The sequence below is a fragment of the Myxosarcina sp. GI1 genome (assembly GCF_000756305.1).
Taxonomy (GTDB): Bacteria; Cyanobacteriota; Cyanobacteriia; order Cyanobacteriales; family Xenococcaceae; genus Myxosarcina.
This window is the reverse complement of sequence record NZ_JRFE01000052.1, coordinates 1-57,671: the sequence shown is the minus strand read 5'-3', so window position 1 is coordinate 57,671 and position 57,671 is coordinate 1. Positions and strand designations below refer to the sequence as shown.

Annotated in this window: 46 protein-coding genes, 3 tRNA genes, 3 rRNA genes and 1 pseudogene (1 of these 53 running past the window's edge); 28 read left to right on the top strand and 25 right to left on the bottom strand. The window is 41.3% G+C overall.

Features of this window, described 5'->3' with window-relative positions; translation table 11 throughout:
* Positions 1-80 carry the beginning of a glutaminase A gene (glsA, locus tag KV40_RS36865; RefSeq protein WP_036487972.1) on the bottom strand. The gene continues 1,942 nt to the left of window position 1, outside the view, so the window shows 80 of its 2,022 coding nt (coding positions 1-80); the start codon lies at positions 78-80; its stop codon lies off the left edge, out of view.
* Between the two features lie 247 nt (positions 81-327).
* Entirely contained in the window at positions 328-1,713 is a 1,386-nt protein-coding gene (locus tag KV40_RS27625) for an ankyrin repeat domain-containing protein (RefSeq protein ID WP_036487969.1), read from the bottom strand.
* A gap of 200 nt (positions 1,714-1,913) precedes the next feature.
* Between KV40_RS27625 and hemE the strand changes: the two genes are divergently transcribed.
* From hemE to KV40_RS27605, 4 genes are all read left to right on the top strand, one after another.
* Entirely contained in the window at positions 1,914-2,975 is a 1,062-nt protein-coding gene (gene hemE / locus KV40_RS27620) for a uroporphyrinogen decarboxylase (protein ID WP_036487966.1), read from the top strand.
* A 341-nt stretch (positions 2,976-3,316) separates the two neighbouring features.
* Positions 3,317-4,282: an NAD(P)-dependent oxidoreductase gene (locus KV40_RS27615; RefSeq protein WP_036487964.1), complete on the top strand. Its 966-nt coding sequence runs from the start codon at positions 3,317-3,319 to the stop codon at positions 4,280-4,282.
* Between the two features lie 454 nt (positions 4,283-4,736).
* On the top strand, positions 4,737-5,546 hold the full coding sequence (locus KV40_RS27610; RefSeq protein ID WP_156114210.1) for a hypothetical protein: 810 nt from the start codon (positions 4,737-4,739) through the stop codon (positions 5,544-5,546).
* A 177-nt stretch (positions 5,547-5,723) separates the two neighbouring features.
* Complete coding sequence (locus KV40_RS27605) at positions 5,724-7,049, top strand: MATE family efflux transporter (protein WP_036487959.1); 1,326 nt, start codon at positions 5,724-5,726, stop codon at positions 7,047-7,049.
* A 41-nt stretch (positions 7,050-7,090) separates the two neighbouring features.
* On the opposite strand, the gene KV40_RS27600 is transcribed toward KV40_RS27605, so the two are convergent.
* Positions 7,091-7,813 (bottom strand): GntR family transcriptional regulator, encoded by a 723-nt coding sequence (locus KV40_RS27600; protein ID WP_036487957.1) that lies wholly within the window; start codon positions 7,811-7,813, stop codon positions 7,091-7,093.
* A 99-nt stretch (positions 7,814-7,912) separates the two neighbouring features.
* Between KV40_RS27600 and KV40_RS27595 the strand changes: the two genes are divergently transcribed.
* On the top strand, positions 7,913-8,836 hold the full coding sequence (locus KV40_RS27595) for a fatty acid desaturase family protein (RefSeq protein ID WP_036487955.1): 924 nt from the start codon (positions 7,913-7,915) through the stop codon (positions 8,834-8,836).
* 337 nt (positions 8,837-9,173) lie between these two features.
* Here KV40_RS27595 and KV40_RS27590 read toward each other — a convergent pair whose 3' ends face one another.
* The 3 genes from KV40_RS27590 to KV40_RS27580 form a co-directional block, all read right to left on the bottom strand.
* On the bottom strand, positions 9,174-9,401 hold the full coding sequence (locus KV40_RS27590; RefSeq protein WP_216595751.1) for a hypothetical protein: 228 nt from the start codon (positions 9,399-9,401) through the stop codon (positions 9,174-9,176).
* A 143-nt stretch (positions 9,402-9,544) separates the two neighbouring features.
* Entirely contained in the window at positions 9,545-11,359 is a 1,815-nt protein-coding gene (locus KV40_RS27585; protein WP_036487953.1) for a carbohydrate-binding protein, read from the bottom strand.
* Between the two features lie 279 nt (positions 11,360-11,638).
* Positions 11,639-12,676 carry an expansin EXLX1 family cellulose-binding protein gene (locus KV40_RS27580; RefSeq protein ID WP_036487951.1) on the bottom strand — a complete coding sequence of 346 codons (1,038 nt, stop codon included), beginning with the start codon at positions 12,674-12,676 and terminating at the stop codon, positions 11,639-11,641.
* A gap of 297 nt (positions 12,677-12,973) precedes the next feature.
* On the opposite strand from KV40_RS27580, the gene KV40_RS27575 reads away from it, so the two are divergent.
* Positions 12,974-14,515 carry a hydantoinase B/oxoprolinase family protein gene (locus tag KV40_RS27575; protein WP_036487949.1) on the top strand — a complete coding sequence of 514 codons (1,542 nt, stop codon included), beginning with the start codon at positions 12,974-12,976 and terminating at the stop codon, positions 14,513-14,515.
* 116 nt (positions 14,516-14,631) lie between these two features.
* On the opposite strand, the gene KV40_RS27570 is transcribed toward KV40_RS27575, so the two are convergent.
* The 3 genes from KV40_RS27570 to KV40_RS27560 all read right to left on the bottom strand — a co-directional run bounded on the left by KV40_RS27570 (position 14,632) and on the right by KV40_RS27560 (position 17,546).
* Entirely contained in the window at positions 14,632-15,843 is a 1,212-nt protein-coding gene (locus tag KV40_RS27570) for a DUF3747 domain-containing protein (RefSeq protein WP_036487947.1), read from the bottom strand.
* 141 nt (positions 15,844-15,984) lie between these two features.
* Positions 15,985-16,722 (bottom strand): 16S rRNA (uracil(1498)-N(3))-methyltransferase, encoded by a 738-nt coding sequence (locus tag KV40_RS27565; protein ID WP_036487945.1) that lies wholly within the window; start codon positions 16,720-16,722, stop codon positions 15,985-15,987.
* Positions 16,723-16,796: 74 nt separating this feature from the next.
* Positions 16,797-17,546 carry an A/G-specific adenine glycosylase gene (locus tag KV40_RS27560; protein ID WP_081942956.1) on the bottom strand — a complete coding sequence of 250 codons (750 nt, stop codon included), beginning with the start codon at positions 17,544-17,546 and terminating at the stop codon, positions 16,797-16,799.
* Between the two features lie 149 nt (positions 17,547-17,695).
* Here KV40_RS27560 and KV40_RS27555 point away from each other — a divergent pair, with 149 nt between their 5' ends.
* Together KV40_RS27555 and KV40_RS27550 are read left to right on the top strand one after the other, a co-directional pair.
* Positions 17,696-17,992: a hypothetical protein gene (locus KV40_RS27555; RefSeq protein ID WP_036487943.1), complete on the top strand. Its 297-nt coding sequence runs from the start codon at positions 17,696-17,698 to the stop codon at positions 17,990-17,992.
* 170 nt (positions 17,993-18,162) lie between these two features.
* Positions 18,163-18,525: a hypothetical protein gene (locus tag KV40_RS27550; RefSeq protein WP_036487940.1), complete on the top strand. Its 363-nt coding sequence runs from the start codon at positions 18,163-18,165 to the stop codon at positions 18,523-18,525.
* Between the two features lie 50 nt (positions 18,526-18,575).
* Here KV40_RS27550 and KV40_RS27545 read toward each other — a convergent pair whose 3' ends face one another.
* Positions 18,576-19,058 (bottom strand): 2TM domain-containing protein, encoded by a 483-nt coding sequence (locus KV40_RS27545; RefSeq protein WP_036487937.1) that lies wholly within the window; start codon positions 19,056-19,058, stop codon positions 18,576-18,578.
* A gap of 311 nt (positions 19,059-19,369) precedes the next feature.
* Between KV40_RS27545 and KV40_RS27540 the strand changes: the two genes are divergently transcribed.
* Positions 19,370-20,539, top strand: a complete 1,170-nt coding sequence (locus KV40_RS27540) for a site-2 protease family protein (RefSeq protein WP_052056014.1) — start codon at positions 19,370-19,372, stop codon at positions 20,537-20,539.
* Between the two features lie 83 nt (positions 20,540-20,622).
* Here the strand turns inward: KV40_RS27540 and gnd are convergent, their stop codons facing one another.
* Positions 20,623-22,080, bottom strand: coding sequence for a decarboxylating NADP(+)-dependent phosphogluconate dehydrogenase (gene gnd / locus KV40_RS27535; RefSeq protein WP_036487934.1), 1,458 nt, complete (start codon positions 22,078-22,080; stop codon positions 20,623-20,625).
* A gap of 325 nt (positions 22,081-22,405) precedes the next feature.
* Between gnd and rseP the strand changes: the two genes are divergently transcribed.
* The 3 genes from rseP (at position 22,406) to rpsN (ending at position 24,630) form a co-directional block, all read left to right on the top strand.
* Positions 22,406-23,497, top strand: coding sequence for an RIP metalloprotease RseP (gene rseP, locus KV40_RS27530; protein ID WP_036487931.1), 1,092 nt, complete (start codon positions 22,406-22,408; stop codon positions 23,495-23,497).
* Positions 23,498-24,166 (top strand): endonuclease III, encoded by a 669-nt coding sequence (nth, locus tag KV40_RS27525; protein ID WP_036487929.1) that lies wholly within the window; start codon positions 23,498-23,500, stop codon positions 24,164-24,166.
* A 161-nt stretch (positions 24,167-24,327) separates the two neighbouring features.
* A complete protein-coding gene (gene rpsN / locus KV40_RS27520) occupies positions 24,328-24,630 on the top strand; it encodes a 30S ribosomal protein S14 (RefSeq protein WP_036487926.1) in 303 nt (100 codons plus the stop codon).
* 52 nt (positions 24,631-24,682) lie between these two features.
* On the opposite strand, the gene bioD is transcribed toward rpsN, so the two are convergent.
* Complete coding sequence (bioD, locus tag KV40_RS27515; RefSeq protein ID WP_036487923.1) at positions 24,683-25,375, bottom strand: dethiobiotin synthase; 693 nt, start codon at positions 25,373-25,375, stop codon at positions 24,683-24,685.
* A gap of 455 nt (positions 25,376-25,830) precedes the next feature.
* Between bioD and KV40_RS27510 the strand changes: the two genes are divergently transcribed.
* Positions 25,831-26,796, top strand: coding sequence for a ribose-phosphate pyrophosphokinase (locus KV40_RS27510; RefSeq protein ID WP_156114216.1), 966 nt, complete (start codon positions 25,831-25,833; stop codon positions 26,794-26,796).
* 180 nt (positions 26,797-26,976) lie between these two features.
* Here KV40_RS27510 and lepB read toward each other — a convergent pair whose 3' ends face one another.
* Positions 26,977-27,543 carry a signal peptidase I gene (gene lepB / locus KV40_RS27505; RefSeq protein ID WP_052056013.1) on the bottom strand — a complete coding sequence of 189 codons (567 nt, stop codon included), beginning with the start codon at positions 27,541-27,543 and terminating at the stop codon, positions 26,977-26,979.
* 30 nt (positions 27,544-27,573) lie between these two features.
* Between lepB and KV40_RS37490 the strand changes: the two are divergent.
* From KV40_RS37490 to mraY, 4 genes and pseudogenes are all read left to right on the top strand, one after another.
* Positions 27,574-28,300 (top strand): annotated as a pseudogene (locus tag KV40_RS37490) (amidohydrolase family protein).
* A gap of 146 nt (positions 28,301-28,446) precedes the next feature.
* A complete protein-coding gene (locus KV40_RS27495) occupies positions 28,447-29,346 on the top strand; it encodes a DUF4388 domain-containing protein (protein WP_072013923.1) in 900 nt (299 codons plus the stop codon).
* Between the two features lie 252 nt (positions 29,347-29,598).
* Positions 29,599-29,808, top strand: coding sequence for a DUF3134 domain-containing protein (locus KV40_RS27490; RefSeq protein WP_036487916.1), 210 nt, complete (start codon positions 29,599-29,601; stop codon positions 29,806-29,808).
* A 132-nt stretch (positions 29,809-29,940) separates the two neighbouring features.
* On the top strand, positions 29,941-31,035 hold the full coding sequence (gene mraY, locus KV40_RS27485; RefSeq protein ID WP_036487915.1) for a phospho-N-acetylmuramoyl-pentapeptide-transferase: 1,095 nt from the start codon (positions 29,941-29,943) through the stop codon (positions 31,033-31,035).
* A gap of 18 nt (positions 31,036-31,053) precedes the next feature.
* Here mraY and KV40_RS27480 read toward each other — a convergent pair whose 3' ends face one another.
* On the bottom strand, positions 31,054-31,443 hold the full coding sequence (locus KV40_RS27480) for a RidA family protein (protein ID WP_036487912.1): 390 nt from the start codon (positions 31,441-31,443) through the stop codon (positions 31,054-31,056).
* Positions 31,444-31,461: 18 nt separating this feature from the next.
* Positions 31,462-32,370, bottom strand: a complete 909-nt coding sequence (menA, locus tag KV40_RS27475; RefSeq protein WP_036487910.1) for a 2-carboxy-1,4-naphthoquinone phytyltransferase — start codon at positions 32,368-32,370, stop codon at positions 31,462-31,464.
* A 575-nt stretch (positions 32,371-32,945) separates the two neighbouring features.
* On the opposite strand from menA, the gene KV40_RS27470 reads away from it, so the two are divergent.
* A complete protein-coding gene (locus KV40_RS27470; protein WP_253274404.1) occupies positions 32,946-34,364 on the top strand; it encodes an isochorismate synthase MenF in 1,419 nt (472 codons plus the stop codon).
* Position 34,365: 1 nt separating this feature from the next.
* A complete protein-coding gene (menD, locus tag KV40_RS27465) occupies positions 34,366-36,120 on the top strand; it encodes a 2-succinyl-5-enolpyruvyl-6-hydroxy-3-cyclohexene-1-carboxylic-acid synthase (protein WP_036487905.1) in 1,755 nt (584 codons plus the stop codon).
* 75 nt (positions 36,121-36,195) lie between these two features.
* Here the strand turns inward: menD and rrf are convergent.
* From rrf to KV40_RS27440, 5 genes are all read right to left on the bottom strand, one after another.
* Positions 36,196-36,313 (bottom strand): 5S ribosomal RNA (gene rrf / locus KV40_RS27460).
* 102 nt (positions 36,314-36,415) lie between these two features.
* Positions 36,416-39,227: ribosomal RNA gene (locus tag KV40_RS27455) — 23S ribosomal RNA — on the bottom strand.
* 206 nt (positions 39,228-39,433) lie between these two features.
* A tRNA-Ala gene (locus KV40_RS27450) sits at positions 39,434-39,509 on the bottom strand.
* Between the two features lie 79 nt (positions 39,510-39,588).
* Positions 39,589-39,665 (bottom strand) — tRNA-Ile (locus tag KV40_RS27445).
* A 134-nt stretch (positions 39,666-39,799) separates the two neighbouring features.
* A 16S ribosomal RNA gene (locus tag KV40_RS27440) occupies positions 39,800-41,291 on the bottom strand.
* Together the 16S, 23S and 5S rRNA genes with 2 tRNA genes alongside form the textbook arrangement of a ribosomal RNA operon.
* 299 nt (positions 41,292-41,590) lie before the next feature.
* Between KV40_RS27440 and glyQ the strand changes: the two genes are divergently transcribed.
* The 4 genes from glyQ to KV40_RS27420 all read left to right on the top strand — a co-directional run bounded on the left by glyQ (position 41,591) and on the right by KV40_RS27420 (position 45,552).
* The gene (glyQ, locus tag KV40_RS27435) at positions 41,591-42,487 is read left to right on the top strand and encodes a glycine--tRNA ligase subunit alpha (RefSeq protein WP_036487903.1); all 897 of its coding nucleotides are present in this window, start codon (positions 41,591-41,593) and stop codon (positions 42,485-42,487) included.
* Between the two features lie 57 nt (positions 42,488-42,544).
* Positions 42,545-43,030 carry a DUF4079 domain-containing protein gene (locus KV40_RS27430; protein WP_036487900.1) on the top strand — a complete coding sequence of 162 codons (486 nt, stop codon included), beginning with the start codon at positions 42,545-42,547 and terminating at the stop codon, positions 43,028-43,030.
* A 97-nt stretch (positions 43,031-43,127) separates the two neighbouring features.
* Positions 43,128-45,404: a ComEC/Rec2 family competence protein gene (locus tag KV40_RS27425; RefSeq protein ID WP_036487898.1), complete on the top strand. Its 2,277-nt coding sequence runs from the start codon at positions 43,128-43,130 to the stop codon at positions 45,402-45,404.
* Positions 45,405-45,465: 61 nt separating this feature from the next.
* Positions 45,466-45,552, top strand: a tRNA-Ser gene (locus tag KV40_RS27420).
* 6 nt (positions 45,553-45,558) lie between these two features.
* Here the strand turns inward: KV40_RS27420 and KV40_RS27415 are convergent.
* Both KV40_RS27415 and KV40_RS27410 read right to left on the bottom strand, forming a co-directional pair.
* Positions 45,559-45,900 carry a hypothetical protein gene (locus KV40_RS27415; protein WP_036487896.1) on the bottom strand — a complete coding sequence of 114 codons (342 nt, stop codon included), beginning with the start codon at positions 45,898-45,900 and terminating at the stop codon, positions 45,559-45,561.
* 94 nt (positions 45,901-45,994) lie between these two features.
* Positions 45,995-46,555, bottom strand: a complete 561-nt coding sequence (locus tag KV40_RS27410; protein ID WP_052056011.1) for an alpha/beta hydrolase — start codon at positions 46,553-46,555, stop codon at positions 45,995-45,997.
* A 211-nt stretch (positions 46,556-46,766) separates the two neighbouring features.
* Between KV40_RS27410 and KV40_RS27405 the strand changes: the two genes are divergently transcribed.
* A complete protein-coding gene (locus KV40_RS27405) occupies positions 46,767-47,042 on the top strand; it encodes a hypothetical protein (protein ID WP_036479089.1) in 276 nt (91 codons plus the stop codon).
* Between the two features lie 520 nt (positions 47,043-47,562).
* Here KV40_RS27405 and KV40_RS27395 read toward each other — a convergent pair.
* The 3 genes from KV40_RS27395 to KV40_RS27385 all read right to left on the bottom strand — a co-directional run bounded on the left by KV40_RS27395 (position 47,563) and on the right by KV40_RS27385 (position 50,962).
* Positions 47,563-48,663, bottom strand: coding sequence for a TRAP transporter substrate-binding protein (locus tag KV40_RS27395; protein WP_036487891.1), 1,101 nt, complete (start codon positions 48,661-48,663; stop codon positions 47,563-47,565).
* A gap of 271 nt (positions 48,664-48,934) precedes the next feature.
* The gene (locus tag KV40_RS27390; protein WP_036487889.1) at positions 48,935-50,095 is read right to left on the bottom strand and encodes a sugar phosphate nucleotidyltransferase; all 1,161 of its coding nucleotides are present in this window, start codon (positions 50,093-50,095) and stop codon (positions 48,935-48,937) included.
* Between the two features lie 90 nt (positions 50,096-50,185).
* The gene (locus KV40_RS27385) at positions 50,186-50,962 is read right to left on the bottom strand and encodes a segregation/condensation protein A (protein ID WP_036487887.1); all 777 of its coding nucleotides are present in this window, start codon (positions 50,960-50,962) and stop codon (positions 50,186-50,188) included.
* Between the two features lie 56 nt (positions 50,963-51,018).
* Here KV40_RS27385 and pdxH point away from each other — a divergent pair, with 56 nt between their 5' ends.
* From pdxH to KV40_RS27365, 4 genes are all read left to right on the top strand, one after another.
* Positions 51,019-51,666, top strand: coding sequence for a pyridoxamine 5'-phosphate oxidase (pdxH, locus tag KV40_RS27380; RefSeq protein ID WP_036487885.1), 648 nt, complete (start codon positions 51,019-51,021; stop codon positions 51,664-51,666).
* A 121-nt stretch (positions 51,667-51,787) separates the two neighbouring features.
* The gene (fetB, locus tag KV40_RS27375; RefSeq protein ID WP_036488047.1) at positions 51,788-52,564 is read left to right on the top strand and encodes an iron export ABC transporter permease subunit FetB; all 777 of its coding nucleotides are present in this window, start codon (positions 51,788-51,790) and stop codon (positions 52,562-52,564) included.
* Positions 52,565-52,958: 394 nt separating this feature from the next.
* A complete protein-coding gene (locus KV40_RS27370; RefSeq protein ID WP_052056010.1) occupies positions 52,959-54,449 on the top strand; it encodes a hypothetical protein in 1,491 nt (496 codons plus the stop codon).
* A 257-nt stretch (positions 54,450-54,706) separates the two neighbouring features.
* Positions 54,707-57,415, top strand: coding sequence for an Ig-like domain-containing protein (locus tag KV40_RS27365; protein ID WP_052056009.1), 2,709 nt, complete (start codon positions 54,707-54,709; stop codon positions 57,413-57,415).
* Positions 57,416-57,671: the final 256 nt, after the last annotated feature.

Genomic DNA, 57,671 nt, shown 5'->3' with positions numbered 1-57,671 from the left:
ATTTGAAGCAAGTCGTTTAGAGACTTATCAAAGCCAGAAAAATCTTTAATTGCAGGGTTAAAACTAAATCCATCGTTCATTTAGAGAAACTGCGATCGCACCTTACTAATGTCATAACTATATCGCAACTAACCAGAAATAAAAAATCCGCCTTCTTTGCCAAGTTATTTACGTAAGCGTTAAACGAACTAAAATTCAGTTTGAGTTACTTTGTTATCGTAATTATTTATCATACGTGCTTACAACACAAACATAAAAATATTATTTGTTCTCAAAATTATACTTAATCATGAGTTATATAAAACAGCTAAAGAATTATTTTTGATGTTAATATCTAGCACCATTTTCAATTAGCAATTCGTCGATTTCTTTCTTGTTAGAATAATTCAATGGGGTTTTACCTCGATTATCTTTAGCATTAACATCTGCACCATAATGAATTAGAACCTCTGCTATTTTTAGTTTTTCGCTAGTTTCAATCTGTTCGACTCTAAATATTGTATGCAAAGGAGTATTTTTTTCTTTATTTTGAACGTTAGGGTTAGCACCGTTTTCTAACAATATTTTTGCTTGCTTGCAATTGCGAACAGAATATAAAGGAGTTTTTCCACCAAAACCAGCAATATTTGGGTCTGCACCATATTTTAGTAATACCTCCACAACTTCTAAATCCAATGTCCGAATATAATGTAGAGGAGTATTGCCGTTTTTACTTTGGGCATTTACTTTTGCTCCATTTGCTAACAACAATTCCGCAGTCTCTCTACTCTTAGCTTTATGCAAAGAGGTTTCTCTATCCTTATCTCGAATATTAATATCAGCACCTCTTGCAATTAATAATTCTATTAAAGGTAGATTTTCTTTCCTAGTAGCACTATGTAATAAAGAGTTTTGATATTTATCTAAGCCATTAGGATTTCCGCCACCATCAAGATATTTTTGAGCATTAATTTTTCCATCTATTACTGCCCCATGTAATACTTCAGTAAACCCGATTGCTTCTAGAATTCTATATCTAATAGGATAAGCGAAACTAAAAGCAATAATTAATACTATTAAAATATAGGCTATCATCTTCCTAGATAAAATATCTTCTGATATTAATCCATTAGAAGATAGTATTTGTCTTATCACTGAGCCTTGAACCAAGTTGGCAAATATGGCAAAAATAGTCACCAACAAAATATAGGAGAAAGGATGATATCTTGCTAGCGAAAAATATACTATTCCCAACAATGGTGCAGCTAATAGCCAAGTAAAACCAGTTATCCAAGCAATATAATTAATATTAACTGACGAGATCGAGCTTTGAAGAGCTAACTTTTGCAACCATCCTAGTAAAAATCCAGAGCCAAATAAAAAAAGAATTGCCAGGATAGAAGATATCAAAAAATTCCCACTACTAGAATTAGAACTTCCGAAAGGAAAAGAGACATTTCTGAGAAAAAATCCTAAAGCTACAGCCCAACCCGCTACAAGTAAAAATGAGCTAATTATTCCGCCAACAATGGTAACTAAGCCCCAAATATAAGCATTGGAAATATATGGATTTAATACCTTCCATTGCACTAGTCCCAATGAAATCCAATAAACTACAAATGCAATTTGAATTAGCTGGCTTGAACCAGTTCCAAAAGCATTTCTGGCAATAACTGCGGTAATTATTGAACAAAGAGATGAACTTAGAACCCACAACCAAATAAAAGCTGACATTTTATATTTTTTCTATTTAATTTTTATTTATTACATAGTTGTTGCCATGATTTTAAAACTTGGAGAGCATTCAGATTTTCAATAGCGATCGCCCTTATCTCAATCCCCTTCACATAACTAAACAATCTGAGGGGGATATCTAACCCTAGCCAAATGGTAAGCTAGCAATTGCGCTAAAAAATTATATAAATAAATTTAATATGAACGCAGTATCATCAACTCCCTTATTATTAAGAGCGGCTCSCGGCGAAATTTTAGAACGTCCTCCTGTATGGATGATGCGCCAAGCGGGTAGGTATATGAAAGTCTATCGCGATCTCAAAGACAAATATCCTGGGTTTCGCGAACGCTCGGAAAATCCCGACATTGCGATTGAAATTTCTCTGCAACCCTGGCACGCCTTTCAGCCCGATGGGGTAATTATGTTTTCCGATATCTTGACTCCCTTACCAGGGATCGGGATCGATTTTGATATCGTTGAAAGCAGAGGTCCGATGTTCGATACGCCCATTCGTACTCAAGAGCAAATCGACAAATTGCATTCTCTAAATCCAGAGGAGTCTTTACCGTTTATTAAAACCATTTTGCAAAGCCTGCGATCCGAGGTTGGTAATAAGTCTACAGTTTTGGGTTTTGTCGGTTCTCCCTGGACTTTGGCTGCTTATGCCATTGAAGGTAAAAGTTCTAAGAACTATTCGATTATTAAAGGCATGGCGTTCTCGCAACCGCAGCTTCTTCATAGTTTCTTGACTAAGATTGCTGATGCGATCGCCGTTTATGTGCGCTATCAAATCGATTGTGGAGCGCAAGTAGTACAATTATTTGACTCCTGGGCGGGTCAGTTAAGTCCCCAAGACTACGAAGTATTTGCCCTACCCTATCAGCAACAGGTAGTTCGTCAAGTTAAAGAAACTCATCCTGATACCCCGTTAATTCTCTACATCAGCGGTAGCGCGGGAGTATTAGAAAGAATGGGTCAATCTGGTGTGGATATTGTCAGCGTTGACTGGAGTGTAGACATGGCAGAAGCCAGACAGAGACTAGGAAAAGAAATGAAAGTACAAGGCAACATCGATCCTGGAATTTTGTTTGGTACTCAAGATGTAATTCGCGATCGCATTTTCGATACGATCCGCAAAGCAGGAGGTAGAGGTCACATTCTCAATTTGGGACATGGGGTTTTAGTTGGCACTCCCGAAGACAATGTTCGCTTTTTCTTTGAGACAGCTAAACAAGCAGATAAACTAATGGTTTCTGCATAGCAAAAAACCTAAAAGATATTGTGGTGGGGCAAAAGGACAAAATTTTTGGTATTGCATGATTATGAAATGGTAAAGAGGAAGTAGCAAGTAGCGAGTAGCGAGTAGCAAATTTTACTCTCTCTAATTATTTGGTAAATATTACTCGGTAAGTAAAAAAACAATTATATTTCCTCGAAATCATCCTGTAGCTATGCAACGCCCAATTTTCTTTATTCTTTGTCCCCATTTTTTTGAGTAAAGCTGGTGAAGTAACACCAAATCGAATAATGTTTTTGTAGGGGCGATCGATCGCCCTCACTGAATGTATCGTATTCGTTTTTCTTTACTAATCTAATATTTTCATGAAGCGGATTTTTATTACTGGTGCCAGTGGGTGTATAGGTCACTACATTACCGAAGCCTTGATTCAACAGACCGACCACGAACTATATTTGCTGGTAAGAAATCCGCAAAAGCTAAAGTTAGAGTGTCTCGATCGCGCCAGAGTTCATCTTCTACAGGGCGATATGAGCCACATAGAAGAATACAGCGATTTATTACTTAAAAATATCGATGTAGCTATTGTGGCTGCAACTGCCTGGGGAGGCACGAGAGAAACCTATGATATTAATGTGGACAAAACTCTAGCTCTAATTAATCTGCTCAACCCTAATGTTTGCGAACGAGTTATTTATTTTTCTACAGCCAGCATTTTAGACCGCCACAATCGCTTATTGCCAGCAGCAGAGAAATTTGGTCACGATTACATTCGCACTAAGTATCAGTGTTTTGTCCAACTATCGCAGTGTGAAATTGCCGATAAAATTATTGCTTTATTTCCCACTTTAGTCTTTGGTGGCGATCGCGACAAACCTTATTCTCATTTAAGCGCGGGTTTAGCAGACGTAATTAAATGGATCGATCTAATTCGCTGGTTTAGAGTTGATGGTAGCTTTCACTATATCCATGCTAGAGATATTGCCCTAGTAGTTGCTTATTTGGTAAACAATCACGAAATTATACCCAGAAGATTAGAAAAAGATGGTTTAGTACAGCGTTTGGTCTTGGGTAATCCTGCCTTAACTGTCGATCGTGCGATCGCAGAAATTTGCGCTTATTTAAATAAAAGGATTTATTTGCGAATACCGCTTTATATTTGGCTGGCTAATATAATAATCAAAATTTTCCACATTCAGATGGATTCTTGGAGTAAGTTCTCTTTAGAATACCGCCATTTTACTTATCAAAATCCTGTTACCCCTGTAAGTTTTGGCTTAAATAATTACTGTTCTACTATCGAAGAATTGATGAAGATTTCTAAAGTTTAAATAATTTCATCGAACAAGTCAAAAACATTTGCTTTACCTTTTAAACTTCTAGTGTTTAAAGCCTTGAAGCTATGATAATCCTGATGCTATCGAGGATTGCTGTACAAAAAATATAAACTTGATAAGTTATAAAAATTGGATATTTGAGTTCAAGAAAAGAAAAAAAGCATTTTTTCTCGTTTACAAATATTTTTAAAATCTTTAGCATCCAAACTTTATTCAAAAAAACATTTGCCGAACTCATATGTTTGTTAAAAAATTTTGTCTAAGTGTTTATTGCCATACCCAAAAAATACAGTGTTTTCAACTATTTTTACAATCGATCGAGTTGAAATATCGACATAAACACTGATTCGATGCCACCAATAAATAATTAGTATGTCTGCGTATATATTAGTAAAAATATATTTATATTGACATGCTAAAAATATTTGTTCCGAACATTAAGCGAGTTGTGAATAGATATTCTTTATTAAGCTTGATGATTTTTGCTTCTGGTGCATCTCCCGTGTATGGAGTTCAACTAGACTTTAGTAGTGTAACTGGCAACTTGACTAATGGAGATGCTAATGGTGTTGGTGCAACAATGAGATATAACAACGTTGCTATCGACAATGGAACTACCTTGGATATGGTTATTACCACTTTAAATAGTTATAACGTAGTAAATACTAGTTACAATGGAATTGCTAATGGTAATGACGGCAGCATTAATCTTCGTAATGGTACGTCTACTAAATTTAAATTTAGTTTTGTAAAAACAGGCACAGATACTCCGTTTACTGTAAGTCAGATCGATTTTGGTGTTTACGATATTGACGGTCCTGCTGATGGTCAAGAAAAAATCACTTTATATTCAACTAGTAACTATACTGTTACAGAAAATCCAGCAACAGCATTAACTATAGATACTTTTATCGACCGAGTTGAATTTACCGCACCAATTGGAGAAGTTACCAATCCTACAGACTCAAGAACTCTTACTCAACAGCAAGAGCAGCATTCAGTTAATTTTAGAATGAATAATGTATCGGAATTTAAGCTTGGTTATGAAGCTGTTAATGGCAATAGCAACTTTGGACGCAATATCTTTTTTGCAGGAGATGTAGTTTTTGATAACTCTACTACGGTCATCACAAATTTTCAGGAAGTTCCTTTTGAATTTTCTCCTGGCTTTGGACTATTACTTTCTGGAGGAAGTTTGTTAGGAATTAATTATCTTAAAAAAAGAAAACGTTTCAATCGCGAGATCGATCTGGCATAAGCTAAAAACTATATCATTGAATATATAGAAATCGGATTTAGTATAAAGACAGAGATAATTAGCGATCGCCTGTCAATCGCCAAATAATATTAACTAGTTGCGGCACTTGGGAATTTTTTCAATAAACTTACTAGACTTAGTTTATTGAATCTCGATATTTTTTAAATTCATTCGCTAATGCAACAAAAGTTAACCACAGGGCGCGTTGGTATTCAATTAACTAAGCTAACTTTACCAATGGTCTGGGGCGTATTTGCCATTGTAGCTTTTAATTTGGCAGATACTTATTTTGTCAGCCAGTTAGGAACTAACCAACTTGCCGCGATGAGCTTTACTTTTCCCGTGGTAATGGTGTTGGGCAGTATTGCTTTGGGTTTGGGTGTAGGGGCATCTTCGGTAATTGCTCGCGCCATCGGAGAAGGCGATCGCCACCACGTAAAAGTTTTGACTACAAATAGTTTAACTCTGGCACTCGCGGTAGTAGGAATTTTTGTCGCAATTGGACTGGTAACGATCGATCCTCTATTTACCGCATTGGGTGCTAACGAAACTATTTTGCCTCTAGTTCGACAATACATGACTGTTTGGTATTGGGGCATGATTTTTTTAGTCATACCGATGGTGGGTAACAGTGCGATACGCGCTGCTGGTAACACCCTTATTCCTAGCCTAATTATGACTGTGGCATCGGTGGTTAATATCGCTTTAGATCCTATTTTTATCTTTGGTTTTGGTGTAGTTCCTGCTTTAGGTTTACAGGGTGCGGCGCTAGCAACGGTAATTTCTCGCGCCACAACTCTAGCAGCATCTTTATGGGTATTACACTACTCAGAAAAAATGATTCTCTGGCGGATACCCATTGCCCAAACTTGGGGCTGTTGGAAAAAAGTGCTTCATGTAGGTTTACCAGCCGCAGGAACTAACGCCGTCAACCCAATTTCTATTGGTTTTATCACTAGTTTAATAGCTGCTTATGGTGCGGAAACGGTAGCTGGTTTTGGTATTGCTTCGAGAATTGAGTCTTTTGCCATTATTGCTTTGATGGCTCTATCGGCTAGTATTAGTCCTTTTGTAGGGCAAAACTGGGGAGCGCAAAAATATGCCCGCGTTAAGGAAGCATTGAGACTATCGTTTATATTTTGTCTGCTTTGGGGAATATTTATCGCCATATTTTTAGGATTAGCGGCACCGCAACTGGCAGCAATCTTCGATCGCACCCCTGAAGTAATTGCTACTGCCAGTCTCTATCTGCGCCTAGTGCCTATCAGTTATGCTGCCTATGGCGTAATTTTGGTTTCTAGCTCTACTTTTAATGCTTTAGGTAAACCTTTCCCTGCGGTAGTCATGACCGTAGCGCGGATGATAGTTATTTACGTTCCCCTGGCTTATGTAGGCAGTAGCTTGTTTGGAGTAATAGGTATTTTTGGTGCAGCTTGCCTGGCAAATTTAGCAGTAGGTATCGGGGCATATATTTGGAATCAACAAACTTGCGATCGCGCTTAAAGAATAGCGAGTTAAATTTACCTAACTCCCATTACTGAATTTTAGATTTTATTTCTTTGCTGACCGATCGCATAACAAAAGCGATCGCCCCTGGAAATTGACTCACCGTGAACTATTGGGCGATCGTTCGCTGTATAGGCAGTATGTCGATAAACCAACAGGGGATGACCCAATGGTACCTCTAAATATTCGCTTAGTTCGAGATTGGCATTGGTACATTCGATAACTGCCTCGACTCGTTCTATTGCTATATTGTTTTGTTCTAGTATGGGAAAGGTCATGTTTTGTTTTAACTGCGGTGCTAGCCTCTTGCCAATGTTAGGCAAAATATAGGTAATGTCTACACATCCAGGCACTCCATCGGCAAGCAAGATTTTTTTTTGCAGATAGGCAATAGGTTCGTCTTTGGGTAATTGCAAGATTTTTTGGACTTCTTCGGATACGGTGACGGGTTCAAAAACAACGGTTTTTAGCTTCAGTTCGATCTGCTGGCGTTTTAGATCGTCTTCGAGAAATGTCAACGGATTGGAAAGGGTATAGACGACTTTACGCCTTTCGGTAACAAAAACTCCTTTACCTTGATGGGTAACTACCAAACCCTGTTTTACCAAGTTAGCGACCGCTCTCCTGATTGTAATGCGACTAGCTTGAAATTCTTCGATTAGTTGGCTTTCACTAGGTAATTTAGCACCAGGAACGTACTCGCCATTCTCAATTTGCTGGCGCAGTCGTTCGGAGATAACCAAATGCAGTGGCGAAGTCACTAGATAATTCTAAAAACTAAATTTTTTTTATAGATTGCCGAACAATTTTATCAGGTTGGCTTATGATAATAAAAAGTAACTTGTTATAATAAGTTTTCTATGTCAACAACTATCATGTCATCTGGAATATCTAAAGCTACAAAAATTTTAGCGGTTGAAGAATTAAAAGATTTAAACGTTCGCTCTAACTGGCAAGGTTTAGTACGCTTGACGGGACACCTAACCATTATGGGAACGAGCGGTTATTTCTGGAGTCACAATCTAAATAGCTGGTTAATAGCTCTACCGATGTTGGTTGTCTACGGCTTTAGTCTGGCAGCGATGTTTGCTCTAGTTCATGAATGCGTACATCGTACCGCCTTTGCCAATAACCGCTTAAATGATGCGATCGCCTGGATTGCTGGCGTTTTATCTGGCTATAACAGCACCTACTATCGTCGCTATCATAAGTGGCACCATCGCTATACTCAGATAGAAGGTAAAGATCCCGAACTAGAAGATCCCAAACCGGCGAATTTTAGAGAATATTTAAGAGAAATAAGCGGTTTTAACTGGTGGAACGGTAAAATTAAAACCTTTTATCGTCTAGTAACGGGAAAATTAGATAATTGCCCGTACATTACCGAAAATGCCAAAGCTGAAGTGGTTCTTTCTGCTCGCTTACAGCTTGCTGTTTATGCTGGCGCGATCGCTGTTTCCTTACTTTTTCATCAACCTTGGTTTATTATCTACTGGTTGTTACCGCTAGCAGTCGGACAGCCAATTTTACGAGCAATTCTTTTAGCAGAACATACGGGATGTAGTAATGACAATAATTCCTCAACTAATACTCGGACTACTCTAACTTGGTTTCCCATAAAATTTTTAATGTGGAATATGCCCTTTCACGCCGAACATCATCTCTATCCCTCTATTCCTTTTCATGCCTTACCCCAGGCACACCAGCAGCTTAAAGAGCATTTTAAAGTTATCGATAAGGGCTATATAAGAGTAAATCAAAATATTGTTAACAGTTTTCTGTAGGCGAGAATGCCATTATGTATGCTATTTTCTCTCCTCACAAATATATTTGAGATCTCTATAATGTTTTTTTAAAACGCAAGGCGGGATATTTTTTATCCTCGCCAATTTTTTTTATTTTAGGCTAAGTAAAGAAAAGACTAAAGTTTTATAAAAAGCGATCGAGATCGAAGAAATTTCAAGGTATCGTTCGATATTGATTTCAATTCTGCTTCAATTCCCATTGCCCCAGGTAAAATTGACACATAATTATAGGCTTGCTCGAATTAAAATAAGCGCGATCGCATTTCATTCTCCATAATGCGACCAAACAAAAACTACCTTCGCAATCTTATTTTCTTCATCTATCGAATAAACCAAACGATGCTAAAGCTTCGATTGGATATGCCGAGCAAACCTCGGTATCCCTCTCGCTGAATATTAATACGTCGAGAAAATAACTTCGTAGATTACCAGAAAGTTTTTTATAAGGTGGTCGATATGGATTGTATTTAAGAATTTCAACTATTTGATTGGCGTTTGAGGTTAAATTGGCAGAACGTAGTTTTTTGGCATCTTTATCTTTCAATGCATTACAGGAAAACTTATATGAGCCAGACAAATAGAGAAAAGGTGACTGAGAAATTTCTGCGATCGCGGACTTCTCTTTGTCACCTTGTGTTTTACTAGTTTTTTACTAATAAACGTACTGCGATAACCGTATCAAAAAAATTAAGCATTCACCTCCAAAAGCGTTACCTTATCTGATACTGAAATATCCATTGAATTTACATTGCTCGCAGTTTTTTGGGACTCTTTACTGATGTTAGGTTCGTATACTTTTGCCTGTTTTATGTTGCCGCCAAAATTTACGGTCAGGTTTTTGGCTGGTACATTGATATTGGAATTGCTATTTAGATCGAAACTAGGCACTTCTTGCCATAAAGCCAGGTAAAATTTGCCATTTTGTTTGGATAAGAGAGTTTGATGAATATTCTTCGTATCTCCTTGAAGGGCGAAGTCCAAACTATTTCCGCCTCCCGAACTACCCGCACCACCAGAGTCTAAAATATCAATCATATTTTCGATCGCCACAAAGCCAGGTTTTTTAGAACCATCAGACTGTAGCAAGCCAAAGTTGAACTCTCTGCTATCGCTGGAGCGATCGTTGATTAATTCATAAATATAGGTGCGTTCGATGCCAAGATTGAAATATTCCAATAGCAGTCTTGGTAAATATTTACCAGCCGCTTCTTCCGATACCCCTTTGGGATATTGCACAGAGTTAAAATATCCAGTTTCGGTAACGATAAGGGGTTTGTCCCCACCAGCAATCTTATAGTAAATAGGCAAATGCCAGAAAAGCTCATCGTTGTATGGTTGTTTGCCAGACGGGTAGTGATGGGCATTATTAAAATCGGCTTTTACTTGTCCCAACTCTGCTACGTCGGTTTTGACTCCGAAAGCATTAGACAAGCCAGGAGCGATCACTGGAATATTAGCAGTATCGGGATCGCTTTTTATTGCCTGATAAAGATCTGCTTGATAGTTGCGAAGTCCTTCGGGAAAGTTTTGACCTTTGTAGGTTTCTTTTCTGGTATGGTTCCATTCATTAGGACCCTCTACTGACTCAATTGCAGATCCAAACTTTTCTACCAGCCCGACAGACTCATTAGGACTGAGTTCTCGTGGATCCATAACCAGATTGAATTCAATTCCTAATTTTGCCAATTCCTTAAGCCTGGTAATAGTTTTGTTGTCATCTGGGCTTACATTGGTTCTTACATGACGAACATCTAATTCATCTAGCCTGGGTTTGATAACTGAATCGAAATTACCATAGGCAGTTTCTCGGTTTCCTGCTTGAACTATAACTCCTATTGAGTCGAGAAAATCATTGGCGCTGCGAGCTTTAACATTACTCGTGTTAACGTTATTAGTATTTTGGGCTTCAACTGCGTTGAGGACAGAAGATTTACTTTCAACAGTAACGTTTTCAACTTTATTGTTTTTATCGTTTGCGCCATTGTTAGCGTCTTTTTGCTCGAACGCTAACCAATTAAGGTTAAAGTTACCGCCATCACCAACTTCCAGACGCAGAATTTTATCCTCGCCACCATCGAGTTCGACATTTGGTAGCTCTATTGTCTGCCAATTTTCCCAGCCATTAGTTCCAGTAACAGTAACTTTTCCGAGCAATTTGTCGTCTAGCTTGACATTTAAAGAACCAGAAGTGTCATTTGGCGCGGCAACTCTAAATTTAAGATCGTATGTGCCTTGGTTAACGTCTGTAGTGTATTCCAACCATTCATCGCTTGCCAACCAGCCAAGATGATGACCGCCACTAACATCATTAGTTTTATCGATGTCTACACCCTCGTTTTGCCGATAGTCACCGCCATTATTAATTGGATCTAGATCTTTATATGAGACACCTACACCACCTTTGTCAAAGTTTTGCGCCTGAAGGGGATCGTTATTATTGCCAATAGTAAATGGCTCTCCGTTAAAAGGAGTTTGTAAATTTGTTGAAGAATCAATATCCATATAGCTACAAGCGATAAATTAAATTAACTAAAAATATTGCTGTCAAAGGCACGACGAAACTTTTTCGCCATTTACGAAAAGCGCAGCTTAAAACTATAGCTTTAGCGAGTCAGTAATCTAAACTTGAAAACCAACGCCCGAAAGCTTTAGCAGATAAAGCTTTGCATTTTCAAGCGTTTGCTATTGTTATCTTTTCGCTAAAAACTTTTGCAGATCTAGTTTTTAGCAAAGCTCAACGTTGTAGGTTCGGTAGAACCAAAACTTTTAACCTGCCGAAGTTTAGACCATGTCAAACTGTTCGCCAGTAATTACGTCAGCACCACTACCATTGGTAATGTTGAGATTATCTAAAGTAATTTTTTGACCGAAAATATCTTCGGCAACCAAATCCTGTGCGCCGTAGAGGGGATTATTCTGCCGATTTAAAACAAAGCGATTGTCTGATTCTCTTTGTAAAGGTATCAAACTGCCATTATCGGTTTTGAGTTTGACACTTTCGATGGGATAGCGATGATTGTTAAACCTTACTGCTGCGTACCAGGGATTACTATCGGGTATTCCTTCAGCCACCACACCTTGACCGATCGTATAGCCATAAGGTGTTTTAAAATTATCTTTGGGACCTACTAATTGATAGTCAATATTAACTATCCCCGTAACAGGATCGGCAACTTTAGCAAAAGCCTGGGCACTCAAATCTAAACCGTCTGCCCGTTCGTAAAGTAAATCCGTAACCTGAACGATAATTGGTTTTGCTTCTCCGTTTCTCTGCTTGGGACCAGATACTTTTAAAAAAGCACCGCTGGCATCCGAACCATCCCACTGCACGTTGTTAATCGCAGCCACACCGTCTAGTTCGCTTTTAGGCGGTACGTCGTAACCAGAGTTGCCTTTGCCCCCAGCAGGATTTCCCGCATCATAAAATGTCGCTCTTCCCTGGTAATTTTTATTTAGTTTTAATTCTTTACCCAGATTGGGATTGGAGTAGGAAATAATACTCGAATCAACGCTCGGACTATCAAAAGTCGCTCCATCGACCCCAAGTTTTTGTGGCTTACCAGGTGTTCCTTCGCCTACAAAACCAAAAGTTACTTTACCATTGGGTTTAATTTCATTATTCCAGCGAGCATTGCCAATCGTATATTTATTTCCTTTTTGGCTAATGATTTCCGCATCCCAAATTTGTTTAATTTTGAACGGGGTTTTAACTTCAACAGTCCAATTATCTAAACTGCTGCTGTTTTGATTTTTGACTGTCATTTGACCGACAAAACCACTATCCCAGCGATCGGAGACAGAAAAATTTACATCATACATTAATACACTCCTGTATACCACTTATTTCGGCGCATCTTATAGCATCCGAGTTGACAATTAAAAAAGTTGAAAATCGCTCTATTTGCCCACGACCGCAACCACCTTATTTGATACATGTAAAAAAGCAGGTAAGTATTTAGATATACGTCTTAGGTATTAATTTTTACCAACAAAGACACTACGTACAGTTTTTAAGCGAAAAAAGTATAACTTTTGACATAGATAGAGTAAGTAACAAGCAGAAGGCAATAAACTAAATAAACAGCCCAATATTTAGGTTTTATTGATTTATTCTCGATGTCTGCATCATTACAACCAGATCCCGTCCGCTTAGAAATTTTTAAAAATCTCTATCAGTTTATTGCCGAGCAAATGGGTATAGTGCTGAAAAATACGGCGGTATCGGTAAACATCAAAGAAAGATTAGATTTTTCTTGCGCTATTTTTGATAGTTCTGGTTTTCTAATCGCAAACGCTCCGCATATTCCCGTTCATCTGGGTTCGATGAGTGCCAGCGTTAGAAGTTTAATCGCAGCTACAAATGAGACAATTGCACCAGAAAATGTTTATTTAGCTAATAATCCCTATAATGGCGGAACTCATTTACCAGATGTTACCGTCATTACTCCCGTCTTTTTAAATGAAGCTAAACCAGTTTTTTATCTGGCATCTCGCGGACATCAAGCCGATATTGGCGGTATTACACCAGGTTCGATGCCTCCCTACAGTACTTCTATCGAAGAAGAAGGCATTTTATTCGATAATTTTTTGTTAGTCGATCGCGGTAAGTTTCGAGAAGCCGCAGTTAGAGAAATACTAGAACATCATCCCTATCCAGCTAGAAATAGCGATCGCAACATTGCCGATTTTAAAGCTCAAATTGCTGCTAATAATCGCGGTGCAAATGAATTAACCAAGATGGTAGCTAACTACGGACTAGATGTAGTCGAAGCATATATGAAGTTTGTGCGAGATAATGCCAGAGAAGCTGTCCAACGAACAATTGAAGTGCTGCACGATGGCGAGTTTGTTTACCAAATGGATAGTGGGGCAAAAATTCAGGTAAGAGTAGAGATAGATAAAAGTAAACGCCGGGCAACAATTGATTTTACTGGTACCTCCAGTCAACTAAATAGCAATTTTAATGCCCCGCGTGCGGTTACTCAAGCAGCAGTATTATATGTATTTCGCACTTTAGTCGATGATGATATTCCTCTTAACGATGGCTGTTTAGAACCTCTAGAAATTATCGTTCCCGAAGGTTGTATGCTCAACCCTACCTATCCTGCGGCTGTGGTAGCGGGTAATGTAGAGACTTCTCAAACTATCGTCGATGCTCTCTACGGAGCCTTGGGTGTAATGGCTGCTTCTCAGGGAACGATGAATAATTTTACTTTTGGCAACGCCAAACATCAGTATTATGAAACGATTTGTGGCGGTTCTGGTGCGGGAGCAAATTTTAATGGTACCGATGCCGTTCAAACTCACATGACTAATTCTTTACTTACCGATCCTGAAGTATTGGAGTCTCGCTATCCCGTCCTTTTAGAAAGCTTTAGCTTGCGTCAAGATAGTGGCGGTAAAGGTAAATATGTAGGTGGCGATGGCGTAGTTAGAAAACTTCGGTTTTTAGAGCCGATGACGGCAGGAATACTATCGAGCCATCGCCTAGTCCCTCCTTTTGGGCTAAAAGGCGGACAGGCTGGAAAAGTCGGTAAAAACTATATTCAAACGGACAAAACCGATCGAGAATTAGACAGTACGGCTACGGCAGAAATGGAGCCTGGAGACGTGTTTGTTATTGAAACCCCTGGTGGTGGTGGGTATGGCGAAGAATAGTAATATGAAATCCAAAAAAGAATGCTACAGATTGGGAGACGAGGAGACAAGGAGACGGGGAAGAACTTCTCCAGTAGAAAGAGCGCCCCTAGCCCCGTTCCTATGCTCTTGATTTTTTACTGGTCTATCGCGGCTTTATCTGTTTCGTCTATAATACACTCATGCATTCTTAGAGTCGCCGCAGCCGCATAGTTACGTCCAGAAGCCATATCGGGATTAAAACTGTTACCAGTTTCGTTATATGCCGAAGCAACATTGCAATAAGCCGACATTTTGCTAATCAAATCTTGTCCCCAATGACCTGCAATATCGGTAAAATTAGTAGCTTCTCGATTGGTTACTAGCTCTGCATCCATTCCTTGCTGGGTTTTGGCAAATTTGGCAGCATTTTGTAAAACTGCGATTAACTCCGCTCTAGTAACGGGTTGCTCTGGTCTAAACGAACCGTCGGGATAACCAGCCACAATTTCTTGGTTTTTTGCCCACTCAATTTTTGCCGCACTCCAACGATCGGCAGCCACATCGGGATAGGGTTGAGTGTTAACTTCGTTGGGTGTTTGAACCTCTACACTACCAGTGGTTTCTAAAGCTCCAAATACCATCGATACTAGTTGCTCTCTGGTTAAAGACTCTTCGGGACGAAAAGTATTGTCTTCAAAGCCAGCAATAAAGCCTAGTGCTACGGCATCTTCAATTTCCTGGGCATAGATATCTCTACTGGTGTCGCTAAAACTAGTAGCTACTGTAGTAGGTGGAGTAGGAGGAGCATCACCAGCAGCAGCGATCGCCGCACTGTCACCACTCAGGTAATAGTGACCGAGAACATTGCCGTCGATAGTTTTTTTGGTCAGTTCCCAGCCTGGATTTAAATATATTTTGTGGTACTCACCTTTTTGTTCGCCAAAAGTTGTACCAATTACCGTGCGGGAGCGGTCGTTACGGTTTTGAGCCACTAACTGTAACGTGTCTCCTTTGGGAACTATACTCAACAAATAATCGAGACTGGTATCCTGTCCGTCGAGGCGCACCGAATAGCCGTTACTATCGGTAGCGCGATTACAGCTACCTGTAAAATCAAAGGTAGTCCACAGTGGATCGATAATAGTTGGTTGAGAACCGCTTTCACTCCAGCATTTCTGTTGACCTGGAATTTGTTCGATGACCGCCAGGTTATAGCCAATACTGCCTGCGGGAACGGCAATAGCTGCTACTTGCTGTTCTGGTACGTCTGTCTCGGTTACGTCTACTGCTTTGGCGGCGAGAAAAGGTACCGTGCTGCTAAAGATTGCTGTGGCGACTGCTGCTGTTTTTAATCTGCTAGAAATCATAGTATCTACCTTATTGTGGTAACGAATACGATTAAAACTCAAAACTTTAAATTCGTCCTCTATAATCCAAATTTTTTTGTTAACCTCAAACCGAAAAGCGATAAAGCGATCGCGTTTTAAATTACAACGAAACTTAATTGACTAAGGGTCTAATTTAAATGTTCCCCAATTATTTTGCTCTAATATAGCTCCTGCGATCGCCAAAGCGGTTATCGGTGCGGTAACGGCGCGTAAAATTCGCTTTCCCAAACTAACTTGTCGATAGCCAAAAGATATCGCTAGTTCGATTTCTGCTTCTGTCCAGCCGCCTTCACAACCAGTAGCTATAACTATTTCTCCCTCGCTTACTTCCTGCAAACATTTTGCTAAAGATGGTTTATCGCCTCTGGCTACACAAAGAAATTTTTGTGATAAATCTGCCGTATTATTTAAAGCTTCTTGCCAGGAGACAGGAGTGGCAATATAGGGAACGATTTGTCTTTCTGACTGTTCGGCAGCTTCGGCAGCAATTTTACGCCAGCGTTGTACTTTATTCGGACTGGGTTTGAGAATGGTGCGATCGCTAATTACGGGAATAAAATTATTTACTCCCAACTCCGTACAGCAGCGTACTATTTGTTCGTAACCGCTACCTTTAGGTAAGGCAGCGATCGAGGTGATTGACTGCGATAATTCGTTGTCAATGTCTAGTGGTTCGATAATGTTGGCAGAGGTTTCTCTAATTTCTGCGCTCCAGGCTTGACCGAGTCCATTCATAGCAATAAAGCGATCGCCCGTCTTCAATCTTAATACTCTAAGTAAATAATGCTGTTGCGCTGGCGTTAGAGTAATTTGGCGATCGCGTATTTGAGTGTTTTCTATAGTTAGACGGTAGGTCAAGAGTTAGCAGTAAGTAGCAAGTATCAAGTCAAAATAATTTACTTATTACCTATTATTTATTACTTTTTTAAAGCTTAAAGCCTATGAATACTAGCATACCAATTACACTTTTTAGCAAGCGGACAGTTACTACAGGCAGGTTTTCTAGCAGTACATACCTTAGCTCCAAAATCGAGTAAAGTTAGATTCCAGCGACCGACTTTTCTCTGCGGTGCAGTTAATTCTGCTGCCTGCCAGAGTAGTTTACAACGGGATTTTACTCGTTCTCCCTGCAAACCAAAAAAGCGTTCTAAAATGCGAGCTACGTTGGTATCCAGCACCGCTAAAGGTTGGTTAAAGGCACAGGCACAAATCGCACGCGCCGTATATTTTCCTATTCCTGGTAGTTTTAATAATTGTATTTCTGAGTTTGGTACTTTTCCCCCCTCGTTGGCGATTATGTTGGCAGTTTCGTGCAGTCTAGAAGCACGAAAGAAAAGTCCCAAAGGTTGCAAAAAGTTCTCTATTTCAGTTACTTTTGCTTGACTTAAAATTTCTAAAGTAGGATAGCGACGGAGAAAATCTTCGTAAAGGGGTAAAACCGTAACCGCATCGGTTCTTTGCAGCAAAAACTCCGCTACTAAAATTTGATAGGGGTTTTTAGTTTGTCGCCAGGGAAAGTCTCTAAGGTTAGTTTTTTGCCAGGCTAGCAGCTTGCGACGATACCAGCTAACTTTTTCAGGAACGAGTAGTTCGTTAATTTGCTGTTCTCTAGAGGCGATCGAATTTGTGTTTTTCTTGGCGATTGGCGATGCCAGCGCGCCTAGCGCGATCGCATTATTCATGAGGCTAAGTGGTTGGGTTCAGTTGTATTTTAAATAAAATTTTTTAGTTAGAGCGACAATCTTGTGTTTTTAAGGCTGAAGATAGATTTTTAAAAGCCAATTGAGCTTCTAGATTAATAATAACGATCGAAATATAGTTGAAAATTAATATGAGTGAAGAAAAAAAGAAAGTTGTATCTAGAACTAATCCCGATGATGCTGAAGCGGGTAAAGGTGCGCCAGGGCAACAAACAGGCGTACAGACCGCTCAGACTACAGCAGTAAATCCTCCCGATGCAAAAATTCCTTCTGGTGCAGATGTAGAACAGAACGTTAAACAGGTAGAGGCGGAAAAAGAACAAGAAGCTGGTACGGGGATGAAAACCACTGATGGTTATACTGTTGATGAATCAGGTCGTCTTGACAACTACCCTGTAGAACCAGAGCCTTATGTAGAAGAAAAATAATTGTTTAAATTCAAACTAACATTTGTCTGTCGATAAATAAACAAAAATAAAGTATTGATAATAGAGAGATCTAGTCTCTCTTTTTTTCTGTTTTTTATTTTTAGTAACCAGCAAACAAAAATCGAGCTATCCTAAACAACAGATAAGATAGAGCGACTCGGAAAAAAGCTATGTTTGGAAAGCAATCTGCAAAATCACAAAGATCGGAAAAGCCACAAAACTTACAGGATATCCAACTTTCACCGCCAGAGACTTTATCCGCACCCGCTTCCCAGTCGGACACCCTTTTTCAAGCAGAACCGCAGGTAGTTCCAGAGTCAGAACTAGTCAATACCGTCGAAAAAATTAGCCGTATCGTGTCTCCCTATTTTGTGGTAATTGTTGGTTTGGCTTTATATGAAAACAATTTTTTATTCGGTACGATTTTAATTGCTACGGGAATTCTTTCTTTGCTAAAAGTTTCAGCTAACGATGTTGCCGCTTTTTTTGAATGGTTGAAACAGTTTTTCGGCTTTGATAATACTCAAATGTAGTCGAGCTATAGCAGGCGATCGCTCGAAGATATTATTTGTGTTTTTTGTAGCTAAATTTGCCAGGCTTTTTGCAGTTTGTCCCATAAACTCACAAAAGTCTGTTTAACCTCATTTTGGAAACTCCAGCGTTGAAAAGCTCTTTCGTAATCTGCTCCTTGAGTTTGGTAAGCTTTCCAGCCATTTAACGCCAGTGCCAGTCCCCAAAATAGCATTACATATAACGACCAGGAAGCTACGCCAGCCAGCAAGAGATTAAAAGAAACTAGAAAAGTATTGATAATTAGATATTTAGTCAGCCTTTGCTGAAATGTTTGCCGACGATACAGGTTGAATTCTTGACGTTTTTGAGCGATCGCTTTTTGCTCTAACCAGTCGCGTTCGGCAGTTTCAATTGAGGAGCGATCGATATCTAATTCAGAAGCAATTTCCCAAAGCTGTTCCCTGCTCAATTCTTCCTTATTTTGTCTGCGAGCGATCGCTACTTGTAAAATTTGCTGGATATCTTCTGAGCTATATGATTCTGGATAATGCACGGCTGTATATGGATAGTAAGGTAAATAGGTAGCTCTCCACTACATACTACTATTATGCCTAAAGTCCCTCTAGTCGATACCGTAATCTAGTTGACGGTTTTTACTCTACTCTATGAAAATCAATAGAGGTTAATCTTTCGTTACAATTTTTAGTAGATACTCAAGTTACGCTGCTACTAATAAACTTATTATTTATTTTAAAAAACTTTTAGCTAGTAGTAATCAAACAAACTTAACAGCGAAAATAAACGCAATTATAGTTATTTATCCAAAATTTTCGTTACGTAAAATTAAATATAGGAGGACAACCTATGAACGGTAATATCCGCATAGGCAATTTATTTGGCATTCCCTTTTTTATCAATCCTTCCTGGTTTTTTGTCTTAGGATTGGTGACATTGAGCTATGGCTCGAATTTAACGCGCTTTCCCGAGTTATCAGGTTTTTTACCCTGGATATTAGGTTTTATTGCAGCAATACTTTTATTTGCTTCGGTATTGGCTCACGAACTAGGTCATAGCTTGGTGGCGATCGCTCAAGGTATTCCCGTTAAATCGATTACCTTATTTATCTTTGGCGGCTTGGCTACATTGGGTAAAGAATCGGATACTCCCCTACAGTCATTTTTGGTAGCGATCGCTGGACCGTTAGTTAGCATATTACTATTTGGCTTATTTGCATTTGTCGCCGTTAGCTTTTCCTTTCCCGCACCTGTAGAAGCCATTTTACAACTACTAGCTTCGATTAATTTAATTCTGGCATTATTCAATCTCATTCCAGGACTTCCTTTAGATGGCGGTAACGTACTTAAATCGATTGTCTGGAAGATTACAGGTAATCCTAATAAAGGAGTAATCTTTGCAGGTAGAGTCGGTCAGGTTATTGGTTGGATAGCCATTGTCATTGGTGGACTATCTATTTTAGGTCTTAGCCCTATTGGTGGTAGTTTTTGGACGCTGCTTATTGGTTGGTTTTTACTGAGAAACGCTGGATTTGCGGCACAATCAGCTACAGTACAGGAAAAATTAGACCGCTATACGGCTGAGGATGCAGTTATACCCAATAGTCCAGTAGTAGTTGGTAGTTTAACTGTTAGAGAATTTGTGAACGATTACGTAATCGGACAAACTCGCTGGAAAAAGTTTTTAGTTACCGATGAAGCAGGGAAATTAACGGGAGCAATTTTATCAGAAGATTTAAAACAAATTCCTACTTCTGATTGGAATCAAGTACGAATAGAAGAATTAGCCAAACCCGTAGCAGAAAATAAAGTTATTGCGGCAGATACTTCTTTACTCGAAGTAGCCAAATTAATTGAAACTAAAAACATCGGTGAATTGACCGTAGTTAGAGAAGATGCTACGGTAGTTGGCTTATTAGAAAAGGCTTCGATCGTAAGACTTATGGAAAAAGAAGGGCAACAAAAAACTCAAGAAGTTGTTATCGATCCAGAAAAGCCCGAAAAAACTTATGTAAATTAAGTTCTTAACTCCAGCGAATAGCTGAAGCATTAAAAAGGATGGGCATTGCCCACCCTTTTTATTTGGCATATCTTTACTGTAAGTTAGTCAGTACTGCCAACTTGCAAGGATTTTTCGGCAGCTTTAGTCCATTCAGTATGGAAAAATTCACCTCTAGGTTTGTCAATTCGTTCGTAGGTGTGTGCGCCAAAATAATCTCTCTGTGCCTGAGTTAAATTTTGCGGCAGGCGATCGCGACGATAGCTATCAAAATAATCGAGAGAGGCACTAAAAGCAGGAATGGCAATGCCCAAAGTATTAGCAGCCACCAAAACTTCTCGCCAAGCATCCTGACGGCTTAAGATAGATTCTTTAAATTCAGGTGCGAGTAATAAATTAGGCAAACCAGGATTATCGTTAAATGCCTGTTTTATCTTATCTAGGAAACCAGCGCGAATAATACAGCCACCTTTCCAAATGCGAGCGCACTCGCTTAAATTGAGGTTAAAGCCGAACTGTTCCGATGCTTTGCTTAAAAGTGCCATGCCTTGAGCATAAGAACACATTTTCGAGCAGTATAAAGCATCTCGTACTTTGTTAATAAAAGCCTGCTTATCTCCATCATATTTGCTGCTGCCAGGTCCTGACAGCTCTTTTGAAGCTGCTACCCGCTCCTCTTTAAAAGAAGACATAACCCGAGCATTAACAGCAGCATACATAGTAGGAATGGGTACGCCAAGTTCCAAAGAACTTACAACAGTCCAACGTCCCGTTCCTTTTTGTCCTGCCGCATCGAGAATTGATTCTACCAAAGGCGAATTGGTTTCGGGGTCGGTATATTTAAAAATATCGGCAGTAATTTCAATCAGAAAAGAATTTAACTCTTCAGTCTCATTCCATTCGCTAAAAACTTGGTGTAGTTCTTGTGCGCTTAATCCCAAACAATTTTTTAAAATGTCGTAAGCTTCGGCGATAAGCTGCATATCGCCATACTCAATACCGTTGTGCACCATCTTGACGTAGTGACCCGCACCACCAGGACCAATATAGGTAACGCAAGGTCCGTCATCTACCTGAGCGGCAATTTTGGTTAAGATTGGCTCCAAATCTTTGTATCCCGCTTCAGTGCCTCCTGGCATCAAACTAGGACCTTTTAACGCTCCTTCTTCACCACCGCTTACACCCATACCGATAAAGCCCAATCCTGCGGTTTCTAGTTCTCTAGTACGTCTTTCGGTATCTTCATATAGAGAATTACCACCGTCGATAATGGTATCTCCTTCTTCAAGTAGGGGTTTTAACTGACCGATTACCGCATCAACAGGACTTCCTGCTTTAACCATAACTAAAATGGTACGAGGTCGTTCGAGAATTTGCACGAATTCTTCCAGAGAATATGCCGCTTTAATGTCTTTATCTTTTGCTCTTTCCGCCATAAATTTCTCAGTTTTGGTTGAGGTGCGATTGTATACTGCAATTGGAAAACCCCTGCTTTCTACATTGAGAGCGAGATTTTCTCCCATTACAGCCAAACCAATTACGCCAAAAGTTCTTTTTGTCATACTATTTAAACCTGCTCCTGATGGTCTTTACTTCTGTTGTCTGAGGCAGAAATAGAAACGATTTGTACCGCTTCTTGGTTGCTCATACTCTTGCCAGCATTTGTTTAACTGTACAAATTCCGACACCAAAAGGCTAACGCAGTTTTATAGTAGAGATTTGTTCTTTAATTAACTCTTTGAGATTTTAAAATTTCGAAATGTAAAATAATTGCTGCTATAAAGAGCGCGATGGCAAGGGATTTAGAGCGAGCGAGATAGCGGATGTCTTAAAATAATAAATGAATCTTATAAAACCCACGCAAATTCAATCTTTATCAAAAAACTTATGTCTGTTTTGGCAGCGATCGCAGTTTTAGGTTTATTAATCGTAGTTCACGAATTAGGTCACTTTGCAGCAGCTCGGTTGCAAAAAATCTACGTCAATCGTTTCTCAATTGGTTTTGGTCCTACTTTACTAAAGTATCAAGGTTCGCAAACCGAATACGCCATTAGAGCTTTTCCTTTGGGAGGTTATGTCGGCTTTCCTGATGAAGACCCTGACAGTACGATTCCCCCCGAAGATCCCAACTTACTCAGCAATCGTCCCGTACTCGATCGCGCGATCGTAATTAGTGCTGGAGTAGTAGCTAACCTAATTTTTGCTTACTTTTTGCTGGTCGGTCAAGCCGCAACCATTGGCTTTCAAGAAATTAATCCTCAACCTGGGGTTTTGGTTCCTCAAGTGTTAGAAGAAACTAACTCTGCCGCAATGCAGGCAGGTATCGAAGCAGGAGACGTAATTTTAAAAGTTGGCGATCGCGATTTAGGAGAATCGGCTCCAGCTTTAGAAACGCTAAGAACTATTATCCAAAAGTCTCCAGAACAACCTTTAGAGCTAGAAATTTCTCGAAAAGGCGAAGTGATGCCCTTAACGGTTACGCCCCAGGCTGGTCGCGATGGCAAAGGAAAAATAGGCGTAATGCTCGCTCCTAACGGGGAAGTAGTTCGTCGTCGTGCGGAAAATATCATTGCTGCTTTTACCTCTAGTGCCAACGAATATCAAAGAATCGCCCAGCTTACCGCAAGGGGTTTCTGGCAGCTAATTAGTAACTTTGGCGAGAATGCCGAACAGGTAGCAGGTCCCGTGGCAATCGTTGCTGTTGGTGCCGAATTAGCCAGCAATAACGTAAGTAATTTATTTCAGTTTGGTGCTTTAATTAGTATCAACCTGGCAATTATCAATATTTTGCCCCTACCAGCTTTGGATGGCGGTCAGCTAGCTTTTCTAGCTGTTGAAGGAATTAGAGGCAAACCAATACCCAGTAAAATTCAGGAGAGTATCATGCAAACTGGGTTAGTGTTGTTACTGAGCTTAGGTGTATTTTTAATAGTTCGCGATACGGTTAATTTGGCGTTTTTCCAAGAGCTATTTCAATAAGTGAATTCTCTAACCCGCGAAAGACGAGCGAGAAAAATTTTGGCTGTACTAGAAACTTTGTATCCAGATGCTACTTGTAGTCTCAATTACGAAACGACCGTACAGCTTTTGGTAGCAACAATCCTTTCGGCTCAGTGTACCGACGAGAGAGTAAACCGAGTTACTCCAGCATTATTCGCTCGTTTGCCCGATGCTATTTCTCTAGCAATGGCAGATCGTCAAGAGTTAGAAAGTTTGATTCGTTCTACTGGCTTTTTTCGTAACAAAGCCAAAAACATTCAGGGTGCCTGTCAAAAAATTGTCAGCGATTTTCAGGGTTTAGTACCCCAAACTATGGAAGAACTACTAGAGTTGCCAGGTGTAGCCCGTAAAACAGCTAACGTCGTTCTCGCACATGGTTACGGCATTATTGAAGGCATAACTGTCGATACTCACGTTAAGCGTTTGAGCAATCGGTGGGAATTAACGCAATCGGACAATCCTTTGAAAATCGAACGGGATTTGATGCCTATGATTCCACAAGCGGATTGGGAAAACTTTTCAATCCGCACTATATATCATGGTAGGGCGATTTGCAAAGCCCGCAGTCCCAAATGTAGAATCTGTCAGCTGGCTTATTTTTGTCCTGCCGCTTCTAAGTATCTCAATGCCAATAGCAATGAACAATGAGCAATGAGCAATAACAATTGATATTCTCTTTCTCTGCTCGAACTTGACAATCTTATGACAGTGCAATGCAAAAATTTTTAGTGCGCTCGATCGCTTTAATGAAAATCTAAACTAGAGTTATAATAAGAGACTGTGTTTATTTTTAAGAACAATAATTATTTATGGCTAAAAAAAGTATGATCGAGCGAGAGAAAAAACGCGCTCGCTTAGTAGAAAAATATGCAGACAAAAGAGCGGAGTTAAAAGAGCAGTTTCGGACATCTACCTCAGCAGCCGAAAAGCTAGAACTTCAGCGTCAACTTCAGCAACTACCACGTAATAGTGCGCCGAGCCGCAAGCGCAATCGTTGTTGGGTAACTGGTAGACCTAGAGGCTATTACAGAGATTTTGGCTTATCCCGTAATGTTTTTCGTGAATGGGCGCATGAGGGACTGCTGCCTGGAGTAGTTAAGTCTAGCTGGTAAGATACAGTGTAAAGCAATTGGGCGATCGCCCATGCACAAAATAGCGATCGCCCTACAAAGGTAAAATCAATTCTAAATCCCAATTTGCCACTACAGCAGCTAGTTTTTGCGTATCTTCAAGTTGTATGTAAGGCAAAATTCCAATCACAGGTATTTGGGTTAAAGATTGGATTAAATCTATGGGAGTCAGATCGGCTATTTCAGCTTCCGACTGTAAGGGACGATTGCAGTTTAAAATAATTCCTTTTAATTCGATGTTCGAGCTGCGCGCTAGAGCTACATTCGCGACTGCTTGAGCGATCGCACCTAATTTTACTGGTACGATTAAAACCGTAGGCAACCTCCAACTTGCCGCTAAATCGGCTATGGTTAATTCTTCAGTAACGGGAGAGCCTAAGCCGCCTAAAGCTTCAACCAATACTAGATCTTGTTGCTGTCTCAAGGAGACTAAATTCTGCCATATCGAGTTGAGATCGACATTTTTTCCTTCTGCTGCAGCCGCAATAGGCGGTGCCAGAGGTTTGGCAAAACGCAGAGCAACTTGTGAAACAATTTTACTTGAGTCGCCAAATAGTTTCTGATATAGCTCGATGTCACCTACTCCTGTTTGAGCCAGCTTTAAGATTCCTATAGAATTAGCTCGGTTAGTGCGATCGAGCCAGTTCTGGTAATAAGCAGCTAAAGATACAGTAACGAAAGTTTTGCCGACATCAGTATCGGTACCTGCAATTAATAAGGCATTCACGCTAAGTTTATCTAGATAATTGGTCAAATGGAAAATATGTATAAGTGTATACTATTACTAACTATTTTTTACCTTTATTGAATGTTGTAATTTCTAGTTAAATAACCACCATAATTGGTAGATAAAAGAAGCTGGAGCCAATTAGAATATAAATTGAATTGTCAGATTGTGAATAATTTAGTCAAGCTTTCATTTAACTATCGAATATTCACGATCTAACAGAAAATTTATCTGAGTAAATTTTATTAGTTTATTAGTTGCGATCGAGCAAATACTATTAATATAAAAAAAGTTGCCTAAATTTACTTAGTAGCGTTCCTACTAAATATTTAGAATTTATCGCTTATTTTAGGTTTAATTGTCGTTGTCTGTCGATAACCTAAGAGTGATAATATTACCATGAATTAAGTTGAATCTATTTAACCGTGAGCTATACTACTTTAATTCCTCAGTCGATGGAGAAAAACCAGTTACTTTCAGACTCCAATCGTCTTAGATTGTTTTCTGGTTCTGCTAATGTCCCTCTCGCTCAAGAGGTATCCCGCTATTTAGGCATAGATTTAGCTCCCATGATTCGCAAGCGGTTTGCTGATGGAGAACTTTACGTACAAATTCAAGAATCTATTCGCGGAGCAGATGTATATTTACTTCAACCATGTTGCAATCCAGTAAACGATCATTTAATGGAATTAATGATTGTTATTGATGCCTGCCGTAGAGCCTCAGCAAGGCAAATTACAGCAGTGATTCCCTACTATGGTTATGCCAGGGCAGACCGTAAAACTGCGGGAAGAGAATCAATTACAGCCAAATTAGTTGCCAATTTATTCGTTCAAGCAGGAGCCAATCGGGTCTTGGCAATGGATTTACATTCCGCGCAAATTCAAGGCTATTTTGATATTCCCTTCGATCATGTTTATGGTTCGCCCGTTATTTTAGAATATTTAGCTAGCAAAAATTTTCGTGATATAGTTGTAGTCTCTCCCGATGTAGGCGGTGTAGCTAGGGCGAGAGCTTTTGCCAAAAAACTTGACGATGCACCTCTAGCGATTATAGATAAGCGTCGTCAAGATCATAATGTAGCTGAAGTTATGAATTTAATTGGCAATGTTAGAGGTAAAACTGCCGTCTTGGTCGATGATATGATCGATACTGCTGGCACCTTAACTGAAGGAGCTAGATTGTTGAGACAAGAAGGAGCGAGACAAATTTATGCTTGTGCTACTCATGCAGTTTTTTCTGGTGATGCTGTCTCCCGTTTGCAAAGTGGATTATTTGAAGAAGTTATCGTTACCAATACAATTCCTATTCCAGAAAAGAAACAATTCCCACAGCTAACTGTTTTATCTGTAGCTAATCTAATTGGGGAAGCAATTTGGCGCATTCACGAAGAAAGTTCGGTTAGCAGTATGTTTCGCTAGACCGAAAAATTAGCCAATTGAAAAAACGGTTGCGATCGCTCTAGAGCGCTTTTATTTTAGGAAAATACGCTGTCGATCGCATTTAATTTCATTTATGGTAACGGGATTTACAAAGTGCGGAATCAGTATCCGCAACCACTCGCTTAACCCAGATATCCTCATGCTATGGTAGTCTAAGAGCTAATTCTCACTATCTTTAGGATAGATTGGTCGTTCGTCTAGAGAACCCAAACGATCGAGTGGCCAAAAACGAACTATAGCTCGCCCAATTAAGTTTTGGCGGGGAACAAATCCCCAGTAGTGAGAATCATAACTATTGTTGCGATTATCGCCCAAGACAAGGTATCGATCGCTTGGTACTTCTATCGGTCCGTATTGATAGTCGGGAGCATCCTCAATATACTTTTCGCTTAAAACTTCGCCGTCGATATAAACTTCGCCATTTTTGACTTCTACGGTTTCTCCAGGAAGACCGATAACTCGTTTGATAAAAGCATCTTTAAAGTTTTGTTCCTTGAGTGTGTCGGTAGGAGAAAAAACTACTACATCTCCTCTTTTAGGTGGATTAAAGCGATAGCTCACTTTTTCTATAATCAAGCGATCGTTAATTTCTAACGTAGGCTCCATAGAAGAAGAAGGAATGTAGCGGGCTTCAGCAACAAAGGTACGAATTCCAAACGCTAAAATACCAGCAGATACCAAAGTTTTAAAAATTTCGGCAACAGGATTTTCTTCTTTTCTTGTCATCAGCAATATGTCCTTAACCAATAAATTTTTATGTTAATTTGCCAAGCTCGAATTCTTTTACCCGATGGCAACCTATTTTTGGGAGATGTACGGATTAATGACGGAAAAATTGTACAAATTGCTCCCGAAAATTCCCTTGATGAAACAGAAAAGGTAATTGATGCAGCAGGATTGACTTTATTACCTGGAGTTATCGATCTTTAAGTACATTTTTGCGAACCAGGATTGAAACCTAAAGAAGACTTGACTACTGCCAGTCGCGCTTGTGCGAAAGGTGGAGTTACGTCTTTTTTGGAAATGCCCAATACTCGACCTTTGACCACAACTCAAGCAGCATTAGATGACAAGTTAAGCCGAGCTGCAAACAAGTACCTTGTTAATTATGGCTTTTTTATGGGAGCAACGGCAGAAAATTTGTCAGATTACGTGATGCCAATCCTAGCTGCGGCATCAAAATATTTATGGGTTCTTCCCATGGAGATTTATTAGAATGTCTACTGCCGCAGCTAAAGCCTACAAAATTGACAATAAAGGAGCGATCGCTGTAGGCTATGATGCCGATTTGGTAATGGTGGATTTAGAAAATTATCGTACCGTCGACAATCAAGATTTAGACACAAAGTGTGGTTGGAATCCTTTTCAGGGCTGGAAATTGACTGGCTGGTCAGTAGTTACTATTGTTAACGGACAAATTGTATACGAGCGAGGAACACTTCATACAGAAGTCAGAGGTAAAGCTCTAACTTTTGCCGAATAATTTACCAATTTATGATAATTATGTTTTTACCAATGGTCAGAGCAGGCTGCGGAGCGTATTGGCGAGCTTCCGCTTGGCGAGGAAACCTCGCCGCTTATTTCGCCGCTTGTATCCGCGGCAATCTCTGACTCTAACTATTCGCTCTAATGAGTATTAGTAACACTCTAGAATCTTTCTCTTTACCAGAGTTGTTTCGCCTGATAGAACAGAGCAGTAAGTCAGGTCGTCTGATCGTGCAGATTCCTCAAGGGCTAAAAAAACTCGGGCAGAATAGCTCGGTTTACTATATTTGGTTCGATCGAGGTTACTTGATTGCCGTTAGTAACTGCCTGAACTACAGGGGAACGATCGATTTGATTGGCGATCGCGGTTGGTTGAGTCCGCCAATTATCAAGCGACTCCGCATCCTGTGTCCTCCTCAAGTACCTTTAGGAGTATATCTGGTAAAAATGAAGCTACTAAGTCGCGAACAGCTTAGTTTGGTTTTTCAGCTACAGCTTCATCAGGTCTATCAGTTGTTTTCCCTCAGCTGCGGGAGTTTTAAATTTGATGAGTTTGGCGAACTACAAGATCGCATTTTGACTCTTCCCTGGTTAGAAATGACGGGCTACAAAATTAGAACTATAGAAGTGTCTTTATATGCTTTAAGGCTGATTGAAAACTGGGAGATGTTTACCGACCAGTTACCCGAAGCTAGTTTTGCTCTCAAACGTTTAGTTGCCCAGCCTCACCTCAAGCTAATTGCTGTAGAACGTCAGGTGTGGGAACTAGCAGACGGTGTTACTTCTATAGCCAATATGGCTAGAAAAACTCTACTGCCTGAAAAAGAAATTCAAATTGCTGCCTTTAGAATTATGGTAGTAGGATTAGTTGAAGAAGTTTTTCTTTCCAATTACGGTTGGCAGATGCTAAACGAAAATTATTCGAGTTTTGCTAACAAGAACATTACTTCAACCCCCGCAGCCAACCGAGACAGTAAAAAACTAACTAGTAATTTAATAGAATTTATCACCGACAAATTTACCAAAAAATCTCACACTACCTGAAGTAATCTTAAAGAGCCAGAGCAAATACTAGCGCTCGCATTTAGTTAACGTAGCAGCAGAATAGCGACTGATTGGCTTTGGAAATCTTTGTTACTAGCCAACAGTTGCTCTCAACATAGATTAATTATTACAATAAATAATTATAGATTTTTATTGTTTCAAGGTTTAAGATCTAAACCTAGTAAATTTTAATTTGATTTTTGGTCTTTAATTCAAAGCACTAATTAAATTTGTCGAACCAATTGGTAACTTATGAAAAATCCAGCTTTATTACAAGAACCTCGTTACGAACCTGCGATTGTTATTCCCCTCAAACAAGAAGCTTCTTTATTAGATTGGCTAAAAGCTAGCGGTCGTCTTATTCCTCGCGAACCCGTAGAAAAAGAGAATGTTACCAGTGAAGACGATTTAGAAGCTTTGATTGACAACGAAGACGATTTTGAGGATAGCGAAGACGTATAGTTTGTGTAGTCTAGCTATTGCCTAGTTCAGCTATTTATCTTGGTAGTTTATTTGTTGTCGTTGGTAAGCTGTTGTTGAAAGCGTTGTTTTCCTGTTAAATTTTTATCGAAAATATATTAACTAGGTTTAATTGTGGGTGCTAAATCGCTTTCAACTCCAAAATCGTTTGCTCCCTCTGGATTGAGTTTACTTGTAGCTTTAAGTTCAATCCTTTTGTTAGGAGCGATAGCTTTAGATGGTTTTTCTGGTAGATTTGCCAACGGCACAGATTGCCTTGTCTTTCCCCTATTGACATCGGGTGTAATTAGTATTCTTTTAGGTTGGGCGGTAATTCCCTGGTTAAACCGCCTTAAAACAGGACAAATTATTCGGGAAGACGGTCCCCAAACTCATTTACAAAAAGCAGGTACACCTACTATGGGAGGAATTTTTTTTGTGCCTGTAGCGGTATCGATTGCTTTAGTTTGGACTCAATTTAATTGGGAAACAGTAGCTGTAGCCTTAGTTACTTTAAGCTATGGCAGCATTGGCTGGCTTGATGATTGGCAAGTATTGCGCCGCAAATCTAATAAAGGTATTTCTCCCAAAACCAAACTATTGCTGCAAATTGCAGTAGGAATTTTGTTTGCTCTCTGGTTACTGTGGCAGCAACTTCCTGCAATTACTACTATAAGTTTGCCTGGATTTGACTTGTCTTTAGGGTTGTTGATATTGCCTTTAATTGTTTTTGTTTTAGCAGCAGAAAGCAACGCTACCAATCTTACTGATGGAGTAGATGGTTTGGCGGCAGGCACGGGAGCGATCGCTTCATTGGCTTTGGCAGCAATTGTTGCTCCTAGTTCTCCAGATTTAATGATTTTTTGCGCCTGTCTGAGCGGTAGCTGTTTGGGATTTTTGGTTTACAATCGCAATCCTGCCACTGTATTTATGGGCGATACGGGTTCTATCGCTTTAGGTGGAGCTTTAGCTGCGGTAGGCATTATTAGCAGCAATTTGTGGGCTTTGTTTGTAGTTAGTGGGATTTTTTTTATCGAGTCACTGTCAGTAATTGTTCAGGTTGGTTACTACAAGGCTACAAAAGATGAAACTGGTAAAGGTAAGCGTTTGTTTAAAATGGCACCAATTCACCATCATCTCGAACTTAGTGGCTGGTCGGAAACGCAGGTTGTAGGTTTGTTTTACGCGATCGCCATTTTCTTAGGAGTCTTAGCTTTTTTTATTCGTTAACTTAAAATAAGAGGCATTTTAAAGTATCGCAATACATTCAATTTCAATTAACACATCTTTTGGTAGGCGAGATACCTCAACGCACGATCTTGCAGGCGCAGATGCTTCAGAAAAATATCGAGCGTAAACTTGATTTACCTTGGCAAAATCAGCTAAATCTTTAAGAAAAATGCTAGTTTTGACTACGTTTGTCCAGTGGGCATCTGCTTCTTTTAAAATTGCCTCGATATTGTTCATTACTTGCTCTGTCTGCCTGATAATATCTTCGGCGACAATCTCTCCTGTCTGAGGGTCGAGAGCAATTTGACCTGCTAAAAACAGCATCTGTCCTGTAGCGGCGATCGCTTGATTGTAAGGACCGACAGGTGCGGGTGCTTTACTGGTGCGAATAATTCTATCGATCGTCATGGGTATGCTTTGTTGGAATTAAATATAGGTACTCCATACTAGTCCTGCAATTAGCAAACCAGAACTAGTTAAGTAGAGATTAACTGCAATAAATTTACTATTGCTAACTTTAGCAGGACAATCGTGATAGCAATTAATATGATTTATTAATTGCGCTGCCCAGGGTAAACTAGCGAAAACGATCGATGTCAGCAACGGTAAGTAGCCTAAAATAATCCCAATTACCGTAAGTATATAAATACTAGCAGTAGACCAGGCCAGAATTTGCGCTCCAGTTTCCGTTCCCAACCGCACTATTGGCGATCGCTTGCCTGCTGCTAAATCGTCTTCTACCTGATGAAAATGAGAACAGAATAGAATAATTGAAGTGCTAATGCCGATAATTGTAGAGATAGCTAGATTTGATGCAGAAAAGGTTTCGGTTTGAGCGTAATAGGCAGCAGAAACTGCCCCAGGACCAAAGGTAAAAAAGCAGATTATCTCTCCCAATCCTAAATAGCCCCAACGAAAAGGAGGACCTTGGTAAGCATAGCCCAACAGACAGCATAATGAAACCAAACCCAAAACCGTAAAGTCTTGCTGCCACCAAGTCAAAGCTAAAATACCGAGTAATCCACAACTCAAGAAAATATTGGCGATCGCAAAGACCAAAGATTTATTACCAGTCAAATTTACTACCGAATGGGCTTTATTTACGTCAATACCAGTTTCGGAGTCAAAAACATCATTAGTTAAGTTCAACCAGGCTAAGATCGAAATTGCTGCCGCCAGAAAAGTACCGAAAGCTCGAACGTCAAACAGACGAGTATCAAAATATGCCATTGCAGTGCCAACAGCGATTGGAACAACCGCTACACTATAAATAGGAGGTTTGATTGCGGCTAACCATAGTTGGGAATTTTTGGTGATTGTTTGCTCGAATGCCATGAAAATTCTACTAAATGGAATTGTTTGATTATGACTTGGCTGAGTTAGATCGCAATAATCGCTCGTATTTTGCTATCGCGTTAGCCAATCAAGTATGGATTTTATCAAGTATGGATTCTTTAATTTACTTGATTTCACGAAAGTTCATCAGCAACCACAGTAAGACTAGTCACAACTAATTGAAGCTTTGGTAAAAGGCACAAAGTAGAAAAGATACAACCTAGCAATCCAAGAGCGGGAGACATACTAGATTACATAGTTGCTTTATAAAAACTAAAGTCAATAATTATTAATTTTGTTTAATAATGCAGTTTGTTAAGTTTATTAAAATAGCTTTCATAACAAACTAGCAGAATTTAATAGAAAAATTAATTCAAATGTCGCTAAACATTTGAATTCAAAGACTGTATAGAGGCGCAAATCTTGTCAGTTATGACCTATAGTAATATAATCAATCTAAACAAAATTAATAATTTTTTCAATTAAATAATTATCGATATTCAAACAATTTTTCAGTTTTTAATATTTTGCTTTTTGTCTACTAACCTATAAGAATGTCAAAATTTAGAAATTCAATGACTCTCGTGCCCCAGGCTCATCAATCGGTTCCGAGTAATGTAGAACTAGACGATTTTTGGCATAACAAAAATTTACATTTTGCCGTCACGGATGAAACCAGAATTATTAGCTATACTCGAAGAATACCTCCTGCCGATCCCTTAGCTTTTTTACAAAAGTTTGCTTGTCCTAATAGCAAACACTTTTATTGGGAAAATCCTCGAAAACAAGAGGCAGTAGCTGCTTATGGAATTACTAAAAGCACAAATATCGCGTCTTTAAAGCGGTTCGAGCTAGCTCAAAAATTTGTTAAAGAGTGTTTTCAACAAATTATTAGAAAAGGAGAAAATAACTTGACAGAAGGCAAGCCCTGTGTGTTCTGTAATTTTACTTTTTCCCCAAAAGTTAGCGAAGAAAGTTTTTCAGTCAGTACGCTCTTTTTACCTCGATTTCAGCTAATAAGAAAAAACAAAAGTTATTATATCATTGTTAATTTTCCCCTTCAAGAATCCGACAGCGAATCAGCAATTGTCAAACAAATAGAGCAAAAAATAAATAGTATTAACTGGTCGGATTTTAAAATACAAATTAGCGACAGTTGTATTCAAAATAGCATTGATTATTCTGAAACTAGTAATTCAAAGCATTTCAAATCTGTAGTAAGTTTGGCACTAAGATCGATAGCCAAATCGGAACTTAGTAAAGTAGTTATCGCTCATACTACCGAACTTCAAGCTTCTATACCCTTTCAACTAATTAAATCTCTTAATAGCTTGAGAGAGCAACATCCAGACTGCTACATTTTTTCTACTAGTAATGGTCGAGGACAGAATTTTATTGGTGCCAGTCCCGAACGCCTGGTTAGTATTCAAAATAAGCAGTTAGTAACCGATGCGTTAGCTGGCTCTACTTCCAGAGGTAAGACAAGTACAGAAGATCTTTATTTAGCTAATTTACTACTTAAAAATCGCAAAGAAAAACGCGAACATCAGGCTGTAAGCAATTTTCTAATCGAACGCTTGCGTCAACTAAACTTAAAACCACAGCAGTTACCACTACAGGTTTTAAAACTATCTAATATACAACATTTATGGACACCAGTTTATGCTCATTTATCATTAGATATCGAACCTTTAGAAATTGTAGCGCGGTTACATCCTACACCCGCAGTTGCTGGTATACCTACAGCAATAGCATGTGAAAAAATTCAACAGTATGAAGAGTGCGATCGCTCGCTATACGCCGCCCCGTTAGGATGGGTCGATCTAGACGATAACTGTGAATTTATTGTTGGTATTCGTTCGGCATTAATTGATGGTAATCGCGCTCGTCTTTATGCTGGAGCGGGAATTGTTTCTGGTTCGGAGCCTGAAAAAGAGTTTGCCGAGGTTCAATTAAAGCTACAGTCTTTAATGAAAGCTTTAGTGCAAGCTTAAAATGATTGACTTTCGCAATAAAAATACTTTATGGGCTTCGGTTATAGCCTCTACTCTACAGCATTTGGGTTTATCCGATGTAGTAGTTTGTCCTGGTTCGCGTTCTGCTCCGTTAACGGTTGCTTTAGCACGGCATCGAGATTTAAAAACTATTCCAATTTTAGACGAACGCTCTGCAGCTTTTTTTGCCTTGGGAATTGCTAAAAGAACTAGCATACCTACCGTTTTAGTCTGTACTTCGGGAACTGCTGGAGCTAATTTCTATCCTGCTGTAATTGAGGCACAACAAAGTAATGTTCCTCTAATTATCTTTACTGCCGATCGCCCGCCGCAATTGCGTAACTGTCATGCAGGACAGACTATCGAGCAACTAAAACTATATGGGAACTATTGTAATTGGCATACAGAACTAGCTTTACCAGCAGCCAATTTAGAAATGCTGTTCTATCTCAGGCAAAATATTATTCAGGCTGTCAGGCGATCGCTGTTACCTTTTCCAGGTGTAGTTCATCTTAACGTGCCATTTTGCGAACCTCTGGCACCCATAGAGGAACCTGAAATAAAAGCTTTGCAATCGCAGTTCGATTTAGCTGACTTTTTTGAGGCTGTTATGCCTCTTCCCGTTACATTTAGCTCTCTTCAAGTTCCAATAGAACAGTGGCGGTCGTATGATAGAGGAATTATTATTGCAGGTTTAGCACAGCCAAGCAAACCAGGAGCTTACTGTCGAGCAGTCTCATTTTTATCTCAACTATTATCTTTTCCCGTACTTGCCGAAGCTTTATCGCCCGTACGCCATTATGCTTCACTCAATCCCTATTTAATTTCTACTTACGACTTTATTTTACGTGAGGAAAAAATAGCTGAAGAATTACTGCCAGATCTTGTAATTCAAGTTGGCGAACTCCCAACTAGCAAACAGTTGCGTAATTGGTTAAAAAGTATTTCTTGCCCACGGGTAATTATCGATCCTCGACCACAAAACTTCGATCCTTTGCATAGAAAAACAATTCATTTACCGACTTCTATCGAGCAAATAGATCGCGAACGAGCTAAAGGTTTAATTTATAACAAACAAACATCGCTTTATTGTCAGCAATGGTGTGAGCTAGAAACTAAAATCAGACAGAATATAAATTATGAAATGATGGCGAGCGATCGCCTCTATGAAGGTAAAATTGCTTGGTTACTTTCCCATAGTTTACCTGCCAAAACACCAATTTTTTTTGCCAACAGTATGTCGGTAAGAAACGCAGAATTTTTTCTACAGCCAAATGAGCGGCAAATTGTCCCTTATTTTTGTCGTGGTGCTAACGGAATTGACGGTACTTTATCGACAGCTTTAGGTATTGCTCACTGCAATCGCCCTACAGTTTTAGTATCCGGGGATCTGGCTTTACTACACGATACCAATGGCTTTTTAATCAGCAATAAGTTTCAAGGACATTTAACTATTATTTTGGTCAACAATAATGGTGGGGGAATTTTTGAAATGCTACCCATTTCTCAGTTTCAAGATATTTTTGAAGATTATTTTGCTACACCTCAAATAGTTGATTTTGCGAATTTAGCAGCTAGTTATGGTATTGCTTATAAAGCTATCACTCACTGGCAGCAGTTATCGAAACTATTAAACAATTTACCAAATGAGGGAATTAGAATTTTAGAATTGAAATGCGATCGTCAAATTGATGCCAAATTTTTACAGACCAATTTTTTTAAGCTTACAAAAAAAATAAAAATAAAAAAAAATTAAACAGATAAACAACTAAGTCTCGGCAAAAACAATACCCACTTCAGACTTAACTGAAGTGGGTATTATAATAGTTGAACCTGGCACTGAGCTATTTTCCCAGGAGGCTACCCTCCAAGTATCTTCGCCGCTACAGCGTTTCACTCTCGAGTTCGGGATGGAGTCGAAGTGGTTCCACCGTGCTCAAAGCACCAGGAATATCTCTATATCTCTGGTCTTTCCAACCCTCAAGACTGCATAAACCAAATCTTGCCGCCTCGTCAATTGCCATTGGGTAACATTCTACTTGATTTTGTTTGAGGTCAAGCCCTCGGTCTGTTAGCACGCCTCGGCTACAAACATTGCTGCTCTTCCACCTAGCGCCTATTAACGGGTGTTCTTCCCGTGACCTTACTGGATTACTCCATGAGAGCACTCATCTTGAGGTGGGCTTCCCACTTAGATGCTTTCAGCGGTTATCCGCTCCGCACTTGGCTACCCAGCGTTTACCGTTGGCACGATAACTGGTACACCAGCGGTGCGTTCTTCCCGGTCCTCTCGTACTAAGGAAGACTCCTCTCAATGCTCTTGCGCCTGCACCGGATATGGACCGAACTGTCTCACGACGTTCTGAACCCAGCTCACGTACCGCTTTAATGGGCGAACAGCCCAACCCTTGGGACCTACTTCAGCCCCAGGTTGCGATGAGCCGACATCGAGGTGCCAAACCTCCCCGTCGATGTGAACTCTTGGGGGAGATCAGCCTGTTATCCCTAGAGTAACTTTTATCCGTTGAGCGACGGCCTTTCCACGCAGCACCGTCGGATCACTAAGACCGTGTTTCCACCCTGCTTGAGTTGTCTCTCTCGCAGTCAAGCTCCCTTGTGCCTTTACACTCTCTGGCTGATTTCCATCCAGCCTGAGGGAACCTTTGTGCGCCTCCGTTACCTTTTTGGAGGCGACCGCCCCAGTCAAACTGCCCACCTGAAACTGTTCTTCTCCCGGCTTACGGGTTGAAGTTAGAATCCTAGCCTCGCTAGAGTGGTATCTCACATTGCGGCTCCCTATCCCCCACGAGGAATAGTTCTACGCCTCCCACCTATTCTGCGCAAGCGAAGCCCGAACCCAATTCCAGGCTACAGTAAAGCTTCATAGGGTCTTTCTGTCCAGGTGCAGGTAGTCCGTATCTTCACAGACGTTCCTATTTCGCCGAGCCTCTCTCCGAGACAGTGCCCAGATCGTTACGCCTTTCGTGCGGGTCGGAACTTACCCGACAAGGAATTTCGCTACCTTAGGACCGTTATAGTTACGGCCGCCGTTCACCGGGGCTTCGGTCGTCAGCTTCGCGCGTCACCGCGCTAACCAGCTTCCTTAACCTTCCGGCACTGGGCAGGCGTCAGCCCCTATACTTCCTCTTTCGAGTTGGCAGAGACCTGTGTTTTTGGTAAACAGTCGCCTGGGCCTCTTCACTGCGACCACCTCTCGGTGGCACCCCTTCTCCCAAAGTTACGGGGTCATTTTGCCGAGTTCCTTAGAGAGAGTTATCTCGCGCCCCTTAGTTTTCTCAACTTGCCTACCTGTGTCGGTTTCGGGTACGGGTCCAACCATTTCATCGTGCTACTGGCTTTTCTTGGCACTACTTTTTACTAGACTTGCTTCCAAAGCGCAACTCTAGCTATTCCTCATGCGTCCCCAGCATCACTCCCTGGTTGAAGTCAGGGAATATTCACCCTGTGTCCATCGACTACGCCTTTCGGCCTCGCCTTAGGTCCCGACTAACTCTCCGCGGACGAGCCTTCCGGAGAAACCCTTAGGCTTTCGGGGTTAGGGATTCTTACCCTAATTTTCGCTACTTAAGCCGACATTCTCGCTTCTGTGTCGTCCACACCTGCTTGCCGCTAGTGCTTCTCCCTTCACAGAACGCTCCTCTACCACTAGAATTTTCTAGTCCACAGCTTCGGCAGGATGCTTAGCCCCGTTCATTTTCGGCGCAGGAGCGCTTGACCAGTGAGCTATTACGCACTCTTTCAAGGATTGCTGCTTCTAGGCAAACCTCCTGGTTGTCTGTGCACTCCCACCTCCTTAATCACTTAGCTTCCATTTGGGGACCTTAGCTGGTGGTCTGGGCTGTTTCCCTTTCGACGATGAAGCTTATCCCCCACCGTCTCACTGGTCGAACTTCACGGAGTATTCTGAGTTTGCCTCACTTTGGTACCGCTCTCGCAGCCCGCAGCGAAACAGTGCTTTACCCCTCCGCTTTTCTTCGACCGCTGCGCCTAAACGCATTTCGAGGAGAACCAGCTAGCTCTGGGTTCGATTGGCATTTCACCCCTAACCACACCTCATCCGCCGGCTTTTCAACGCCGGTCGGTTCGGACCTCCACTTGGCTTTACCCAAGCTTCATCCTGGACATGGTTAGATCACCCAGGTTCGGGTCTACAACTAGTGACAATACGCCCTCTTCAGGCTCGCTTTCACTTTGGCTTCGGATTTTTTCTCCTTAMCCTGCCACTACCTGTAAGTCGCCGGCTCATTCTTCAACAGGCACACGGTCAGACGTTCAATCGTCCTCCCATTGCTTGTAGGCTAACGGTTTCATGTTCTATTTCACTCCCCTCGCCGGGGTTCTTTTCACCTTTCCCTCGCGGTACTGTTTCGCTATCGGTTACACAGTAGTATTTAGCCTTACGAGGTGGTCCTCGCTGATTCACACGGAATTCCACGAGCTCCGTGCTACTCGGGATCCAGCCTGGTGGCTTCGGCTTTCGACTACAGGACTTTCACCTTCTCTGGTGCAGTTTTCAGCTGCTTCGTCTAGCTTGTTCCTTCCTTGATGGCTGTCCCACTACCCCAACAACCTTAGTCGTTGGTTTAGGCTGCTCCCGTTTCGCTCGCCGCTACTCGGGGAATCGCTTTTGCTTTCTCTTCCTCCAGCTACTAAGATGTTTCAGTTTGCTGGGTTGGCTCGCATCTACTTATATATTCGGTAGACCGTTCTAATAGGTTGCCCCATTCGGAGACCTCCGACTCATTGCTTGCTTCCAGCTCCTCGGAGTGTTTCGTCGGTCGCCACGTCCTTCTTCGCCTCTGTGTACCTAGGTATCCACCGTTAGCCCTTTGTAGCTTGACCTATTTATTTGGTCTTGCTCGGTAATTTTTACTTACCTGGACTTTATCTTAGTTTTTTGTTACCTAATGACAATTTTTACTTGGCTTTAGTTTTGTTTTATGCAGTTTTCAAGGTTCTGTTGCTGAGTTTAACCCCCAGCATTCTCTCTCGCTTTAGCTATTTTGAGAGATGGTGCTAGTCGTTGCTACTCTTGGCTTTCTAGTTTCTGGTGGAGGTAAGCGGACTTGAACCGCTGACATCCTGCTTGCAAAGCAGGCGCTCTACCAACTGAGCTATACCCCCACAAATTTCAGAAGTCAATTGTAGCTTTGATAAGTTTCTTACTTATTACTTTCTACTTTTTACTTCTTACTTAATTTAGTGGTGGGCCATCCTGGACTTGAACCAGGGACCTCACCCTTATCAGGGGTGCGCTCTAACCACCTGAGCTAATAGCCCTTTGTTTCTATTAATGGCGAACCCAATCTAGTTTGACGAAATTTTTACCCTTCACCTGCTTGCTTGATGACCTTGGGGATTTTGTGGTGTCTGGCAACAGCTTTGTTGCTATTGCTTTTCCATCGGTCTCCCTTTAAGGAGGTGATCCAGCCACACCTTCCGGTACGGCTACCTTGTTACGACTTCACCCCAGTCACCAGCCCTGCCTTCGGCATCCCCCTCCTCGAAAGGTTAGGGTAACGACTTCGGGCGTGGCCGACTTCCATGGTGTGACGGGCGGTGTGTACAAGGCCCGGGAACGAATTCACCGCAGTATGCTGACCTGCGATTACTAGCGATTCCTCCTTCATGCAGGCGAGTTGCAGCCTGCAATCTGAACTGAGGCTGGGTTTGCTGAGATTCGCTTGCTCTTGCGAGTTAGCTGCCCTTTGTCCCAACCATTGTAGTACGTGTGTAGCCCAGGACGTAAGGGGCATGCTGACTTGACGTCATCCCCACCTTCCTCCGGTTTGTCACCGGCAGTCTCCCTAAAGTGCCCATCTTAATGCTGGCAACTAAGGACGAGGGTTGCGCTCGTTGCGGGACTTAACCCAACATCTCACGACACGAGCTGACGACAGCCATGCACCACCTGTGTTCCGGCTCCCGAAGGCACCCCACTGTTTCCAGCAGGTTCCGGACATGTCAAGCCCTGGTAAGGTTCTTCGCGTTGCATCGAATTAAACCACATACTCCACCGCTTGTGCGGGCCCCCGTCAATTCCTTTGAGTTTCACACTTGCGTGCGTACTCCCCAGGCGGGATACTTAACGCGTTGGCTACGGCACTGCTCGGGTCGATACAAGCAACGCCTAGTATCCATCGTTTACAGCTAAGACTACAGGGGTATCTAATCCCTTTCGCTACCCTAGCTTTCGTCCCTGAGTGTCAGTTACGGCCCAGTTGAGCGCCTTCGCCACTGGTGTTCTTCCCAATATCTACGCATTTCACCGCTACACTGGGAATTCCCTCAACCCCTACCGTACTCTAGCTTACCAGTTTCCACTGCCTTTCCAGAGTTGAGCTCTAGTCTTTGACAGCAGACTTGATATGCCACCTGCGGACGCTTTACGCCCAATGATTCCGGATAACGCTTGCATCCTCCGTATTACCGCGGCTGCTGGCACGGAGTTAGCCGATGCTGATTCCTCAAGTACCGTCACTTGCTTCTTCCTTGAGAAAAGAGGTTTACAACCCAAAAGCCTTCCTCCCTCACGCGGTATTGCTCCGTCAGGCTTTCGCCCATTGCGGAAAATTCCCCACTGCTGCCTCCCGTAGGAGTCTGGGCCGTGTCTCAGTCCCAGTGTGGCTGCTCATCCTCTCAGACCAGCTACCGATCGCTGCCTTGGTAGGCTCTTACCCCACCAACTAGCTAATCGGACGCGAGCTCCTCTTCAGGCGAAATACATTTCACCCCTAAGGGCATATTGGGTATTAGCAGTCGTTTCCAACTGTTGTCCCCATCCTGAAGGCAGATTCTCACGCGTTACTCACCCGTCCGCCACTCTCTTATAAAAGAGCGTTCGACTTGCATGTGTTAGGCATACCGCCAGCGTTCATCCTGAGCCAGGATCAAACTCTCCATGGTGAACTTCACCATTGAGCGAGTCAATCGTTTAGCTCTTTTGCGTTCTATGTATATGTTTTTTTCAAGCAACTTTGGCTTGGTGTCTTAAAATTCGTCAAACTATTGATTTTTCTAGGTTCTTCGCTGGTTTCGAGTTGTTCCTCTCTCAACCGCGCATTTACCAATATACTTACTCTATTTTTATTTGTCAACTTTTCGAGCAAAAAAATTTTGAGAAACTCGAATTTGCCTTACTAGCGATGTCGGAACAGATTTTTAGGTATATTTTTTGAATGTAAACGAGCAAAATTTATTCAACTATGACCATTACCTTTCAGGAAATCATTTCTGCTTTAAACCAGTTTTGGAGCGATCGCGGATGTTTTATCGCTCAACCTTACGACACTGAAAAAGGTGCGGGGACAAAAAATCCCAATACTTTTTTAAGAGCTTTGGGTCCCGAACCTTGGTCGGTAGCATACATAGAGCCTTGCCGCCGACCGACAGATGGGAGATATGGCGAAAATCCCAATCGCTTTCAGCATTATTATCAATACCAAGTTTTAATCAAACCTTCTCCCAATAATATTCAAGAAGTTTATCTTGGTTCGTTACAAGCTTTGGGTATTCATCCTGAAGATCGCGATATTCGTTTTGTAGAAGATAACTGGGAAGATGCTGCTGTAGGAGCCTGGGGCTCGGGCTGGGAAGTATGGTTAGACGGCATGGAAATAACACAGTTTACTTATTTTCAGCAGTGTGGTGGTATTGATTGTCGTCCTGTTTCTATTGAAATCACTTATGGTTTAGAAAGATTAGCGATGTATCTTCAGAACGTCGATGCAATTAACAAAATTCGCTGGAACGACCGCTTAAATTACGAAGATATATTTTTACAAGCAGAGATCGAACAGTGTACTTATAACTTTGAAGCTTCCGATCCCGATTTATTGTTTAAGCTGTTTAATCTTTACGAACGAGAAGCAAAACAGTTAATCGAACGAGGATTAGTCATGCCTGGCTTGGATTATGTATTGAAATGCTCTCATAGTTTTAATTTGTTGGATGCTAGAGGAGTAATTGCCGTTACCGAAAGAACTCGTTACATCGGCATAATTCGCAATTTAGCAAGACAAGTCGCTCGCCTGTACATCGAGCAAAGAGAAAATTTGGGTTTTCCTCTAATAAATAAAGACACAGATCGAATTGCCAGCTAAGTAGTTAGTGAAAAGTCGTTCGGGTTAATATTATTGAGTTCTATTAAGTTAAAACCTATGAATGATTTGACAGAAATATTGGAGCCCATTGCGACTTGGTTTCGCAGTTTGGGAACGCCAGAACCAATAGTACATTGGGGACATCCCGTAATGATGGCAATTGTCGTCTTTGCGATGGGAAGTTTTGTCGGTTTGGCTGGCTGGCGCGGTAGAGCCTTGGCGGGAGTAAACCAAGAGGAGGCAATTCACAATAAAACCGAACATCGCAAACTGGCACCCTTAATGTATTTTTTCTTGGTTGCTGGCTATACAGGAGGCATTTTGTCTCTAGTAATGCAGCGCGAACCTATTTTAGAAAGCCCTCATTTTTGGACTGGTTCGATAGTCATCGCTTTGCTTACTATTAATGCTTTAATTGCTGCAAGTGGTTTTATTGGTAATAAAGAAATCTCAAAAACCGTTCATGCTTATGTAGGAAGCATTGCCTTGTGTATTATGTTTCTTCATGCAGTTTTGGGATTAAAGCTAGGTCTTTCGATCTAATTTTCCGTATCATCACTTAATTTGCACTAATGTTCTTACATTCTTAAATTGATGTGTTTTACTGGATGAGTTGTCGTAGCTTATAGTTAGTTTTGCGATGACTCGTAATAGTTGGATAGTTTTGTGTTTGGCTTATGTAGTTGGTCTGTCTGCTACAAACTTGCCAATATTTTCTAGTTCTGAAGCGTACTGGCATTTAATTTTATTTATTGCGGTACTAACTGGAGTAGCTGGATCTATAGCGGCAAAAAATCCTTATTTCAGTCAAATAAATTCTTACAAACTATGGTTGAGTACGGGAATAGTTGCCATACTAGCTATAGTTTATTTTCAGCTAAGAACACCTCAGCCAAAAAGCAATGATATTAGCTACCAAACTAAAAATGCTAGTAGTCAGCTAATAACCGTAACGGGAAAAGTCTTAGATGAGCCGAGATTGACGACAAGTCATAAAGTCAAATTTTGGTTTGAAGCTGAAGCAACAGAAATTGTAAATCTCAATCGGCAGCAGAAAGTATCGGGAAAACTATATGTGACTCTGCCTTTATTAAAGGGAACGGGGATTTATCCAGGTCAAAATCTCAGTATTCAAGGCAATTTATATTTACCAAAAGCTGCCAACAATCCTGGTGGTTTCGATTTTAGAAATTATTTAGCCCGACAAGGCGCGTTTGCTGGCTTACAAGGGTTTGAAGCTTTTGGCGATCGCTTACAAGCCGAACCTGTTTTGGGTTGGTGGAAACTGCGACGCAGAATCGTAGGCAGTCAATTAAGGGGTTTGGGAAGTCCTTGGGGACAGTTAATTAGTTCGATGGTGTTGGGTAGAAAAGCAGTAGATCTGCCAGCAGTTATTCGCGATCGCTTTGTTGAAGGCGGATTAGCTCATATTTTAGCTGCTTCTGGTTTTCACGTTTCGCTGCTATTAGGAATAGTTTTAAAAGCAACCAATCGTCTTGCTTCTAAGTCTCAGCTAATTATTGGATTGGTTACTCTATTTAGCTATGTTTGTCTAACGGGACTACAGCCATCGATATTTCGAGCGGGTTTGATGGGTAGTGCGGTTCTCGCTGCTACGGCGATGGAAACTAAAGTCAAACCTTTAGGTTCTTTATTGTTAGCGGCAACAATTATCTTGCTAGTCAATCCTTTATGGATTGGCGATGTAGGTTTTCAACTTAGTTTTTTAGCCACGTTTGGCTTAATTGTTACTCTACCAGCATTGCAGACTAGGTTAGATTGGCTACCACCTGCGATCGCGACTTTAGTTACCGTACCCGTTGCGGCTTCAATTTGGGTGTTACCCTTACTGAGTTATGTGTTTAATACGGTAGCGACATATAGTTTAGTGGTAAATGTCGTAGCTACACCATTAGTTACACTAATTAGTCTGGGAGGAATGGTAAGCGCGACCGCTGCTTTAATCGTACCGTTTCTCGGTAGTGCGATCGCCTGGCTACTTTTATATCCAACTTTATTGCTAAATGAAATCTTAAAGTTTTTTACCAATTTACCTGGAAGTACTTGGGCGATTGGCAAAATCTCTTTAGTAGCTTTAATCGCAATTTATGCTTTGTTTTGCTTGGTGTGGTTGCATAAGTGGTGGCAAAGTCGTTGGTGGCTAGTTTTACTGGTTGTAACAACGATAATAATCGTACCAATTAGCTACGAACGCCTGAATTTAGTACGAGTTACTGTACTATCAGCCAAACAGGAACAGATTGTAGTTATTAAAGATAAAGATAAGGTAATTCTTATTAATAGCGGTAGCGAGAATACTGCCAAGTATACTGTCTTAAATTTTTTAACCCAGCAAGGAATTAACCAGATTGATTATGGAATAGCTTTAGATCGAAAATCTAATTTTAATGAAGGGTGGAGGGAAATAAGCGCTCGCCTACCAATTAAACATTTTGTTAATAGTTTGGCAACAGATTTTACAGTCCCAAGCAAAACCACTCTACTACAGCCAATCGAAGAAGCGATCGCTACTAACTCAGTAAAAATCGCGATCGACGAACCACTGTCAGTATTGAAGCTAATAATTAAAGGAAAAACCTGGCTAATTTTAGGTGATAACGAACCTCAACAACAAAATATCGAACGATATGTTCGTCAGAATAATTTAGATCGCCATCTTCCAGTTTTACTTTTGTCGGGAACTAATTTACAGTCACAATGGTTAGAGATTTTACAACCGCAAATAGCGATTGTATCTGGCGATCGAGTTTCTGAAAACCTTATGCGACAATTAGAAGCAAAAAAAGTTCGGCTTTATCTTACTAACCGTAATGGTGCGATCGCTTGGACACCCAAGCTTGGTTTTGAAACTGTTTCAGAAATAGCAACACGTAATAATTTTATAGAAATTAATTAAAGTTAGTAGGCAAGATCGACTAAAGATCGGTAAAATGACTTGGTAGCTCGTATAAGCTTGAGGAGAGATGGCAGAGCGGTTGAATGCGGCAGTCTCGAAAACTGTTTCGGGGTAATACCCGACGAGGGTTCGAATCCCTCTCTCTCCGTACAATTTAAGAATTTTGCTTAAATGAAACTTGCTGTTCTAACCAATCGGTTACTAAAACTGGTAGGTTTTTTTTCACCCAAATTAAAGCAATAGATCTAAAAACGGGTTTTAACATTGTAGCGATCGCTTTAGTAATGCGATTTAGCTGTCGATTTTGCAACTTTTTATTGGCTAAGTTAATCGAACCTACATCATAAAGACAGTCAACAATAAGTCTGAGAGTAATTTCTTCTCTTTCTACAAGCTGCTGTAGTAACAGTAAAACATCGCGCATCCGCTCTTGTTTTTTACGTTCCTCAGCAGAAATTTTTTTAACTTGAAGAGATTTATCTGGATAAGTAAGCATTCAGGTTGGTTTAAAAGGCTGATTACTTCACAATCTTATGTCTCATTCAATCTATGAGCTATAGACTATGTGACAGAACGCTAAAATTTACAAGTTATTTAATAAATCTGGTAAATTCACCGAGAAATTTGGCGGTATTTTTAGGCTTCTCTAATAAGATCTGCAAGTTGCGCCAGCTTCTAAACAGTAATTTTCCATCTACATAAACTTGCTGCGTTGGATAGTAATGTAACACTTCTAATAAAGATAATTGGCGATCGTTGCTAGCTGCTGCAATTAAAGCTCCCCTAAAAGCCGTAACGTTGGCGCGATCGCTTCTAGTACCAATAGCATTGCCGATTTGAGCGAGCAAATATTCTCCTGGTGCAGTATTCAGTAAATCGCTAATAAGCCTGGGACTGGCAGGAAACTGCTGAGTTAATATCCACCTAATGGTTTGAGGATTTTGTTTGCCATATTTAAACAAAAACTTAAGCGCAGGTGATAATTCACCAGTTTCAGCAAAGGTTGCTAATTCCTCAAACGAAACTGATTGAGTAGCTATACCATACCCAAAAGTAATTTTCTCTGCTGCTATAACTTGATGGTTGGAAATAGCGACAAAGATGCAAGTAATAAACAAGACCAAATTAACTTTGAGCGATTGGGAAATCATTATTTAAATCAATATGAGTTTTATTGCCGCAGTAATTCTCTAAATTGTCGTTCGTAAATAAACCGAAAACCCAAGCATCTGTGGCTTTTGTAACTGTATTCTCGATTTAATATGATTTTTTAACTGCAATTATGCAGTTTTGTTTCAAGTTTGACTCGTCACTCTATTTTTATGGTATAAATGTACTAACAATAAAACTAAAGAGGAAGTCATGACAACAGAACACTATATTCTCAATCTAAATCCTCAAGCCGAAAGTAGTTGGGATCGCTGCGTACTCAGAAATCCTCTAACGGGAGAACGTTCCAATTTAGAAGCGGCGATCGCCAAAGCCGTAGGAGATAGAGCAGGTTCTTATTTAATTAATGTCAATATTGATGTCAGAGTATTGCAAAGTGGAGAGCCAAGCCTAACAGTTAAAAATACTGTCGAATTACCAAAACTTGGCAACATCAAACAAAAAAACAATCGCTTGCTTGCTTCTTAAAGTAAAAGGTAGTTAGGGCGATCGCCAATTTAATTGCCTTATTCATCAATGAACAATGAACAGCGAACGTCAATCCTTGTTCATTGCTAAATGTTAAATGATAACTGCTCATTGACGAGCGACCCACAGAGGCGCAGAGCCGCAGCCCCTAACGGGTCAAGAGCCGCCTAGCGGCGGTCTGCGCGTATGCGCAGGGTGCTACTGCACCGAGTTTTTTTTTTGTTTTTTATAAAAACGACTCGCTCCAGTTTTGGAGCCTGGGCGTTAGCCCCGCCCTCAGAGCCGCGTAGTCTGGAGCATTCGCGAAGCGCGAATCGACTTTCGCTGTGGCGAAAGGCGGCGGCTTCCAAGCCGCGACGTTGCTCCGCAACGGCGATGCCCTCCAAGGCATGGCGTTTGCGCGAGCGCGACAAACTGACGAAGAAGCTTCGTCAGTCGCGTCCTTGCGTACGCGCTGTTCGACGTAAGAGGGCAGCATTCCCTAGCAAGGGAACGCGCGAGTTTGCTTATTGATAAGCATCTATTTAGTTACAAAATTGTCATAGCTTAACTGATTAATTTGATTCCAGCGAACTACCGAATCACGAAACTGTTTCCATTGTTGGTATATTTGTTTGAAAGTAGCATCTTGACTGGAATTTTCTTCGTAAAGCTCAAAAGCTTCTTTTTGAGCGGCTTGTAAAATTTCTGGAGAGTAAGAAATCAATTTAGTTCCGCTATCGATCATACTTTGCAGTGCCTCTTGGTTGAGAGCATCATATTTAGACAGCATACTTAGGTTTGCCTGCATGGTCGCCGTTTTTAAAATTTCTTGATATTCGACGGGCAGTTTATCCCATTGCGACTTATTTATCTGCACTTCAAAAGTAGAGCCTGGTTCCCACCAGCCAGGATAATAGTAGTAAGATGCAGCCTCATTTAAACCCAGCTTTTTATCGTCGTAGGGTCCAACCCATTCAGCAGCGTCGATCGCTCCTCTGTCTAAAGCTAGATAAACTTCACCACCAGGTAAAACCTGTACGTTAACTCCCAGACGAGACATTACTTTGCCACCCAAGCCAGGAATACGCATTTTTAAGCCATTGAGATCATTTAAAGACTTAATTTCGTTTTTGAACCAGCCTCCCATTTGTGCGCCGCTATTGCCAGCAGGAAAGCTAATTACGTTAAAGTCGGCATATAGTTCGTGCATCGCTTCTAAGCCACCGCCATAATAAAGCCAGGCATTTTGCTGTTGGGCATTAAGCCCGAAAGGTACCGTCGTCCCAAAAGCCAAAGCAGGATTTTTACCTAGATAATAATAGCTAGCGGTATGTCCGCATTCGACTGTACCATTCTGGACTGCATCCAAAACTTCCAAACCAGGAACTATCTCACCTGCGGCATAGGGTTCGATAGTAAAACGACCGTCGGTCATTGCCGCAACGCGATCGCATACAGTTTGCGCTCCACCAAAAATAGTATCGAGGGATTTGGGCCAACTAGTAACCATGCGCCAGCGAAGCCTGGGCAAAGCTTCAGCCTGCACGTTAGGACTATTGTTATTTTGACTGCAAGCAATTAGACTGGTGCTGGTAGTTGCTGCGATCGCTAGATGATTGAGTATTTTTCTGCGTTTCATAGTAATTTGTCTTATCTGTAACAACGCTCCCAATACGAGTGACGATTGTACCAAAGTAGATAGACAAATTACGAAGTTCGACACACTCTGAAACCTCACTTATCGCAGTACGTTATTTGGTTAGGACAAGAAAATTATTGATTTTAGAGTAGTGAGTAGTGAGTAGCGAATAGCGAGTTGAAAGCAGTGAGTTAAAATAATTCACTTACTACAGTCTTGCGTGATTGGATATGCGGAGGCAACCTCCGCATCCCTGACGCGCTATTACTTATTACTTTTCTTTCAACAAATCTTTAATTGCTTTATGTTCTGCTGACTCCTGAGTAGAAGGGCTTTGGCGAGCGTCGGTAATTAGCCAATCTAAAGCTGCTGCTTGTAAATCTATTGCCGCTCCAGTTTTATCAACGCAATATCGTCCAAAAACTAACTTGTCTTCTAAGCGAACTCCCTCTCCCAAACGAGAATATTCAAAAATTACGCTGTTATCTACCGTCGCGCTACTGCAAATCCAACAGTTAGGACCGATCATAGTCGGACCGATAATTTTGGCTCCATCTTCTATTTTGGTCATGCTACCGATATAGACTGGTCCTGTAATATCTACCTTGTCCAAGTTGACCGCAGTGTTAAGACCCAAGTAAATTCCTGGAACCACTTCCGTTCCTGGAATACTGACATTTTTAATTTCTTTTTTTAGTACGCCGCGAATAGCGTGCCAGTAGTCGGGAACTTTACCGATATCTACCCATTCAAAATCCATAGAAACGGCGTAAAAAGGAGCATCGCTTTGTACCAACTTAGGAAATAGTTCGCCGCCAATATCGTATTTTTGATTGGGAGGAATAAAATCAAAGATCTCTGGTTCAAAAATATAAATACCAGTATTAATATCGGTACTTAAAGCTTCTTCTACGGAAGGTTTTTCCTGAAACGATTTAATACGTCCTTTGTCGTCGGTAACTACTACACCGTAGCTAGGAACATCCTGTTTGGCTACTTGTTTGGTGACTACAGTAGCAATTGCACCATTTTTCCGGTGCTGTTTGACTGCGGCAGTTAGGTCGAGATCGATTAAGGCATCTCCACACAGAACAATAAAGGTATCGTCAAAAAAAGTATTAAAGTCCTGGATTTTTCTCAAACCCCCTGCGGAACCTAAAGCTTCTCCTACTAACTTGCCGTCTTCAATTCTGCCTTCAAAGGAATAACCAATGTTGACACCAAAACGCTGTCCGTCACGAAAATACCCTTCAATTTCGTGAGCGAGATGGCTGACATTTACCATGATTTGGTCAAAGCCATGTTTTCTTAAAAGTTCTAATAAAAACTCCATTACTGGCTTTTGAAAAATGGGAATTAAGGGTTTGGGAATTGTATAGGTAATGGGACGAACGCGAGTACCCTTACCCGCCGCCAAAATCATGGCTTTCATGCAAGCTTCTCCTCAACCAGACACTTAAATAATACTTTAGAACTCTTTCAGTTTATCAATAATAATCGCGAGAACGACAATTAAAACAGATTAATTTAGCGGTCTAATGCTCAAATCCTGGTAAAATTCTTCTTGATATAGCTCTACTTTTGACTGAGCCGAAAGTAATAACAACGCCCAAAAGATTCCTGCTCGATCGGAATGAGATTCTAGCTCGGTACTGCGATCGCTCTGCCACAACTGTAACAGTTGTTCCCATTCTAGGCATTGACGTTCTGGTGCTAGTTGGAGAACGTTAAAACACAAAAAGCGTTCTAACTGAAGTGCTAGTTCGGTTAAATTTTCGTTATGAGCCAGTTGCGCGATCGCTTTGACGGCAGCACTACGAGAACTTTTAGTGCGTTTGGGACGGCTATCGGTAGCTAAGGCTTCAATTTCAGCAGCAATATGCTCTAGCTGTTCGATTAATTCTGGTAAGGTTACGCGACGACTGCCAAAAGACCGAATAGAAGTTCTGCGACGCAAATGTTCTTCTAGATTAGGCGGTAGCGAACGAGAATTTTCTAGCGGTACGAATTCTGCTTCGCTATCTAAGAGTTCGGCTTCTAATTCCTCCGTTTCAGTTTGCATGAGCTCTAGCGTATCTGCTTTTAACAATACCAACATTGAAGCCCATAAAAATGCTTGTCCCGATTGAGGTAAATCTGGCTGCGATTGCAAGGGATGTTCGACTACTTCACTCAGTCCTAGTTCTGCCAGAAAGCGATCGATAATTCCGATTACCGAAACGTTCCAAGGATCGATTTCACCGCTTTCTGCTAGAGCGATTAAGTTAGCGATCGCTTCTTGTGCTGGAGTTACATTCATAAAATCATGTAAAGATATATATTATTAAATTTGAATAGATTTAAATCGGATCTAAGGTGAACTCATCAATTGCCAATTTACGCCAAAATTATACTCTTGCAGGACTAGAACTGACAGATGTAAGTTCCGATCCTATCCAACAATTTAACGTTTGGCTTCAGCAAGCTATAAAGGCTGAAATTCTCGAACCCAATGCTATGACTCTGGCAACTGCTTCGCCTGACGGGAAGCCTACAGCGCGGATCGTGTTGTTAAAGGGAGTCAGCGATCGCGGTTTTGTTTTTTACACTAATTATCAGAGTCTAAAGGGCAAACAGCTGAATGCCAACCCTTTTGCTGCTTTGGTATTTCTCTGGGACAAGTTGGAACGACAGGTAAGAATCGAAGGTAAAGTGGACAAACTTACTGCTGGCGAATCTGATGAGTATTTTCACAGTCGCCCCAGAGCCTCTCAGTTGGGTGCCCTGGCTTCAGATCAAAGTCAAATTATCGCTAATCGTCAGATATTAGAACAAGATTTAAAAACTTTAGAAGCTAAATATGCCGACACAGAGACAATACCTCGTCCCGCACATTGGGGGGGCTATCAAGTAATTCCCGAACGGATTGAATTTTGGCAAGGTCGTCCCAATCGCCTTCACGATCGTTTGCTGTATTCGCTTTTAGATGATGGCACCTGGCAGATAGAGCGTTTGTCGCCATGACAGAGAGATAAGGCGCAGATTGGAGCAACGTCGGCATGCAGAGAGGGTGCGCGGCTTTAAGCCGATCTACTTCTGGGTCGCACCACTTGCCCTTACAAAATTAGTATTATATTTGCTGGACGTGGATAATTTTATCGAACTGGATTCAATCGATTTGGTTTTGGCTTTGGGAATTATGGGCATAGCGATCGCCCTGTCTCTCTGGCAAAGATTGGGATTGGAACGACAGTTAGCCTTTAGTGCGGTGCGATCGCTCCTACAGCTAATTATAGTCGGCTATATTTTAGATTTAGTCTTTACGCTGAACAACCCTCTGGCAGTGTTAGGTATCTTGGGGATTATGATTGCGATCGCCTCAATAGTAGCCCGCAATCGGATCGATAAAAAAATTAAAGGTTTGTTACCGTTGGTTTTATTATCTTTGTTGGCTAGTAGTGCTTTTACTTTGGGCTACACGATTCTATTAATCGTTCAACCCGTTACCTGGTACGAACCTCAATACGTAATTCCGTTGGCAGGAATGTTATTTGGCAATGCCATGAATGCCGCTTCGCTAGCAGGCGATCGCCTGGTAAACACTATTAGACAAAATCGTTTGGTAATTGAAACTCATCTATCTCTGGGTGCTACTCCCCAGCAGGCGATCGCTAATTATCAGCGCGAGGCGATCGCTACTAGTCTAATTCCTACTTTAAACAACATGATGGTGGTAGGGTTGGTTAGTTTACCGGGAATGTTTACAGGACAGGTTTTAAGTGGAGCCAATCCCCGCGATGCTGCTTCTTATCAAATTTTAATTTTGTTTGCGATCGTACTGACTAACTTATTGGTTGCTGTTTTAGTTACTCAGGGAATCTATCGCTATTTTTTCAATCAAGATTTACAGCTAATCGATTAAAATTACCAATCTCATCCAGTTTTTCACTATCACTTGTAGTATAGTTTGCTTGAGTAGCTGTCAATTTTTTTTGATAGCGATCGCTTAGCGAAATTGCCTGGTAACAGCTTAATTTTGGCATATTACAAAAATTACTTTTAACTGACATAATTGACAGACACGTGTGGCACACACTAATATACGGTCTTTGAAGACACAATACGCTCTGTATGGCAGACAATTTAACGAACGATATTATCATCAACAAAAAATTTTTCACTCGTAGCAACTTCGTGGTAAAACAAAGTGACTTTTTCCGAGCGACAGTTACAGAATTTTGCTGCGGTTATTAATTCGATAAAAAAGCTTGGTAAAGCTTGCAATTTTTTAGTATCAAGAGAGTTATTTAGAAAAAATGCCGACCAACAACGAACAAATCAACTTTCAGCCCCTTGATGCCGAGACTCCAGAAGGTTATCTAGCTGATGTCGGACTTCCTTACGACGACAACCGAGGTTATGGGTGGATCACGGAAAGAAGTGTAGGCGTACTAAATCCCAAACCTTTGGACGTTAGTAATGGTGCTCGCGATCGCGAGAGAATTGAAGATCAAAGAATTGACACCTTTATGCACATGCAGTTTCCCAACCGTACGCCTGGAGCTTGGGAGTATGCACTCGAAAACGGTATTTATGAAGTTGCCGTCGGTGTCGGCGATCCTGCATTCGCCAATAGCATTTACCAAATCAACGTTGAGGGAGAAGAAATCATCGCTGGTTTTGAGCCTAGTCCTAGTAACAGATTCACTGGAGGAACGGGTACAGTAGCAGTAACCGATGGCAAACTGACTGTTGATGCGATCGGTGGTGAAAACACTAAAATTAACTTAATTAGATTTACTCCCCTGACAGAATTAGTAGCACAAATTAATTTTCAGTCAGAAGATGCAGAAGCTCCAGAAGGCTATCTAGTTGATGCGGGACTGAGCTATGACGATAACAGAGGCTATGGCTGGATTAGAGAAGACAGTTTGTCAGCAGAAGAACAGATTCCCTGGACGATAAGCAATCTTGGTAGAGAACGGCAATCAGAGTCAGACCAGAGGCTCGATACCTTTATGCACATGCAGTATCCAGGTCGGGTTGCGGGTGCCTGGGAATACGCTCTACCCAACGGTTCTTATAGCGTTACGGTTGGTGTGGGCGACCCCGCGGCTACTGAGAGCGTGCATCAGATTAACATTGAAGGAGAAGAATTAATCGGAGGTTTTACTCCCGATGAAACAGAAAATTTTGAAATAGCAACGGCTACGGTAGAGGTAGAAGATGGCAAACTAACGGTCGATGCTCTTGGTGGCGAAAACACCAAAATTGACTTTATCCAAATTGCTGCTTTCGATAGCGAGGATGCCAGCGTCGATGCCAAAATTAATTTTCAGCCAGAGGATGCAGAAACACCAGAAGACTACACTGCTGACGTGGGACTGAGCTATGACGATAACAGAGGCTATGGCTGGATTAGAGAAGACAGTTTGTCAGCAGAAGATCGCATACCTTGGGATCGCAGCGATTTGGGAAGAGAACGGCAGGTAGAGACAGACCAGAAACTCGATACCCTAATGCACATGCAGTATCCAGGTCGAGTAGCAGGAGCTTGGGAATACGCTCTCGATAATGGCACTTACGAAGTTACGGTTAGTGTAGGAGATGCTGCCGCAACTAATAGCACTCACCAGATTAATGTTGAAGGAGTCGCACTAATTGACAGCTTTGTGCCTGAAGTGGAAGAAGCTTTTCAGGTAGGAACGGCTACGGTTGACGTAAGTGACGGCAAACTAACAGTTGATGCTCTTGGTGGCGAAAACACCAAGATTAACTATATCGAAATAGCAAGTGCAGATATGTAGTGTAGTATTGTTTACTCTTTGTCAATAGTTTTGTTAAGTATTGCCCCAGCTTTTGGCAGAGCGAGCGGCGATTTTAGCCTTTAGTCTGCGAGCAGCAACTCTACAAATATAGCGATCGCTTTTGGTCGTACAGTCACAGTCTAAAATCCATGCTGTTAGACCGAGGCGATCGCTACAGTATTTACAAAACTTCTATTCCTCCTTAGGCGTTTAAAAAGATTCTGTAATTGAATTTTTAATAGTATTAAAGCAAAATAATGCCAAGCAACAACGAACAAATCAACTTTCAGCCCCTCGATGCCGAAATTCCCGAAGGCTATCGTATTGATGTCGGACTTCCCTACGACGACAACCGAGGCTATGGCTGGATAACTGAAGACAGCGCGGGTACTGCTACCTCCGTACCTCTAGACGTGAGCAACGGTGCTCGCGAGCGCGACCGCGYTGCCGATCAGAGAGTCGATACCTTTATGCAYATGCAGTTTCCCAACCGCACTTTTGGTGCCTGGGAATACGCGATCGACAACGGCACCTACGAAGTTACCGTTGGTGTGGGCGACCCCGCCATCAGCGACAGCATTCACCAAATAAATGTCGAAGGAGTCGAAACCATCGCTGGTTTTGAGCCGAGTTCTGGTGAGAGGTTTGCCTCGGGAACGGCAACAGTAGAAGTTACTGACGGCAAGCTGACAGTCGATGCTCTTGGCGGTACCAATACCAAAATCGATCTGATTCGGTTCGCGCCAGTTATCGAAACCGAGTCAATTGCTAAAATTAATTTTCAGTCAGAAGATGCAGAGACACCAGAAGGCTATAGAGTCGATTTGGGAAGGAGCTATGATGCCAATAGAGGCTATGGCTGGATTAGAGAAGACAGCGTGGGAGAAGCGGCTATCCCCTGGGATCGCAGCGACCAGGGAAGGGATAGAGAACTGGTAGAAGACCAGCGAGTCGATACCCTGATGCACATGCAGTATCCAGGACGAGTAGCAGGAGCGTGGGAATACGACCTGCCTGAGGGTACTTATAGCGTGACGGTAGGGGTAGGAGATGCCGCGCCCAGCGAGAGCGTGCATCAGATAAACATCGAGGGAGAGGAGTTGATTGGCGATTTTACTCCAGAGGGAACGCAGAATTTTGAAGTGGCAACGGCGACTGTCGAAGTGACCGATGGTAAGCTGACGGTCGATGCTATCGGTGGCACCAATACTAAAATCGACTATTTGGAAATAGAAAGTCTGCCTCCAGGAGATTTACCAGAGATTACGACCGAAGAGCTTGCTAGAGATTCCGCAGGCGAAGTATTGCTCGATGCCCCCATCAATGTCAATATCGATATAGCAGTTGCAGGAGAGGGAGTAGATCCAGCTACTTTGTCTACCGATAGCGTTCTGCTGTATCGTACTGAAGATAATTCTGTCGTACCAGGTACTCTTAATACCAGTGGAGGTAATGACGTAATTGTCTATCAACCTTCTACTAACTTAGAGCCTAACACCAACTATACTTTTCGGGTTACCAGTCAAGTTAGAGACACAGCGGGAAATCCTTTTGAACCCTATAGCACCACCTTCAATACGGGAGAAAATACCAAAGTTTCTGCTACTCCTGGGGTAGAGTTTACTAAAAAAGTGGTTTACGAAGGGGCACCGTTAGCGAGTTTATTTGTCGCTCCTCAAGGTAAACTGTACGCTTCTGGCTTAGATGGACAATTACGACGTTGGGACATAGATAGTAGTGGCAATCTGGTTGACGAACAGGTTTTTGAAGACCCCGAAGGTGAACTTGAAGGTCGGGCAATTATTGGCATTACACTCGACCCCGATAACGATAACGAATTATGGATAACTCATAACGCTCCTCTACCCAATCCCGAAACCGCACCAGGAGCCGCACCAGATTTCTCTGGTAAAGTTTCTAAGATTACTCTTGATGATAGTACCGATAGTTTTTCAGGCACGATCGAAGATTATATTGTGGGTTTACCACGTTCGCTTCGCGATCACATGACCAACAGCTTGGCATTCGGTCCCGATGAAGATTCTGAAGATGGAGTAAAACGCTACATATACTTAAACCAGGGTTCTAATTCGGCTATGGGTGCTCCTGACGATGCTTGGATTAGAGCCGAACATCTGTTAAATGGCTCGGTGCTAAAACTAGATCCCGATTTAACGCCACCTGAAGGAGGATTTAACGTACAGACTGAAGATTATTACGATCCAGATGGTAACTTGCTCTCTACTGGAGACTACGATCCTGACGACCCTGATGCACCTCTAACGATTTTTGCCGAAGGAATTCGCAACGTTTACGATTTGGTTTGGCATAGCAACGGGAATCTTTATCTTCCTGCTAATGGTAGTGCTGCAGGAGGTAATACTCCAGACAATCCCGATACTCCAGAAGATGAAGCTCTAATTAATGTAGGAGCACAAAATGATTATTTATTTAAGGCAGATGCCGAGGGAGGAGGCTATTATGGTCATCCCAATCCCTTATTAAACAACTACATTCTCAATGGAGGCAATCCCACTTCTGGAGTAGATCCAGCAGAAATAGTTGCAGAAGGTGATTTTGCTGGATATGAGGTAGGTACTCAACCAGAGTCTGATTACCAGGGCTTTGTCTATGACTTTGGTATTAATCGTTCGCCTAACGGTGCTATTGAATACCAAAGCACGACTTCTGAGTTTGGTGATGCCCTTAAAAATCAGTTATTGGTTACCGAATATAGCGGTGGTAAAGATCTTTTAGCTCTTAACTTGGATGAGGATGGTAATGTCGCTCCAGGTAGTGTTACTCAAATAGCATCTGGATTCAAAAGCCCGATCGACGTGATTGAAGACACCCTGGTCAATCCTGGTAATTTGTACGTAGCAGAATTACCCGCAGAGCAAGGTGGTGGAGTTTATGATTTACTCGGACAAATTACCCTGTTAGAGCCAACAGTGCCTACAGTTTAGTTACCTTGAGAAAAACGGCTCAGTAATGTAATTAAGTAATAAATAAAACTGCTACTAGACTACAATTACTTTAATCCTATTCTCTCGATTTAAAATTTCTCAGCACAAACTACCGTACTGCTGAAATTTTCCTAAAAATCTCCCAAGGCGATCGACACTATAAAATAATGCCAAGCAACAACGAACAAATCAACTTTCAGCCCCTCGATGCCGAAATTCCCGAAGGCTATCGTATTGATGTCGGACTTCCCTACGA

Bases quoted from the DNA above. Each gene is read 5' to 3' on its own strand.
- KV40_RS27625 (WP_036487969.1), bottom strand. From the start codon at position 1,713: ATGTCAGCTTTTATTTGGTTGTGGGTTCTAAGTTCATCTCTTTGTTCA.
- KV40_RS27615 (WP_036487964.1), top strand. From the start codon at position 3,317: ATGAAGCGGATTTTTATTACTGGTGCCAGTGGGTGTATAGGTCACTAC.
- KV40_RS27605 (WP_036487959.1), top strand. From the start codon at position 5,724: ATGCAACAAAAGTTAACCACAGGGCGCGTTGGTATTCAATTAACTAAG.
- KV40_RS27595 (WP_036487955.1), top strand. From the start codon at position 7,913: ATGTCAACAACTATCATGTCATCTGGAATATCTAAAGCTACAAAAATT.
- KV40_RS27585 (WP_036487953.1), bottom strand. From the start codon at position 11,359: ATGGATATTGATTCTTCAACAAATTTACAAACTCCTTTTAACGGAGAG.
- KV40_RS27580 (WP_036487951.1), bottom strand. From the start codon at position 12,676: ATGTATGATGTAAATTTTTCTGTCTCCGATCGCTGGGATAGTGGTTTT.
- KV40_RS27575 (WP_036487949.1), top strand. From the start codon at position 12,974: ATGTCTGCATCATTACAACCAGATCCCGTCCGCTTAGAAATTTTTAAA.
- KV40_RS27570 (WP_036487947.1), bottom strand. From the start codon at position 15,843: ATGATTTCTAGCAGATTAAAAACAGCAGCAGTCGCCACAGCAATCTTT.
- KV40_RS27560 (WP_081942956.1), bottom strand. From the start codon at position 17,546: ATGAATAATGCGATCGCGCTAGGCGCGCTGGCATCGCCAATCGCCAAG.
- KV40_RS27555 (WP_036487943.1), top strand. From the start codon at position 17,696: ATGAGTGAAGAAAAAAAGAAAGTTGTATCTAGAACTAATCCCGATGAT.
- KV40_RS27550 (WP_036487940.1), top strand. From the start codon at position 18,163: ATGTTTGGAAAGCAATCTGCAAAATCACAAAGATCGGAAAAGCCACAA.
- KV40_RS27540 (WP_052056014.1), top strand. From the start codon at position 19,370: ATGAACGGTAATATCCGCATAGGCAATTTATTTGGCATTCCCTTTTTT.
- gnd (WP_036487934.1), bottom strand. From the start codon at position 22,080: ATGACAAAAAGAACTTTTGGCGTAATTGGTTTGGCTGTAATGGGAGAA.
- rseP (WP_036487931.1), top strand. From the start codon at position 22,406: ATGTCTGTTTTGGCAGCGATCGCAGTTTTAGGTTTATTAATCGTAGTT.
- rpsN (WP_036487926.1), top strand. From the start codon at position 24,328: ATGGCTAAAAAAAGTATGATCGAGCGAGAGAAAAAACGCGCTCGCTTA.
- KV40_RS27510 (WP_156114216.1), top strand. From the start codon at position 25,831: ATGGAGAAAAACCAGTTACTTTCAGACTCCAATCGTCTTAGATTGTTT.
- lepB (WP_052056013.1), bottom strand. From the start codon at position 27,543: ATGACAAGAAAAGAAGAAAATCCTGTTGCCGAAATTTTTAAAACTTTG.
- KV40_RS27495 (WP_072013923.1), top strand. From the start codon at position 28,447: ATGAGTATTAGTAACACTCTAGAATCTTTCTCTTTACCAGAGTTGTTT.
- KV40_RS27490 (WP_036487916.1), top strand. From the start codon at position 29,599: ATGAAAAATCCAGCTTTATTACAAGAACCTCGTTACGAACCTGCGATT.
- KV40_RS27480 (WP_036487912.1), bottom strand. From the start codon at position 31,443: ATGACGATCGATAGAATTATTCGCACCAGTAAAGCACCCGCACCTGTC.
- menA (WP_036487910.1), bottom strand. From the start codon at position 32,370: ATGGCATTCGAGCAAACAATCACCAAAAATTCCCAACTATGGTTAGCC.
- KV40_RS27470 (WP_253274404.1), top strand. From the start codon at position 32,946: ATGACTCTCGTGCCCCAGGCTCATCAATCGGTTCCGAGTAATGTAGAA.
- menD (WP_036487905.1), top strand. From the start codon at position 34,366: ATGATTGACTTTCGCAATAAAAATACTTTATGGGCTTCGGTTATAGCC.
- glyQ (WP_036487903.1), top strand. From the start codon at position 41,591: ATGACCATTACCTTTCAGGAAATCATTTCTGCTTTAAACCAGTTTTGG.
- KV40_RS27430 (WP_036487900.1), top strand. From the start codon at position 42,545: ATGAATGATTTGACAGAAATATTGGAGCCCATTGCGACTTGGTTTCGC.
- KV40_RS27425 (WP_036487898.1), top strand. From the start codon at position 43,128: ATGACTCGTAATAGTTGGATAGTTTTGTGTTTGGCTTATGTAGTTGGT.
- KV40_RS27415 (WP_036487896.1), bottom strand. From the start codon at position 45,900: ATGCTTACTTATCCAGATAAATCTCTTCAAGTTAAAAAAATTTCTGCT.
- KV40_RS27410 (WP_052056011.1), bottom strand. From the start codon at position 46,555: ATGATTTCCCAATCGCTCAAAGTTAATTTGGTCTTGTTTATTACTTGC.
- KV40_RS27405 (WP_036479089.1), top strand. From the start codon at position 46,767: ATGACAACAGAACACTATATTCTCAATCTAAATCCTCAAGCCGAAAGT.
- KV40_RS27395 (WP_036487891.1), bottom strand. From the start codon at position 48,663: ATGAAACGCAGAAAAATACTCAATCATCTAGCGATCGCAGCAACTACC.
- KV40_RS27390 (WP_036487889.1), bottom strand. From the start codon at position 50,095: ATGAAAGCCATGATTTTGGCGGCGGGTAAGGGTACTCGCGTTCGTCCC.
- KV40_RS27385 (WP_036487887.1), bottom strand. From the start codon at position 50,962: ATGAATGTAACTCCAGCACAAGAAGCGATCGCTAACTTAATCGCTCTA.
- KV40_RS27370 (WP_052056010.1), top strand. From the start codon at position 52,959: ATGCCGACCAACAACGAACAAATCAACTTTCAGCCCCTTGATGCCGAG.